The sequence below is a fragment of the Bacillus sp. MBGLi79 genome (assembly GCF_002953915.1).
Map to the genome: position 1 here is coordinate 810,714 of NZ_CP026521.1, position 42,631 is coordinate 853,344.

At 45.6% G+C, this 42,631-nt stretch carries 18 protein-coding genes and 1 pseudogene (1 of these 19 running past the window's edge); 12 read left to right on the top strand and 7 right to left on the bottom strand.

From position 1 onward, the window contains the following. The 6 genes in view from C1T29_RS04190 to C1T29_RS04215 are tightly spaced (at most 19 nt apart) and all read left to right on the top strand, a layout consistent with a single transcriptional unit that may run on beyond the window. Nucleotides 1-3,862: the 3' portion of a hybrid non-ribosomal peptide synthetase/type I polyketide synthase gene (locus C1T29_RS04190; RefSeq protein ID WP_103750055.1), read on the top strand. 5,237 nt of this gene lie to the left of the window's left edge; the window shows 3,862 of its 9,099 coding nt (coding positions 5,238-9,099); the start codon falls outside the window, past its left edge; it ends in the stop codon at nucleotides 3,860-3,862. 19 nt (nucleotides 3,863-3,881) lie between these two features. After that, nucleotides 3,882-6,551, top strand: coding sequence for a non-ribosomal peptide synthetase (locus C1T29_RS04195; RefSeq protein WP_103750054.1), 2,670 nt, complete (start codon nucleotides 3,882-3,884; stop codon nucleotides 6,549-6,551). Beyond that, nucleotides 6,544-11,067, top strand: a complete 4,524-nt coding sequence (locus C1T29_RS04200) for a type I polyketide synthase (RefSeq protein WP_103750053.1) — start codon at nucleotides 6,544-6,546, stop codon at nucleotides 11,065-11,067. Before C1T29_RS04195 ends, C1T29_RS04200 begins: the two co-directional genes overlap by 8 nt. 17 nt (nucleotides 11,068-11,084) lie before the next feature. Beyond that, a complete protein-coding gene (locus C1T29_RS04205; RefSeq protein ID WP_103750052.1) occupies nucleotides 11,085-18,638 on the top strand; it encodes a type I polyketide synthase in 7,554 nt (2,517 codons plus the stop codon). 1 nt (nucleotide 18,639) lies between these two features. Then, entirely contained in the window at nucleotides 18,640-25,068 is a 6,429-nt protein-coding gene (locus C1T29_RS04210) for a type I polyketide synthase (protein ID WP_103750051.1), read from the top strand. Continuing rightward, nucleotides 25,061-26,062, top strand: a complete 1,002-nt coding sequence (locus C1T29_RS04215) for a phosphotransferase enzyme family protein (protein ID WP_103750050.1) — start codon at nucleotides 25,061-25,063, stop codon at nucleotides 26,060-26,062. Before C1T29_RS04210 ends, C1T29_RS04215 begins: the two co-directional genes overlap by 8 nt. Nucleotides 26,063-26,132: 70 nt before the next feature. Here C1T29_RS04215 and C1T29_RS04220 read toward each other — a convergent pair whose 3' ends face one another. The 3 genes from C1T29_RS04220 to putP all read right to left on the bottom strand — a co-directional run bounded on the left by C1T29_RS04220 (nucleotide 26,133) and on the right by putP (nucleotide 29,904). Continuing rightward, nucleotides 26,133-27,509: an alkaline phosphatase gene (locus C1T29_RS04220; protein WP_103750049.1), complete on the bottom strand. Its 1,377-nt coding sequence runs from the start codon at nucleotides 27,507-27,509 to the stop codon at nucleotides 26,133-26,135. Between the two features lie 111 nt (nucleotides 27,510-27,620). Then, nucleotides 27,621-28,319 carry an MgtC/SapB family protein gene (locus C1T29_RS04225; protein WP_082033062.1) on the bottom strand — a complete coding sequence of 233 codons (699 nt, stop codon included), beginning with the start codon at nucleotides 28,317-28,319 and terminating at the stop codon, nucleotides 27,621-27,623. A gap of 106 nt (nucleotides 28,320-28,425) precedes the next feature. Further along, nucleotides 28,426-29,904: a sodium/proline symporter PutP gene (gene putP / locus C1T29_RS04230; protein WP_014663094.1), complete on the bottom strand. Its 1,479-nt coding sequence runs from the start codon at nucleotides 29,902-29,904 to the stop codon at nucleotides 28,426-28,428. 413 nt (nucleotides 29,905-30,317) lie between these two features. Here putP and gatC point away from each other — a divergent pair, with 413 nt between their 5' ends. The 3 genes from gatC to gatB are packed head-to-tail and all read left to right on the top strand — an operon-like array spanning nucleotide 30,318 to nucleotide 33,525. Next, complete coding sequence (gatC, locus tag C1T29_RS04235; protein ID WP_003219442.1) at nucleotides 30,318-30,608, top strand: Asp-tRNA(Asn)/Glu-tRNA(Gln) amidotransferase subunit GatC; 291 nt, start codon at nucleotides 30,318-30,320, stop codon at nucleotides 30,606-30,608. A gap of 15 nt (nucleotides 30,609-30,623) precedes the next feature. Next, nucleotides 30,624-32,081, top strand: coding sequence for an Asp-tRNA(Asn)/Glu-tRNA(Gln) amidotransferase subunit GatA (gene gatA, locus C1T29_RS04240; RefSeq protein WP_095432141.1), 1,458 nt, complete (start codon nucleotides 30,624-30,626; stop codon nucleotides 32,079-32,081). Nucleotides 32,082-32,094: 13 nt separating this feature from the next. Further along, on the top strand, nucleotides 32,095-33,525 hold the full coding sequence (gatB, locus tag C1T29_RS04245) for an Asp-tRNA(Asn)/Glu-tRNA(Gln) amidotransferase subunit GatB (RefSeq protein ID WP_003219444.1): 1,431 nt from the start codon (nucleotides 32,095-32,097) through the stop codon (nucleotides 33,523-33,525). A gap of 15 nt (nucleotides 33,526-33,540) precedes the next feature. On the opposite strand, the pseudogene C1T29_RS04250 reads toward gatB, so the two are convergent. After that, nucleotides 33,541-34,408, bottom strand: a pseudogene (locus C1T29_RS04250) (TetR/AcrR family transcriptional regulator); the annotation flags it as partial. Between the two features lie 131 nt (nucleotides 34,409-34,539). On the opposite strand from C1T29_RS04250, the gene srfP reads away from it, so the two are divergent. The 3 genes from srfP (at nucleotide 34,540) to rlmD (ending at nucleotide 40,407) form a co-directional block, all read left to right on the top strand. Beyond that, entirely contained in the window at nucleotides 34,540-37,698 is a 3,159-nt protein-coding gene (gene srfP / locus C1T29_RS04255) for a surfactin resistance protein SrfP (protein ID WP_142393717.1), read from the top strand. 151 nt (nucleotides 37,699-37,849) lie between these two features. Then, complete coding sequence (locus C1T29_RS04260) at nucleotides 37,850-38,761, top strand: diacylglycerol kinase (RefSeq protein WP_003233894.1); 912 nt, start codon at nucleotides 37,850-37,852, stop codon at nucleotides 38,759-38,761. Nucleotides 38,762-39,021: 260 nt separating this feature from the next. Beyond that, nucleotides 39,022-40,407, top strand: coding sequence for a 23S rRNA (uracil(1939)-C(5))-methyltransferase RlmD (gene rlmD, locus C1T29_RS04265; RefSeq protein WP_103750046.1), 1,386 nt, complete (start codon nucleotides 39,022-39,024; stop codon nucleotides 40,405-40,407). Nucleotides 40,408-40,862: 455 nt separating this feature from the next. Here rlmD and C1T29_RS04270 read toward each other — a convergent pair whose 3' ends face one another. From C1T29_RS04270 to C1T29_RS04280, 3 genes are all read right to left on the bottom strand, one after another. Beyond that, a complete protein-coding gene (locus tag C1T29_RS04270) occupies nucleotides 40,863-41,060 on the bottom strand; it encodes a hypothetical protein (RefSeq protein WP_071582158.1) in 198 nt (65 codons plus the stop codon). Further along, the gene (locus tag C1T29_RS04275; protein ID WP_103750045.1) at nucleotides 41,050-42,177 is read right to left on the bottom strand and encodes a Rap family tetratricopeptide repeat protein; all 1,128 of its coding nucleotides are present in this window, start codon (nucleotides 42,175-42,177) and stop codon (nucleotides 41,050-41,052) included. The genes C1T29_RS04270 and C1T29_RS04275 overlap by 11 nt, the downstream gene beginning before the upstream one ends. Nucleotides 42,178-42,365: 188 nt before the next feature. Continuing rightward, the coding region (locus C1T29_RS04280) for a hypothetical protein (protein ID WP_208945619.1) at nucleotides 42,366-42,631 on the bottom strand (266 nt) is incomplete at its 5' end.

Sequence of the window (42,631 nt, forward strand, 5' to 3'; positions counted from 1 at the left end):
ATTGGCTGTTGTGAATGACGCTTCTTGCATTGTGTCGGGGCTTGAGTCTGACATTTCAGCGTTTGAAGAACAGTTAAAAGCAAAAAAAGTGCTTTGCATGAGAGTAAAAGGCTCAATTGCTGCCCACTCGCACGTCATGGCTTCCGCCGCTGAACGATTTGGAAACACGGCTAAGCACATTTCTTATCAAAAACCGGGTGTTCCCTTCTTCTCGAATTTAACGGGAGACTGGATAGCGGATGAAGAAGCTGCGGACTATGACTATTGGAAGCGGCACATGACTGAGACTGTTCGTTTTGCTGAGGGGATTGGCGTGTTAACGAAGCAGGAGCATGCTATTTTTATCGAAATCGGCCCGGGACAAGATTTAAGTGTGCTGGTGAAGAGATCGATTAACGATGAGATGCGCCAGCATGTTTGCAATGTGCTGAAACACAGCAGGCAGAATATGTCGGATGTCCAATTTTTACTCAGCAGAATTGGCACGCTGTGGATGTATGGCGCAGTCATTGATTGGCGCGGGCTGCATGAGGGCAGAAATCCTGAAAAAATTACTATGCCGCAATATCCTTTTGAAAAGGAATCCTTCTGGCCCAAACGGAAGCATACTGCCAGCGGAAAAGGCAATAAACATTCCGGAGGAAAGCTCCCGCTTCAGGAGTGGTTTTATCTGCCGCAATGGGAAAAAGAAATCCTGCCAATTTCCCGAGAGATTGAAGCGGCGGAACAACGTTTGCTTGTCTTCATGGAGGATGGCGATTTTTCACATAAGCTTATTCAGGGGCTGCAATCTGCCTGTGCTTCTTGTGTCATCGTTAAAAAAGGGCATAACTTTCAGCAGGTTGAAAAAGGAGTGTACACACTTCGCCCAGACTCTGCGGAAGATTACTGCCGTCTCTTTGAAGTGTTGGAGAAGGAAAAGATTCAGTACAGCCGGATTTTGCACCTCTGGGGGCTGGCAGAGAAGAATGAAACCGCTGCTGCCGAGTGGATTGAGCAGATCCAAAACGAATCCTATTACTCGTTGCTTTACTTAGGGCAAGCATTGAAAAAGAAAGGAACAAACCAGGAAATTTCGATCTTTGTATTATCGTCCCTTACGTATCAGCTTGGCGGAGAAGAGACGCTATATCCAGAGAAAGCCGTACATCTGGGGCCGAGTATGGTCATATCTCAGGAAACACCGTTCCTTCGCTATCGAGTGATTGATATAGACAGGCAGAAAGAAGATTCCTGGAAAGAAGACAAGCTGCTGGGACTCATCAGATCTGAGCTGATGACCGAATCAGGCAATCTCCTAACGGTTTACAGAAATAATAAAAGGTACACCAGGAATTTTATTCACAAAGCAGTGCCTGCAGAATCATCGCAAGGGCACCTTCGTCCCGGAGGCGTATATATTCTGATTGGCGGGCTGGGCTTCATCGGTTTACATGCTGCCAAAACCATTGCTGAGAAAACAAAAGGAAAGCTTATTCTGACTAGCCGTTCCGGCCTTCCGCCGCGGAGTGAATGGGAGTCCTTAATCAGCACGCATGCTGAGGATGATCCAACTGTTAAAAAAATAAAATCAATATATGAGATAGAACAAACAGGCGCGGAAGTTATTGCTGTTGCTGCGGATGCAAGCTGTGAAGCGGATATGTCTGAACTGGTTCATGCGGCTGAACATAAGTACGGCTCCATACATGGCGTAATTTATGCAGCTGGAATTACAGGCGAACAATCATTTAGGATGATGGAGCAAACGGATAGAAGTTTTTCGAATGCTCACATTCAAGCAAAAATGACGGGCGTTGCGGTATTAGAAAAAGTGTTGGACGATCGGCCGCTTGATTTCTGCTTTTTGATTTCGTCCTTGTCTCCGATATTGGGAGGACTTGGATTTACCGCCTATACTGCAGTTAACCATTTTGTTGATGCCTTTGTATATCAACATAATGCGCAGCATCCTGTTCAGTGGACAGCCCTAAATTTAGACGGCTGGGAATTTGAAGACGGCAAAAAACCGGATATTCCAGTCGGAGGGGATTTAGAAAATACCCTGATTCGTGCGCATGAGGGCAGAGAGGTTTTCGAGAGAATTTTCACATTTGATCATATGGATCAGATTGTCGTGTCTGCCACGGATCTGCAGGAGAGGATACAAAAATATGTGAATCGTCTGCACCAGCCTAGCGATGAACAGCAAGAAGAGGACGTTTCGCTGTATGGGCGGCCAGAGCTTACCGCTGAATATGTTGAACCAGTAACTGAAATGGAGAAAGAACTCCTTGTTCATTGGCAGTCATTTTTCAAAATTGATCAAATCGGCATAGACGATGATTTCTTTGAGATGGGCGGTGATTCTTTAAAGGCGATTACTTTCATTTCCATTCTTCATCAAGCGTTCAATGTGGAAATTGCGCTGCCGGATTTCTTTAACATTCCGACGATCAGGCAGATGGCCGAATTTATCAGCCAAGCCGATAAGAAGATTTACAGAAAGATAGAAAAAGCTGAAAAACAGGATTATTATCCGCTGTCCTCAGCGCAAAAACGGCTTTATCTTGTTCAGCAGTTAGATCAAACAAGCACTGGCTACAATGAGTTCACTGCCGGCCGGATTGCAGGAAAGCTTGATATGCAAAGGCTGGAGAATGCGTTCCGGCAATTGATTCATCGTCATGAGAGTTTAAGAACATCCTTTAAAGCAATAGACGGTGTTCCTATGCAGTGCATAGCTGAGCATGCGGAATTTCATGCAGACTTTTTTGACCTATCCCATTTGGCAGGCCAGGAAGGGCAAAACGAAAAAGAACAAGAAGTCATCAGCAGCTTTTTAAAGCCGTTCCAGCTTGATCAGGCACCCTTGATGAGAGCTGGTGTGATGAAGAACTCTGAAAACGAGTATATTCTGATGCTCGATATGCACCATATTATTTCTGACGGTCTATCTCAGGATATCTTGGTCAGCGAGTTTATGGATCTATATGACGGCAAAGAGCTTGCACCGCTTGAACTGCAATATAAAGATTTCTCAGAATGGCAGAATCAGATGCTTCAGTCTGATGACCTGAATGAGGTGAAAACATATTGGCTGAAACGGCTTGACGGCTTCCGTGAGCTTCAGCTGCCGGCTGATTACCGGAGACCTGATGTCAAAAGCTTTGCCGGCGCCCATTATCGTTTTGATGTAAGCAAAAAAGAGCTTGAGGCGTTTAAAGCCATTATGGCCGATGAAGACGCCACGCTGTTTATGGGACTTTTATCAATCTATCAAGTCCTGTTGCATAAGCTCACTGGACAGTCCGACATTGTAGTCGGCGTTCCGGTTGCGGGGAGAAGGCAGGAGGAGCTGCAGAGGATCATCGGTATCTTCGTTAACATGCTTCCGCTTCGGTTTTATCCGAAAAAAGAGATGACGTTCACTCAATTCCTGCACCATGTCAAGCAGCTGGTGATTGATGACTTTGATCATCAAGATTATCAGTATGAACATATGGTTCAAGACTTGAAGTTAGATAGGACGTTAAATAGGAATCATATTTTTGATACCGTTTTTGCTCTGCAAAATCTAAGCCAGCCTTCTTTAGAGGTAGACGGGATCACACTAACCGACTATGAATATGAAACAGCGGTTTCCCGGTTTGATTTGCTTTGGATCGCTTCAGAAGACGAAAACGGTTTATCTTCTGTCATTGAATACAGCACTGAGCTGTTTACAAGAGAAACGATTGAAGGCATTGCGAAAGGGATTAAAAAGGTGCTGTCAGCCGTAATTGATTGTAAGCAAACTGCTCTCAAGGATATTGACCTGACTTCAGGCATCAATGATTTAGAAAAGGTATCGTTGCTGGAACTAGACGATCTGAAAATCTAGCAGAAATAGGTGAATAACAATGAACCAAACCGATGTCTTTCAATTGAAAACCGCAGCTCTTGAAAAAGTGAAGGAGCGGCAATATTGGACTTCTGTATTAACTCAAATCCCGTCGGACTGCCGTTTTCCTTATGATTCACAGCTTCTTGATCAAAACGATGAAGAAGCTTCAATACCTTTTTCATTCCCGGCTCAGCTGGAAAAGGCCATCTTAAAGGCATCCGGAGCTTCAGATTTGCGTATATTTATGATTTTGATGACTGCGGCAGTCACATTGCTGCACAGGTACGATGGAAGAACGGATATCATGGCGTCGGCCCCTGTGTTGAGACAGCGGGAAACACAGCCGGTGATCAATGATCTTCTTCCGCTGCTGGTGAAAATCAATCCTTCTATGAGTTTCAGAGACTGTCTAGAGCATGTGAAACAAGCTTTTCAAGAAGTGTATGCCCATCAAAATTTTCCTGTGAAAATCCTATTGGATGAGCTTCATCCTTTGCATAAAAAAGGGGAGCCCCGCTTCGGCATTTCCCTTGCTGTGAATGATCTTCAGCAGCCGGTGTCATTGAAAGCGCTGGACACGAATCTATTTTTCTCCATTCAGTGTGATGAAGGGAGATTGACTGGAAAGCTGAGCTGGAATTTGAAGCATTACACATTCGATACTGCTGAACGGATAGCCGGCCATTTTTGCATGCTGGCAGATCAGGCTTTGTCGGCGCCTGAGACTCTGGTCTCTGAGCTGCAGTTACTTTCTCATGAGGAGAGAGAGAGAGTCATCACGACATTTAATCACACAAATCAACCATACCCGAAGGAAAAATCGATTGTCGATCTCTTCAAAGAACAGGCAGCTCTCAAACTTGATCAGCCTGCAATCGTGTATGAAGATGTCAGCTTCACATACGGTGAGGCTGATGAATTGTCAGATCGGATTGCAGCTTTTTTGACAAAAGAAGGCGTTTGTCATGAGGAGCCTGTGGGGTTGATGGTTCATCGCTCGGCAGAAATGGTTATCGGCATATTAGGCATATTGAAAGCAGGTTGTCCTTATTTGCCGATAGATGTAAATATGCCATCCGAACGGATGGATTATATGCTGACAAACAGCGGGTCGCGGTTTGTGATCACGAACAAGGGTTATGGCACTTCTGCTGAGAATCAAAAAAGCTTATGTATAGAGGAAATGATGAAATTTGAAGGTACGGCGGGGCATGGGCGCCTGCCATCTCCTGAAAATCTCGCTTATGTGCTGTATACATCAGGGACAACAGGAAAACCGAAAGGCGTGATGGTGGAGCATCGTCAAGTCATCAATTTAGTATATGGCATAGACAGCCTTCATTTTCAGCCATTTTCACAAGAGCACCTCCGTATCGGCATGCTTGCTTCACATATTTTTGACGCATCCGTGCAAACGATATTTCCGGCAGTACTTCTTGGACACACCTTATATATTGCGCCAGATCATGCAAGGATGGATGGAAAGCAGCTGTGGTCTTTTTATGAGGAGAACCGCATTCATATTTCAGATGCGACACCCTCTCATTTGCGCCTCATGATCAAAGCCGCTGAGAAAGAGCCGCATCACGTTGACGAATTGAAGTTAATAATGGCTGGCGGCGAAATGCTGCCGCCCCAATTGGTTCAGCAATATTTACAAACGTTTCGTGCGGGTAAGCCGGTGATGACAAATAATTACGGTCCGACGGAATGCGCTGTGCAATCAGCGGCTTTTACCATACCTGAGTCTTGGAATGAACCCGTCGTACCGATCGGCAGGCCGATGCCGAATGAACAGATTTATATTTTGGATCATTGCGGACAGCCTGTGCCCATCGGCGTATACGGAGAACTGTACATTGCCGGAGACGGGGTGGCAAGAGGATATATCCGTCAGCCAGAGCTGACGGCAGAAAAATTTACAGAACCGCAGCATATTCCTGCCGGCAAGCTTTATCATACCGGCGACTTGGCGAGATGGCGTAGTGACGGCTTCATCGAATTTTTTGGCAGGTATGATGATCAAGTAAAAATAAGAGGATTCAGAATAGAGCTTGATGAGATTAGAAAAGCCTTGCTTGATTACCGGGAGCCGGGACAAATCGTTCATGATGCGGTGATTATTCCAGTTCAAAAAGAATCAGATGATCCATTTCTTGTGGCGTATCTCATTTCCGATCAAAAACTGAAAGCTCGAAAAATGAGAGGGTTTTTAGGAGAAAAGCTGCCGGGTTATATGATTCCGAGACGTTTCATCCGCGTGGACTCATTTCCAATGAACCTGTCAGGGAAGCTTGATCTCAAGGCACTCCCAGACCCCTTTGAAGAGCCTGAATCTGACGAGCAGGTCATAAAACCGCACAATGAAACCGAAAAAAAGCTGGTTTCCATTTTTGCTAGCATCTTGAATATACCTGAATCTGATATCAGCATGGAAGATAACTTCTTTGATATCGGCGGAAACTCATTTCATATCGTAGAACTATCGAACAAATTGAAAGAGCAGTTTGGACAAGAGCTGTCTGTTGTTCAGCTGTTTCAGTATACATCTGTATCGGCAATAGCTGCCCAGCTCAGCCGGCAAGCGGAGTCTGAGGGTTGTCAGGCAAATGCAGAAAGTGAGGAAGAGGCAGCGGAAGATTTAGAAAATGTCGCACAACTGTTAGGCGGGATTTCTGATGAGTAAAACAACAGGCTTAGAAATAGCGGTTATCGGAATGGCTTGCCGTTTCCCCGGTGCCAAAAATATTGAAGAGTTTTGGGAGAATATGAAAACGGGCACGGAATCCATCACATTTTTCTCAAAAGAAGAGCTTATGGAAGCCGGTGTGCCTAAAGAACAGCTCGATCATAAGAATTATGTCAGAGCCAAAGGAATAGTAGACCGGCATGACCACTTTGACGCGGCGTTTTTCGGCTACTCACAGCGAGAAGCTGAGGTAATGGACCCGCAAGTGCGCATGTTTCATGAAGTCGCGTGGGAATCTCTTGAAAACGCCGGCTACAATCCCGAAACCTATTCACAGCCTATCGGCTTATTCGGCGCTGCGTCTGCGAATTTGTACTGGCAGGCAAGTTCAATGCTGCTGAGAAATAGCAGTTCTTCTGAACAGTTTGCTGCTGTTCAGTTGACGGACAAGGATTTTATGAATACACAAGTTTCTTATAAATTAAATTTGAAAGGGCCGAGTATCGCGGTGGATACAGCCTGTTCATCTTCTCTGACGGCGGTGCATCTCGCGTCCAGAGCTTTGCTTACCGGCGACTGTAAAATGGCGCTGGCCGGAGGTGTAACGGTGACTTGCCCCCACAAAAAGGGCTATATGTATCAAGAAGGAATGATTATGTCGCCGGACGGCCGCTGCCGCGCATTTGACGCGGAAGCAAATGGGACAGTCGGGGGAGAGGGCTGCGGTGTTGTAGTGCTGAAAACCTTAAAGCAGGCGCTGAAGGATCAAGATCATATTTACGCTGTCATTAAAGGTTCCGCATATAACAATGACGGCAGCCGTAAAGTCGGTTACACCGCGCCAAGTATCGAAGGGCAGGCCGATGTCATTAGAAAAGCGCTGAACATCAGCCGTGTAGACCCCGAAAGTATTTCTTATGTCGAAGCGCACGGCACGGGCACCTCGTTAGGAGACCCGGTTGAAATAGAGGCGCTTACACAAGCGTTTCAAACTGAAAAGAAGCAATACTGCGCAATCGGCTCTGTTAAAACAAATATCGGTCATTTGGATTCCGCCGCGGGTATTGCGGGGTTTATTAAAACGGCGCTGAGTCTCAAAGCGAGAACTCTGCCGCCAAGCCTTCATTACAAAAAGCCTAATCCTAAAATTGATTTTGAAAACAGTCCTTTTTATGTCAACACATCAGCAAAGCAATGGACAGTAGCTGACCGGGTGTTTCGAGCGGGCGTCAGTTCCTTTGGGATCGGCGGCACGAATGTTCATGTTGTGATGGAAGAGCCGCCGATGAAGGAAAGACGTCATCAAGAGGATTATGAAGACTGCCTTATGCTTATTTCTGCCCGTTCTGAAAAAGCGGCAATGAAGGCCGCGGATCAGGTCAAGCGATTTATAAAAGAGAATGAAGAGGTGCCGCTTCAAGACGTTTCATACACACTGCAAGAGGGCCGCAGGCATTTTCAGTATCGTCAGGCGTTTACGGCTGGCCCTTTAGGGATAACAAGCGATATGGCAAGTACTTCAATAGCGCTGGAGAAGCCGGCCGTTGTCTTTATGTTTTCCGGCCAAGGCTCTCAATACGTCAATATGGGGAAACAATTGTATGAACAAGAACCCATATTCCAGGAGGAGCTGCGCCGCTGTTTTGACATTCTGCAAGCTGAGGAAGGACTCAATATTAGAAGCATTATGTTTCCGAATAATGAGGCAGAAAGCGAGGAAGCTGAACAGCTTATCCATGAAACCTCGTATACGCAGCCTATTTTATTTTCTTTTGAATATGCGCTGGCGTCCTTCTTAATCAAAAAGGGGTTAAAACCGCAATACATGATTGGCCACAGCATAGGGGAATTAACGGCAGCCTGTCTGTCAGGCATTTGTTCATTGGAAGACGCTCTTCATATGGTTGTGATGAGAGGCCGATTGATGCAGGAAATGCCGGAGGGAGAAATGTTGAGCGTCAGACTGCCCGGCGTAGAGACAGAAATGGAATTGACAGAAGGGGTTGAGCTATCGGCTTCAAACAGCTCTGATTTATCGGTTGTATCAGGCCTTATGGAGCCAATCAATGCTTTTGCCGCGCGCCTTCAGTCGAAAGGAGTGGCCATTCAGCACTTAAAAACGTCCCATGCGTTTCATTCAAGCATGATGAAGCCGGCAGCATCTCGTTTTGCTGATATTCTGCAAGAGATAGAATTCCAAGCACCAGACCTTCCGTTTATATCAAATGTGACAGGCGATTGGATACAAGCAGAGCAGGCCGCAGATCCGAAATACTGGGCTTCGCAAATCACGGAAAAGGTTGATTTTCATTCAGGGCTGAGCACGCTTTTACAAATGAGTAATGTTGTATTTGTTGAGATCGGGCCAGGGAACACGTTGACGCAGTTTGTGAGAAAACATGAGGGTTTTATGGCGGAGCAACATGCTGCGGTTAATATCATCAGGCATCCAAAGGAAGTATCGTCTGATCGTGTCTATCTGTTAAACCGCATCGGCAGGCTTTGGACGCATGGTGTAATCATGAACTGGGAGCACTTTCGCCAAGGGAGCTCATATGAAAGAGTCCCGCTTCCGACTTATCCTTTTGAGCATCAAGTATTTCCCGATCCGCAACCAGCCCAGGGCGGCATGGAAGAAAAGATCAAAAACGAATTGAAATTAAACATTGCCTCCAGTGAAGAACAGCTTCCTTTTGATAAGTGGTTTTCTGTCCCGCATTGGGAACGAATGGAACCAGCCAATGAGACATTCACTCATCAAGGAAAAAGGATACTTGTCTTTGAAGAAAATAATAATGTCAGCCAATATCTCCTAAAGCAGCAAGCGGAAGCCGTGTCTGTCCTGCCAGGTGATTGCTTTGCGAAAATGGACAAAAACACGTTTACGGTAAACCATCGGGATACGGCCCACTTTCGGAAGCTGCTGGATGAACTGAATGCAAGGGGGTTTATCCCTGATGAAATCATCTGGATGTGGCTGCAAGACTGTGATTGTCGTGATGGAGATCTTGCAGAGCGCACAATAGCCGGTTATCTTCCCCTCCTTGATCTTGTCCGTTTACTTGGAACAGAGAGCAACAAAAGATTCAGCATGACCGTAGTGACCAATCAAGCTCACGATGTGACGGGAATGGAGGAGCTTCAGCCTCATCAGGCTGCGCTGACCGGAGTCTGTTTAACCATTCCGCAAGAGTATCAGCAGATCAGCTGTAAAGCTGTTGATCTTTGTCCGGACCCGCGGCACGGTCAATCAAACTGGCCTGAAATGATTTCTTATGAACTTAAAAAAGAGGATGATCAGCCTATTGTGGCTTATCGCGGAAACAGCAGATGGATTCGGCAGGCGAAGCAGCCGGGCAAGCAAGATGAGATTGATATGGCCGGCAATCTCAGGCATAAAGGAGTTTATATCATTACAGGCGGCCTTGGCGGGATCGGATTATCTCTTGCATCTCATTTAGCTGAAACAGTTCAAGCAAAGCTTGTGCTGCTAAGCCGGACAGGACTGCCCGATAAACTAAGAGCAAATGACGATGCGATCAAAAAACTCAAAGCTGTTGAAGAGCTCGAGAAGGCTGGAGCCGAGGTGTTGGTATTACAGGCGGATATTTCAGATGAGGCAGAGCTTTTAAAAGCCTTGCAAACGGCAGAATCTCGTTTTGGACAAGCCATTCATGGCGTTATTCATGCAGCGGGCATTCCTGATGGCAAAGTGATTCACGCAAGGACACCAGACGATGAGAGGCAGATGGCAAAAGCCAAAATAACAGGAACCGCTCTGTTAAGAAAAGCGCTTAAAAACAAACAGCCGGACTTCTTCTTCATTTGTTCCTCTCTTGTTTCATTTTTAGGAGCGGGGGGCCAAGTCGGCTACGCTGCATCAAACGCATTCTTGGACAGCTATGCTCACGCATGCCGAAAAGAAGGCGAAAACATGGTGTCGGTTAACTGGGACCGTTGGGAACAAGTAGGGATGGCATATGAATCAGAAACGGCAGCCATTCTTTCGAAGATAGCGGACAAGGGAGAGCAACAAGGAATCCTGCCGGCTCAAGGTGCGAAAGCATTTATGAGAGCTTTGCAGCTGCGCTACCCGCAAGTCCTGATTTCGCTGCAGGACGTGAACAAACGAATAAAAGACAGCTATGTGAAAGAAGACAGACAAACCGCTGCGCATGTGCTGACAAAAGACCGCTTGGATACACTTGAAGAAAGGTTAATGAATATTTTTAAGGATTATTTTCATGCTGAGACAGATGTAAATATGAATTTCTTTGAATTAGGAGCCTCTTCACTTGATCTGCTTCAGGTGAGCGGGAGAATCAAAAACGAGCTCGGTGTGGATATCCCGGTTGTGATGATGTATGCCCACCCGACGGTTGCAGCATTAACCGAAGCCGTCAAAGCACAGCAAAGCGGTGATGACTTACACATAAAAGGAATAGAGCCAGATCGCCAAAAAGCCATAAATGAAGGGAAAAACCGGCGAAAACAGCGAATGAGACGAAAATAGATGGGAGGCTGATTTCCATGGCTGACGAGAAACAATGGACAGAAACAGGACTGGAAATAGCGGTCGTCGGTATGGCGGGCAAATTTCCAGGCGCGGCAAATATTGATGAGTATTGGAGCAACATTTCAAAAGGAATAGAATCGGTCACTCAATTTACCGATGAAGAATTAAAAGAAGCCGGAGTTGATGAGACGCTGCTTGGTCAAGAGGCATATGTAAAAGCAAAGCCGATCATTGATGACGTTTCTGACTTCGACGCGGCGTTTTTCGGCTATTCACCGAGAGAAGCTGCCTTGATGGATCCGCAAATCAGGCTTATGCATGAATGCGCTTGGGAAGCGCTGGAGCATGCGGGCTGTGACGCTGAACGGTTTAACGGGCTGATCGGGCTGTATGCTGGTGCTTCCAGCAATTTGTCTTGGATGGGCCGTCATATGTCTTCTCTTCATAAGAATGAAGACGCATTTCAAATCATGCATTTAAATGATTCGTCGTTTGCATCACGAATCGCTTATAAACTTAATTTGAAAGGGCCGAGTGTATCAGTTCAAACTGCTTGCTCGACTTCTCTTGTCGCGATACATATGGCGTGCCAGGGCTTAATTGGGGGAGAATGTGACCTTGCATTAGCCGGAGGTGTTACCCTGAGCCTGCCGCATATATCTGGGTACCTTTATCAGGAAGGAATGATCTATTCAGCAGATGGTCATTGCCGTCCGTTTGACGAAAAGGCGAACGGAACCATTTTTGGTGAAGGAGCCGGAGTGGTGGCGTTAAAGCGATTGAAAGACGCACAAGCTGACGGTGATGTGATTTATGCGGTCATCAAGGGCTCGGCAATAAATAATGATGGAAACAATAAGGCAGGGTATACGGCTCCCAGTGCTGAAGGCCAGGCGAATGTCATTGCCACAGCTATGGAGATGGCGGAAACGGAACCGGAAACCATTGGTTATGTTGAGGCTCACGGGACGGGAACGCCTGTTGGAGATCCGATTGAAATTGAGGCGCTGACCCGTGCTTTCAATACAGATAAAAAAGCATATTGCCGCATTGGTTCTGTCAAAGCGAATATCGGGCATTTGGACGCCGCTTCGGGGGTAGCGGGATTTATAAAAACCGTTATGATGCTCCATCATAAAATGCTGCCTCCCGCTTTTCACTATCAAAAATCGAATCCGCGCATCAAGTTTGAGAACACGCCGTTTTTTGTCAATACAGAGCTGGCTGAATGGGAATCTCAGCAAGGGCCGAGAAGAGCCGGCGTGAGCGCCTTTGGAATCGGCGGCGCGAATGCTCACGTTGTCCTTGAAGAGCCCCCATCTCATAATGATGAATTGCCAGCCGGCGGTCCTGAGCTTGTTGTTCTTTCTGCGAGAACAAGGCAGGAGCTTACCCGTTCAATGGATCAATTGGCTGATTTTCTTCGCCGGAACCCGGAAGCGCCGCTGCCAGCCATAGCCCGTACGCTACAGCTTGGCAGAAAGCAATTCCAGTACAGAATCTCCTTTGTAGCTTCACATCAAAAGGATCTGCTTGATCAGCTTTCTGATCATCGGAGTAAAAAACAAATCAGAGAATCGGCGGTTGTTCCAAGCAGCACCATGTTTGTATTTGCGGGAGACGTTCAAGAGGGCTTTGGCCGATATACGCAGCTGTACCGCACGGAAAGCCTGTTCAAAAAAGAAGTCGATGCTTGTCTTGAAAAGGTGCAAAATGCGTTTCAGCAGGATGTACTCAGCTTCTTTAAAGCATGTATTTCTGCTCCAGAAACGTACCAGGAAGAGGAAAACCTGGGATTGGTCCATTTGTTGTCGTTCATCATGGAATACGCCGCAGTCCGTTTCTTACAGCACACCGGCATAACACCAGACCGCTTTATCGGGCGGGGGTTCGGGGAGTTTACGGCGGCCTGTGCGGCAGGAATGTTTTCCTTTGAAGAAGGGGCCGCAGCCGCATATAAACGCGGAGAGTTAATCAGCATGTCGCCGGCAGGAAAAATGCTCGGTGTCAGCCTGTCAGAGCCGGATATCGTTCAACACTTAGAAAAATCATTATCCCTTGCGCTGATTGATGAGCGGTATTGTGCCGTCTCCGGTTTGCCAGAGGATGTCTATCAGCTGAAGGAGCGGCTTGAACAAGAAGGGATAGCTGCTGAGTTACTTGATGGGGATATTGCGTATCAATCGGATCTGCTGGCTGACGCAGCGCAAGAATTCATGCACTTCCTTGGCACGCTGGACATGAAGTCACCAGACATTCCAGTCGTTTCATCTGTCACTGGAAAAGTGATAACAGATGACGGAGCAGCGGATGCCAGTTATTGGGCCGGCCAAATCTGCAAGCCAATACGGTTTTTTGAACACATCTCGTCTTGTTTGCGGGAGGAACCTGCTATTTGCATAGACCTGCGTTTGAATCAGGGGGCATCAGTGTTTACAGAGCGCCAATCAATTGGCATGACAGGTGAACTCGGCACACAAGGACACACAGACGTTTTAAAGTTACATATATACGGAGCGTTGTGGAGTCTCGGGTCTGAGGTTGATTTCAGTATCCTGCATGAACCTCAGCTTAATAAAAGGTTAGCTCTGCCGACTTACCCTTTTACAAAGCAGCATTTCCCGTTGCCTGACGGCTTGGCACCGGCTGAACTTGAAGAAGATGAGCCTCACCAGCCGGCAGAACCGCTTCGTGCAATGCCGTTATCTGCTATTGAAAAGACAATCAGAGAAATTGTCATAAAGCATTTTGGATTCAATGAGCTTAACGATGATGCACCGTTTTTTGAGCTGGGGGCTACGTCGCTTGATATCTCTCAATTAGCGGCAAAAGTAACAGATCAATTGAATTGGAAGGTGGAACCAGTTCTACTTTATCAATTTGCCGCAGTTCGCAGCCTGGCGAAGCATCTTCATCAACAGGTTCAAACGAAGGCCGGGCAGCTGGAAATGACGCAGCATCAAAAGGTGTCGCAAAGCCGTCCGAACGGCCAGGGAACTGATATCGCGATTATCGGTATGGCAGGGCGTTTTCCTGGAGCCGGCAATTTGGATGAGTTTTGGAATAATCTCGTAAACGGCAAAGAATCTATCAGCTTCTTTACGGATGAAGAACTAAAAGCGTCAGGCATTGATGATCAGCTCTTGAAGCATCCTGATTATGTAAAAGCGAAGGGGATCATTAAGGACTCTGATATGTTTGATGCAGATTTTTTCCAATATTCCTCAAGAGAAGCGGAATTGATGGATCCGCAATTCAGGCTTTTACATGAATGTGCCTGGGAGGCCTTAGAAGATGCGGGCTGCGACCCGGAGCGGACAACAGGGAAAATCGGCGTCTACACTGGGACAAGTCCAAACCTCGAATGGATTACACGTTTCGCTGGGAAACTGGATGGGACTGAACAGTTTAGCTCCATGCTGTTAAATGACAGAGAATTTTTCAGTACCCAGCTTGCTTATAAATTAAACCTGCATGGGCCAAGCATCACAATGCAAACAGCCTGCTCCACTTCTTTAGTCAACATTGGAGCGGCATGTCAAGCGCTGCAAAACGGAGCATGTGACGCGGCGCTTGCTGGAGGCGTAACTGTCAGCACCCCTTTAAGGTCAGGCTATGTTTATCAGGATGGCATGATTCAATCACCTGATGGGCTTTGCCGTCCATTTGATGAGGACGCAGGCGGTACCGTTTTTGGCGATGGCGCGGGGATTGTCGTTTTAAAAAGATATGAGGACGCCGTTAAAGAAGGGCACTCCATTTATGCGGTCATAAAAGGGGTCGGAATGAATAATGACGGAAGCCGAAAAGTCGGTTTTACCGCTCCGAGTGTAGAAGGCCAGGCCGAAGTGTTAAAACATGCATACGAGAATGCAGGGATTGATCCGAACACCGTAGGGTATATCGAAGCTCACGGAACCGGTACAAAAATGGGCGATCCAATCGAAATGGAAGCGCTGAACCAGGTTTTTAAAAGTGACAGGCCAATGTCAATTCCAATTGGGTCAGTGAAAAGCAATGTCGGACATTTAAACAGCGCTGCCGGGATTGCCGGACTCATTAAGGCCGTTTTATCGCTAAAACATAAAACCATTTTGCCAAGCTTGAATTACACAACACCTAATCCGCATATTCATTTTGACCAGACGCCATTTTATGTCAATACCGAAGCGACATACTGGAAGGAATCCGCTGATCCAAGGCGGGCGGGTGTCAGCTCCTTCGGAATAGGCGGAACCAATGCGCACATTGTGCTGGAAGAAGAGCGGGAGTCAGGCAGAGAAGCTGACGAGAGCCAGCGGCATTTGCTAGTACTGTCAGCAAAAACAGACACAGCCTTAGAGCGGATGACAAATCGATTGAAAGAGTTTCTTCGAACGCATCCGAACGTTCCGTTAGAGGATGTGGCATACACCTTACAAGTCGGCAGAAAACAATTTTCATACCGAAAATCGGTCGTGCTGTCAAAATCAACGGAATGGGAAAGCGGTGCAGAGCTCACAGCCTATCAAAAACACAGCGGGCGCCCGACTGCTTTTATGTTCTCAGGGCAAGGCTCTCAGTATATCGATATGATGAAAGATTTATATGAAGCTGAACCGGTATTTCAGAGTGAAGCGGACCGCTGTTTTGCCTTCGTGCAGAGGTCACATCAAATTGATTTGAAGGCGATCGTCTTCCCCGAATCAAATGATGGGGCGAAGCTGACAGAGACCGCTGTTGTACAGCCGCTGCTGTTCATCTTTGAATACGCGCTCGCAAAGCTGCTGCAAAGTGCAGGCATCTCACCAGATTACATGATTGGGCACAGCATTGGTGAATACACTGCTGCATGCCTGTCAGGCGTGTTTTCATTAGAGGCGGCTTTAACGCTCGTAATGGAGCGGGGAAGGCTGATGCAGCAGCTGGAGTCTGGGGCAATGATCAGTGTTCAGCTATCAGAGAAAGAGCTGGAGCCGCTGCTTACGAACAGTTTGTCACTTGCGGCTGTTAATGCTCATGACTTATGCGTAGTATCCGGAAAAAGCGAAGACATTGAGACGTTTGCGGTTCTTCTTGAAGAAAAGGGCATTGCAGGCCGCCGGCTGCATACTTCTCACGCCTTTCATTCTTATATGATGGAGCCCATTCTTGAGGATTTTGCCGCGATTGTAAAGCAACAGGATATGAATACCCCTCGGATTCCATTTGTTTCGAATGTAACGGGAACATGGATAACACCGGAACAAGCAGCAGACCCGGCTTATTGGTCTCAGCACTTAAGAGGCACAGTCCGCTTCCATGAAGGATTGGAACAGATTTTGAGTGATGACAATGTTCTGTTAATAGAAGTCGGGCCGGGCAGCACATTAAGCACATTTGCCAGAAGGCACAAGAAGAGATCTAGCCAGCATGACATTGTCAACCTCGTCAGACATGTTCAGGAACCAGCGCATGATCATTCCTATTTCTTAAAGAAATTAGGCCAGCTTTGGGTCTGCGGATGTGAAATTGACTGGAGGCAGTATGGCGGTGGTAAGCCTAAGCGTCTGATATCGCTTCCGCCTTATCCTTTTGAGAAAAAACGCTATTGGATAGAAGCGGCTGACAATGCGGCTGCTTTCACCGCAGTTGATGCATGGAATAAAAAGAAACCGATGGATCAATGGTTCTATCTGCCGTCATGGGAAAGGAAAATCAAGTCCGCTGACAGCCGAAAGAAAGAGCAGCCAGCTGAAAGCGGAAAAACACTTGTTTTCCATGAAGGAACAGCCTTTGGAGATCGGCTTGTGCAAGCGATACGCCATCAAGGACATGAGACCGTAATTGTCACGAGAGACCGGCAATTCAAAAAAATAAACAGCGGATTGTATGTCATTAATCCATCTGATGGAACACATTATGAGCGTTTATTTTCTTCACTTGCTTCTGACGGGCTTCTTCCAAACTGTGTGATGCATCTATGGAGCGTTTCGGAGCAAGAGGAATCCTATAAAACGTTCAGCACGTACAGTGAAAACGGCTATTATAGTTTGATTTATACTGCACAGGCGGCATCTAATCAAAAACAAATGAACGAATGTAACATGTTTGTGCTGACAAGCGGGATTCATGAGGTGACTGGAGAAGAACAAATCAATCCTGAAAAATCGACCATTTTGGGGCCGTTGAAAGTCATCCCGCAGGAATATAACCATTTGAAATGCTGGAATATCGACATTCCTCCTTTACCGGATACATTGACATGGAAAGAAGAGGAGTTGATTGACCAAATTCTGACGGAAACTGATGCTGCGGGTGAGGATCAAATAATCGCATACCGAAACCGCCGCCGATGGGTGCAGATGTATCAGCCTGTTCAGTTAAATAAAGCGTCTGGCTTGCCGAATATGATCCGCCCGAAAGGGGTTTATCTTATTACGGGTGGGCTTGGCGGAATCGGATTTGTGTTATCAAAGCTGCTTGCACAAGAAGGAAACGTCCGTCTGATTCTGACAGGAAGAAGTGAACTTCCGCAGCGCAGCCAGTGGGAAAGCTGGTGCGAGAAGCATGAGGATGATGATCCAACTACGGTGAAGATTCTGAAAATAAAAGAATTGGAACGGTTAGGCGCAAAGGTGACAGCTCTTCAGGCAGATGCGGGAAGCCTGTCGGATATGCAGGCTGTTATGAGAAAAATTCATACTGAGTTTGGAGAGCTAAACGGTGTCTTTCACGCTGCCGGACTTCCGGGGAGCTCGTCTTTCAGGGCGATTACAGATATACCTGCAACGATTGAAGGCGGAGAAGACCAGTTCCAGTCTAAAGTCAGAGGATTGAAAGTGCTTGAATCTCTATTAGAAAACGAAAATATAGATTTTTGTTTCTTATTTTCATCGATTAGTGCTTTGCTCGGAGGTCTCGGTTTCTCAGCGTACTCCGCAGCGAATATTTATATGGATGCTTTTGCGGCGAGGGTGAATCAGCGCAGCAAAACGCCTTGGGTTTGCGTGAATTGGGATGCATGGAACTTCTGGGGCCAGCTTGAATCAACTATCGGAGAATCTATTGCTGAACTTGCCATTTTGCCTGAAGAAGGAGCAGCTCTATTTCAATATGTGCTGTCAGATATCAACAATCGCCATTTATTAGTTTCAACGGGTGATTTGGGACACAGAATGAAGCAATGGATATCCATGAATGCCGATAGCATAGCGAAAGAGGAGAAAAAGGCAGGCGCCTTACACACCAGGCCGGAATTGAATAATCCGTATGTCGCTCCCCGCAACAAAACAGAGCAGGTCATATGCGGCATTTGGCAAGATTTCATGGGCCTGGAGCAAGTCGGCATACATGATAACTTTTTTGATTTGGGAGCCAGCTCGTTAGATATTGTACAAGTGACAAATCGTTTAAATAAAGAATTGGGAACCAATGAGGCTGTGGTGACTTTATTCACATACCCATCTGTAGCTGCCCTAGCGCAATTTATCAGTCCAGATCAAGAGGAAAGTGAAGAGGAGAAGGAAGAAATGGCGGCTGTATCCAAGGGACGGAGAAAAACGCGGATACGTAATCAGCGAGATAAAAGATTGAGAGGCGGCGAATAGAATGAGTAATTCTCATTATGCGAATCATGGAGCTGAAATTGCGGTAATCGGCATGGCAGGCCGATTTCCGGGAGCAAAAAACGTGCAGGAGTTTTGGAGCAATTTAAAAAATGCGAAAGAAACGATTTCTTTTTTCACTGATGAGGAGCTGAGAGAAGAGGGCGTTAATGAAGAGCTGCTGAATGATCCGCGATTTGTCAAAGCAAAAGGAATTGTGGAGGATGTAGATCTGTTTGATGCCGGCTTCTTTGATTATACGCCGAAGGAAGCTGCCATGATGGATCCGCAGTTCCGTATCTTTCATGAATGCGTGTGGACTGCCTTGGAAGATGCCGGCTACGATCCTTTCACTTACAAAGGGCAGATCGGCCTTTATACCGGAGCGGGCCTCAATGCAGAATGGGTGCTGAGGGCTCTTCAGGGAGCAAAGACCGGAGAAGACTCAAAGACGCTGGAAACAGCGGTTTTGAATATGAGAGATTACATGGCAACACTTATTTCTTATAAGCTTAACCTGAAAGGGCCGAGCATGATGGTGCAGACCGCTTGCTCAACCTCGATGGTCTCTATTCACCTTGCTGCTCAGGCTTTGTTAAATGGGGACTGCCATATGGCGGTTGCAGGCGGAGTCTCTATCCGCCTCCCGCAGAAGTCCGGGTATCTCTACCAAGAAGGTATGATCCATTCTCCGGACGGACATTGCCGCGTCTTTGATGATGAGGCGGCAGGCACAGTATTTGGAGACGGAGCGGGAGCGGTCATTTTGAAAACGCTAGAAGATGCTGAAGCAGACGGAGACCATATTTATGCTGTCATTAAAGGTACTGCAATCAATAATGACGGCAGCAGAAAGGTTGGATATACAGCGCCGAGCACCAAAGGCCAGGTAACCGCGATCAAAACAGCCCTGCACATGGCCGAGGTGGAGCCTGAAACCATTACCTATGTCGAGGCTCACGGCACAGGGACGACACTCGGTGATCCGATAGAAATTGAAGCATTAAAACAAGCTTACCAAACAGACCGTCGCGGCTACTGCAGAATTGGTTCTGTCAAATCCAACATCGGTCATTTAAATGATGCGTCTGGTGTAGCTGGATTTATGAAAGCAGTTCTAAGCTTAAAGCATAAAGTGATTCCGCCGACTCTGAATTTCGAAAAGCCAAACGCCAAAATCGATTTTGAACAATCGCCATTTGTCGTCAATACGGAACTCACCCCTTGGGAAGAAAGTGAATGCCCGCGCAGAGCGGGCGTTAGCTCATTTGGCATTGGGGGAACAAATGCCCATGTCATATTAGAGGAAGCGCCGGCGCAGCACAAGGCAGCGGAAAGACATGACGCTGAACTCTTATTGCTGTCAGCCAAAACACCGGCCGCTTTAAACAGCATGACAGAACGGCTGTCAAACTATTTTGTGCAAAATCCGCAGACCGATTTTGCAGCCGCGGCATATACCCTCAAAGCAGGGCGCCATTCATTTCCATATAAAAAAGCGATTGTGGCAGCGGATGTGCCTGAGTTTCTTCAGGCTATTCATGAAAATGACTATGAATCTGTTAAAACCGGCAGTTCTCAATCTGCAAGCCGGCCCGTTGTCTTTCTTTTTCCGGGACAGGGGGCGCAGTATGTTGATATGGCAAAAGGGCTTTACGATACTGTACCGATTTTCAAGGAGGAGCTCGACGCCTGTTTTGACATATTAAAAAATCATATGGACATAGATCCGCGCACGGTGGTTTTCTCTGACAATCAAAAGCATGACGCGAATCTGATTAACCAAACTGAATATACACAGCCCCTTTTGTTCTGTATCGAATATGCACTTGCAAAAATGCTGATCCACTGGGGAATTAAGCCGAAAGCAATGGCGGGACACAGCATCGGTGAGTATACGGCTGCAGCCATTTCAGGTGTGCTCTCATTGGAAGATGCTCTTGACATCGTCAGCTATCGAGGGGCAGCTCTCCAAAATCTGCCGTCCGGTTCTATGCTTAGCGTTTCCTTAAGCGAAGCAGACATTAAACCGTATATAGACGGAACCATTTCAATCGCTGCAGTGAATGCATCGGATTCATGTGTTGTATCGGGAGAATCAAGTGCGATTGATGCATTGGAAAGGAAGCTGAACGCCGAAGGACACAGCTGCAGAAAGCTTCATACATCACATGCCTTCCATTCGTATATGATGGAACCGGTTTTAGAAAGCATGAAACATAAGCTCTCAGCCTATCAATTTAAAAAACAAAAGATCCCGTTTGTCTCAAATGTAACCGGAGACTGGATCACTGACGAGGAAGCTAAAGACCCGGCATATTGGACTGATCATTTGCGGGGAACCGTCAGATTTATGAACTGCGCAAAACGCTTAAAAGAAGAACTGGATCCAATTTTTATAGAGGTCGGCCCTGGAAATGCGCTGCGTTCGTTTGTCAGCAAATTGTATCAGGCAGAGGGCAAGCAGCATATTGCAATCCAGCTGATGAGGCATCCAAAGGAGACGGCTTCTGATTACCGTTATTTGCTGAGCAGGCTGGGTGATATGTGGCTCCACGGGGTGCCGGTCGATTGGACAGCCTTTTATGACCAGGACCAATGCCAGCTTATTCCGCTTCCAACATATCCTTTTGAAAGAGAAAGATACTGGATTGGCCGGACAAATGAACAGCAGGGAACACCGGCGGCAGAAGATTTTCAGCTTTTAGTGCCTGAGCAAGCAAATGACGGGCAGACAGCTGATGCAGAAGCAGATATTCAATTTAATGAGACAGAGACGGTCTTGGCTGCTATGTGGAAAGACATTCTCGGAGTCAAACATGTCACATTAGATACCCATTTCTTTGAAACAGGCGGGCATTCATTAAACGCCACTGGTCTGATTTCCCGCATTCATAAGGAATTTGGAGCGGAGCTGACGTTAAGCGACGTATTCCAGCACCCGACAATCCGTGCGCTTGCCGCGCTTATTGATCGCTCTGACCGACAACAATATACATCCATCCAGCCTTCAGAGAAAAAAGACGTATACAGGCTGTCAGCTGCACAGCGGAGAACGTATTTGATTCATCAAAGAATCGGGCAAGTCACCACATATAACATGCCGATGGCTCTTTTATGCTACGGGAAAATTGATGCCGTCCGCTTCGAGGATACATTCAAAAAGCTGATTGAAAGGCATGAAACACTGCGTACAACGTTTGAAATTAAGGATGGAGAACCTGTGCAGCGAATCCATCAAAACTTTGAATTTTCGATTGAACAAACCGAAGCGAAAATGGATGAGCTTGATGACGAAATCAGTTCATTTATACGGCCGTTTGATCTTAAGGTTTCTCCATTAATTCGGGTGAAATTCGTCAAAATCGAGGAAGAAAAACATGCGTTGCTTGTTGATATGCATAATATTGTGGCGGACGGCGCCTCAATGAATATTTTTATAAAAGAATTTACCCAATTATATAGAGGGGAACAGCTCCCAGAAAACATCATTCAGTATAAAGATTATGCGGAGTGGCAGCAGACATTTTTTAATAGTGATATGTTTAAACGCCAAAAAGAGTATTGGCTGAAGCAGCTTGAGGGTGAAGTGCCTGTGCTGAATATGCCTCTTGATTACGAACGAAAAGAACAAAGCTTTTTAGGCAGGGCGATCAAGTTTACAATCCCGCCGCGCGTTTTAGAAAAGCTTGAGAAAATCGGAGAGGCGCAGCAGCTGACAAACAATGTCATGCTGTTTCAGCTCTATGCCATGCTTTTGTCCAGTTATACAAAACAGCAGGAGCTGATGATTGGGTCATTGGTGGCAGGACGGCGTCATGCAGATATTGAGAATACGATTGGTATGTTTACAAACTTTTTGCCGATCAAAATTCATTTGAATCCTGAAGAGTCGTTTGTCGGCAACCTTCAGCACACAAAACAAACTCTGCTTGAAGCTTATGACCATCAGGATTATCCATACGATCAAATGGCAGAAGCGCTGCAGCCGGTGATCAAGCCGAACCGCAACCCTTTCTTTGATACCATGCTGATCTATCATAATGAGTATGACCCGAATATAAAAATAGAGGCTGGCGGATTAACATTTGAAACATACGAATTCGCAAAAGGCATTTCAAAGCTTGATATGAAAATGGACGTCGTGAAGGAAGTGACAGGAGAGCTTAAATGTGTGCTTCAATACAACCGGTCGCTTTTCACTCATGAATCCATGCAGGCATTTGTTTCTCATTTTATCTCTCTTGCTGAAAAAGCTGCAGAAGAGCCTGAAAAATGCATTAAGGACATTCCTGTGCTGAGCCAAAAAGAGCAGGAAGAGGCCGAGCGGAAAAGGGAGAGAGAGTCAAATCGAGTCATCTCGTGCCCATTAACCATTTGTTCCAATTTTACAGCTGATCCGATTGTGCCTTACCTAAAATGGTGGGGCGAACAGTTTGATATCAATTTAGATATAAAGCTGTCTCCTTACGGCCAGGTGTTTCAAGAATTGCTTAATGAAGAAAGCTTGCTGTCAAGGCAAAAAAACGGTGCCAACCTGCTGTTGATTCGCCTTGAGGATATGGCGGGGGATGCGGGTCTTTCTTTGGAAGAAAGAATAGCTCACGTTCAATATAATTCAGATGAACTGCTCGCCATCATGAAACAGAAGAAAAAGGAAGTGCCTTATTTCATTGGATTGCTGCCGCTGGAAAATGTGAAAGAGCAGGAGCTCCGGGACATTCTTGTGCAATGCCAGCAGAATTGGATCGCGCAGCTTGCTAAAGAAACGGATGTACATTTGATTGATCTTCGCCAGCTGCATCAAACATACCAGCTTGATGCCATATTTGACCCGCACAGTGAAAGAGCGGCAAGAATACCGTTTACTGAAGAATTTTACGCGGCGATGGGAACGCGGGTGGCGCGTGAGTTGACGGCATGGCTCAAACCGCCATTTAAAGCGGCCGCCATCGATTGTGACGGCACTTTGTGGAGCGGTACCGTGTCTGAAGCTGGGACGGAAGGAGTCATTATTACTCCTGCCCATCGAGCGCTGCAGCAATTTTTAAAGAAAAAACAAGAAGAGGGTCTGCTCCTTGTGCTTTCAAGCAGGAATAATGAAGAAGACGTCTGGAATGTGTTTGAACGTCATCCAGATATGATTTTAAAGAAAGAGGACTTTGTCCTGTCACGCATTAATTGGGATGAGAAAGCCAGAAATATGAAAGAAATGGCCGACGAGCTGAACATTTCAGTGGACCGGTTCATATTCTTAGATGATGATCCGGCTCAATGCCTTGAAATGAACGAACGCCTGCCAGAGGTTCTGACCTTGCTTCTGCCGTCTGATACAGATTCTATTCCAATGTTTTTAGAACATGTCTGGGCATTTGACAGGTTCAGGGTGACAGAAGCTGATCAAAAGCGCACGGAACGATACTTGGCAGCACAAGAAAGAAAAATAGATTTGAATACGTCCCGTTCTCTTGAAGAGTTTCTTTCCGGTTTACACCTGCGTATAGCCTTGACTGAGATGACAGAAGAGCATTTGCCGCGAGTTGCTCAAATGAGCGCGAGAATTAATCAGTTCAATATGAATCCGTCAGTCTATCGTGAGGAGCAGCTTGCCCAGCGGCTCAATACGGACGGCCATATCGGCTGGGTCGTTGAAGCGGCGGACAGATTCAGTGATGAAGGCATCGTCGGTGCAATCATGGGAATCCAAAAAGAAGATTCATTAAAGATAGATACTTTTCTGCTCAGCTGCCGCGCACTAGGCAAAGGAATTGAACATAAGGTGCTATCCGGCCTTGCTTCATATGCAAGGGATAAACAGCTTGCGACGTTGTCGTTGAAGTATAAAAAATCAGGGAAAAACCGGGCTTTTTCTGAGTTTTTGGCTGAGCATCGTTTTATGGAAGAGGCTGACCCGTTAAATACGGTTTATCACATATCCGTCAATGAGGTAGAGGATCAAAGCGGCCATATCGAATGGGTGTCCTCGTTAGAGCCAGCGCCTCGCAAAAAGGCGAAAGCGATTGCCGATGGCGTATTGCAATCCGCTTTAATGGAAAACACAAACGCTCATTGGGAAGTGCTGCATGCTGAGAAATCCTTGCATTCTCCATATTTAATGGCCTTAGATACCAATCAGCCGGAGCATTTGCGTGCTCTGTTAGTAAAGGAACATTTAGGAGCCGAAACAGAAGATAGCGGACCGGAGACAGAACAGCAAAAAATCCTCTCGGATATCTGGAAGCAAATTCTCCACTTGGATTTTGTAGGAATTGACAACGATTTCTTTGATTTGGGAGGAAATTCGCTGCTCGCTGTCAAAATGGAAGTAGAGATGGAAAAGAAAGGCTGGTATGTTGATGATTTGAATCTTGCGAAAAAACACACGATAAGGGAATTATCTAAATATATGAAGAGGGAGAATCAGCATGCATAAAGACATTAAAGCAATATTTGATGAAGAAAAGGTTTTGGCAGAAGCTGCCGTTATATATGGATTTAGTAGAGATCAAGTGCAGTTTTTAGCGGATGCGGAAAACTATGTGTATGAGTTTGCTAAAGACAATGAATCCTATATTTTAAAGATTACCCACACGATTCGCCGGTCGCCGGATTATATTATGGGAGAGATGGAATGGCTCCATCATCTTGCTGAAGGCGGTCTTTCAGTGGCCAAACCAATCCCGTCGTTAAATGGTAAGGATGTTGAGGAAGTGCCGGACGGAAAGGGCGGAGCATTTTTATTGAGAGTGTATGAAAAGGCGCCGGGCCATAAAGTAGACGAATCTGATTGGAACGAAACTCTATTTTTCGAGCTTGGCAGATACACAGGGAAGATGCACAGCCTGACAAAAAGCTATAAACTGAGCAATCCTACATTTAAGAGACAGGAGTGGGATGAAGAAGAGCAGTTGAAGCTCAGAAAATATGTTCCTGAAGATCAGACAAAGGTTTTTCAGCAGGCAGACGATTTAATGAATGAGTTGCGCCAGCTGCCAAAAAACCGTGACAGCTACGGCCTTGTTCACGCAGATCTTCATCATGGTAATTTTAACTGGGATCATGGGAAGATCACTACATTTGATTTTGATGATATCGGATACAACTGGTTTGTGAATGATATCAGCATTCTTCTCTACAATGTACTATGGTATCCGGTTGTTCCTTATGAAAATAAAGCAGCCTTTACAGAAGAATTCATGACGCATTTTATGAAAGGGTACAGGGAGGAAAATGAAATTGACGCCGAATGGCTCAAGAAAATTCCAGATTTCCTTCGCCTGCGCCATATGCTGATTTATGGATTGCTTCATCAAATGTTTGATCTGGATCAAATAGGAGAAGAAGAAAAAGAAATGCTGAAAGGATTCAGAAACGATATCGAAAATCAAACGCCGATAACCGACTTTGACTTTTCGAAGTTAGCTTAAGAAAATTGCGCCGGTCCCTTTTGGGGCGGCGCTCCTTAATCAAAAAACGCCGGCAGTGAGCCGGCGTTTTTTATTTTTGTTCAAAAATAGCAAAAATGTTTTTTGCCTGCTGCGTATTGTCGATAAGCCCCTTCCATTTTTCCTTTCCCGGACCGTAAGCATAAACCGGTACGTCTTCCCCGGTGTGGGCTAATGTCGTCCAGCCGGAAAAAGACCGTTTATCAAAAATCAATTGAATGCTTTTTTGGATCTCAGCTGTATTCGATTGTGAGGCTGCATTTTTAACCTGATTTATCTCGTTTTCCGTCAGCTTCATATCAACATAAGTGCTGAGCACCTTTTCGGCATCTTGGCCTTCAGCGATCTTTTCTGCCATATAGCCCGGCGTTTTTTTAGCGGCGATGATTGGGGAAGGGTCCCATTTATAGCCGGTCTCGCGCGTCATTCCCTCTGCGCCGTAAGAGAACCCGCCTGTAGAGTGATCAGCTGTAATAATAACCAGCGTTTCTTGATCTTTTTTCGCAAAATCCAGAGCAGCTTGAACGCCTTTCTCGAAATCTTCCATTTCGCTCAAAGCGCCCACCACGTCATTTTCATGGGCTGCATTGTCAATATTGCTTCCTTCCAGAAGCATAAAAAAACCGTTTTCGTTCTTCTGTAACTGGGTGAGTGCCGCTTCCGTCATGTCTTTTAGAGAGGGTGTGCTGTTCTCTCTGTCAATCGCTTTATCTAATTCAACTTCTCCAAACAGTCCGAGCAGTTTTTCGTGCTGATTTTTTTTTAGGTCTTGCTTCGTGGTCACATAATGATAGCCGTCTTTTCGGAACTCTTCAGCAAGATTTCGGTCATTGCGAATGAAATATTTCGCTCCGCCTCCAAGTAAAACATCAACCTTATGAGATCCATTAATACGTTCATCATAGTATTGGTCAGCAATTTCAGTGTAGTTTTTCCGTGAGACGTTATGTACGCCGAAAGCAGCGGGAGTGGCATCGGTTAAGTCCGAAGTCACGACGATGCCGACGGATTTCTTTTTCTCTTTTGCAGCTTCTGTTACGCTTTTGAGCCGCTGATGATTGTTGTCTACAGCAATGGCGTCATTATATGTTTTCGTTCCGGTTGCCATGGCAGTTGCAGCCGCCGAGGAATCAGTGATATTGTCTCTGGGATCGTTAGGTTGCGTCATCTGCATGCCTGTTAAATAAGAGTCCCATGCTGTTTGGACGGGAGTGTTCAGCTTTTCGCTTTTTAATGTCCTATAGCTGTTAATCATCGGCATACCCATTCCGTCTCCGATGATTAGGATAATATTTTTAGGACTCTTGCTGCTCTTGGATGATTGAGAATGGGGAGGGGATATGAATTCTGTTATGGCAAAAATACTTAAGAAAGCAGTCAAAATGAGGGTGACAGTTACTGTAAATCGTGATTTGGTAATGAGGAACATCTCCTTTTATTATATTTATTTACTAATATGTATTTTATTTGAAAATAATAGAGACTTCAATGTTTTTTTCGATGACAGCAAAAAGCCAATGGGATTCCGCCCCATTGGCTTTTATAATGTATCACACTTCACGCCGACTACGCCTTCAATGGCTTTAATGTCATAGTAGACATCGGTCGTGTATCTGTTTTTATGGACGCGGACCTTCACTTCCATAATTGGAAAATCCTTTTCGCCCAGGTCGTCGATCCGGACGGAGTGTGTTTTGATATCTTTTCTTTTCATTTCTTTTAAAATCTCTGTCATTTTGTCTTTATCAGAAAGTGACATTCTGATGCGGATGTCTTTTTCCTGCAGGCGGTCGGGACCAATTTTTCTGACCACCCATGGGAGAAATTCCACGCTAATCAGGATGAACAGAAGACTGGCAAACGCTTCTTTATAAAATCCGGCTCCCGTTGCCAGCCCGAGTCCCGCTGCACCCCAGATCATGGCCGATGTCGTCAGGCCGGAAATGACATCATTGCTTTTTCGCAGGATGACACCGGCTCCGATAAATCCGACGCCGGAGATGATTTGTGCCGGCAGGCGCAGTGGATCCATCATGATGCGGTAGTATTTAGGGAAATGATATGCCGCATTAATACTGACGATCGTCAGCATGCATGAGCTAACGGCGATGACGATACAGGTTTTTAATCCGAGCGGCTTATTTTTTAATTCGCGTTCAAGCCCGATGACCATGCCAATCAATGTGGCAATGCCCAATTTTAATAAAATATCAGGATCAATATACCAGCTCAACAGCAAACTTCCCCCTTTTCTAAGGTGTTTTTAAATAAATATGATTTTCTCACAGTATTTATAGCAAAACAAGAGCACAAAAGCCACCAAGCTGCGCTTGATGGCTTATTGTTTACTTTTTGCGTTTTAACAGCTTTTCCATGACACCGAATAATCGGTAAGAGGCTTTTGCAGGACGTTTTGTGATCAAGCTTCCAATAATACCTGCAATCATACTCAAGAAAAATCCTGGAATCATTTCATAGATGCCTGTAGAGTCAGCTAAACCAGTTGTAATCCAAATTAATACTGTTGCAGCCCCAACAACCATGGCTGAAAGGGCGCCCCATTCAGTCATCCGTTTCCAATACAGGCTCAGCAGAATGGCAGGCCCAAAAGCAGAACCGAATCCGGCCCATGCATAACCAACCAAATCAAGAATCGTGCTGCTCGGATTCAAGGACATCAGAATCGCAATGACTGCGATAATCAATACTGACAGCCGGCCGGCCAAGACCAATTCTTTATCTGATGCTTCACGTCTGAAAAATGTCCGGTATAAGTCTTCTGTCATTGCGCTCGCTGTTACCAAGAGCTGAGAAGAGATCGAACTCATAATGGCTGCTAAAATAGCAGACAGCAAAAATCCAGTAATCAATGGATGGAACAATATTTTAGAAAAAATAATGAAAATCGTTTCAGGATCACTTACAGCAACTCCGAATTTATGGGCGTAAGCCACACCGACTAAACCCGTTACGGTTGAACCAAGAATGGAGATAATCATCCAGCTCATACCGATTCTGCGCGCAGGTTTTAAATCCTTGATATGCTTAATCGCCATAAAACGGACGATGATATGAGGCTGACCATAGTAGCCTAAGCCCCAAGCCAAATAAGAAATAATGCTAATGACGCTCGCGCCTTTAAAAATATCCAATAGCTTTGGGTTTACAGCTGTAATCTCATGTAAAGCAGGAGAAACGCCGCCCAGCTGGGTAAAAGCAACGATCGGCACAAGCACTAGCGCTGCAAACATGATCGCCCCCTGTACAAAGTCAGTCAGACTGACAGCAAGGAAACCGCCAAACAGTGTATATAACACGACAACGCCTGCAGTCAGCAGGAGTCCAAGTGTATAATCGGCTCCAAAAGCAGATTCAAATAATCTTCCGCCTGATACCATACCTGAAGAAGTATACAGTGTGAAAAAGATCATAATGATTAAAGCTGATACAATTTTCAGCACTGACGAAGAATGCTGGAATCGTTTATCAAAGAAATCGGGAATCGTAATCGCGTCATCCGCCGCTTCCGTATACGCTCTAAGACGTGGAGCCAAAAGAAGATAGTTCGAATACGCGCCGATTGTCAAACCGAGTGCTAGCCATAGTGTCGACAAGCCTGTCGCAAACATTGCCCCTGGAATTCCCATCAGCATCCATCCACTCATATCCGCCGCGCCGGCAGACAAAGCTGTGACAAACGGTCCGAGGCCTCTTCCTCCAAGCATGTAATCGTTGATATCAGTTGTTTTCTTAAACGAGTACCAGCCGATTAACAGCATGGCAGTAAAGTAAATTCCTAAAGATATAATAATTTCAATACTCACGATTTACCCTCTCTTCATTTCTAATAATGTTGCATCACCTCTCAAATTGATGGTGCCAGTTAAGCAGCCTGGCGTAAGTGCGAAACAAAAGAAATTCTTTTGGGGGTGCACTTGGTAACTTAACCTAACAAAGTATTCCCGGCCATTCAAGCAATGAAACCTTGCTCATGAGCGGGAAATACCGCCGCAAACCTAGAAGGGAATAAAGAATAAAACGCTTTCAAAAAATAATAAAAGTAAAAATATTCAGAAAAATATTTCGTTTCTCCTTCGTCTCATTTTAGTATAAAATATATAGGGTATTGTTTCGAAAACACAGGCCTGTCTTAAGGCGTTTTGTTGCTTTAAAGGGCTTGTTTTTGATATGATCAGTATTATATGACTTAACGGAGAAATATGTGGAGGTGGATCATATGTCACGAATTTCAATAGAAGAAGTAAAGCACGTTGCGCACCTTGCACGACTTGCGATTACTGAAGAAGAAGCAAAGATGTTCACTGAACAGCTCGACAGCATCATTTCCTTTGCCGAGGAGCTGAATGAGGTCAACACAGACAATGTGGAGCCTACAACTCACGTGCTGAAAATGAAAAATGTCATGAGAGAAGATGAAGCGGGTAAAGGTCTTCCGGTTGAGGATGTCATGAAAAATGCGCCTGACCATAAAGACGGCTATATTCGTGTGCCATCAATTCTGGACTAAAGGAGGGACACAAGAATGTCATTATTTGATCATAAAATCACAGAATTAAAACAGCTCATACATAAAAAAGAGATTAAGATTTCTGATCTGGTTGACGAATCTTATAAACGCATCCAAGCGGTTGATGATAAGGTACAAGCCTTCTTGGCATTAGATGAAGAAAGAGCACGCGCATACGCGAAGGAGCTTGATGAGGCGGTTGACGGCCGTTCTGAGCATGGTCTTCTATTCGGTATGCCGATCGGCGTAAAAGATAATATCGTAACAAAAGGGCTGCGCACAACATGCTCCAGCAAAATTCTTGAAAACTTCGATCCGATCTACGACGCTACTGTCGTTCAGCGCCTTCAAGACGCTGAAGCAGTCACAATCGGCAAACTGAACATGGACGAATTCGCCATGGGATCATCTACCGAAAACTCAGCTTACAAGCTGACGAAAAACCCTTGGAACTTAGAAACAGTTCCCGGCGGTTCAAGCGGCGGTTCAGCGGCTGCGGTTGCTGCGGGAGAAGTTCCGTTTTCTCTTGGATCTGACACAGGCGGCTCCATCCGTCAGCCGGCATCTTTCTGCGGCGTTGTCGGATTAAAGCCTACATACGGACGTGTATCTCGTTACGGACTGGTCGCATTTGCGTCTTCATTAGACCAAATTGGTCCGATTACCCGTACGGTTGAGGATAACGCATTTTTACTTCAAGCGATTTCCGGTGTAGACAAAATGGACTCCACGAGTGCCAATGTGGACGTGCCTGATTTTCTTTCTTCATTAACTGGCGACATCAAAGGACTGAAAATCGCCGTTCCGAAAGAATACCTTGGTGATGGTGTTGGCAAAGAAGCGAGAGAATCTGTCCTGGCAGCGCTAAAAGTCCTTGAAGGCCTCGGCGCTACATGGGAAGAAGTGTCTCTTCCGCACAGTAAATACGCGCTTGCGACATATTACCTGCTGTCATCTTCTGAAGCATCAGCGAACCTTGCACGCTTTGACGGCATCCGCTACGGCTACCGCACAGACAATGCGGATAACCTGATCGACCTTTACAAGCAAACGCGCGCTGAAGGTTTCGGAAATGAAGTCAAACGCCGCATCATGCTTGGAACGTTTGCTTTAAGCTCAGGCTACTACGATGCGTACTACAAAAAAGCGCAAAAAGTGCGTACGTTGATTAAGAAAGATTTCGAAGACGTATTTGAGAAATATGATGTCATTGTCGGACCGACTACGCCGACACCTGCGTTTAAAATCGGTGAAAACACGAAAGATCCGCTCACAATGTACGCAAACGATATCTTAACGATTCCGGTCAACCTTGCCGGCGTACCGGGAATCAGTGTGCCATGCGGATTAGCAGACGGACTTCCGCTCGGCCTGCAAATCATCGGAAAACACTTTGATGAAAGCACTGTATACCGTGTTGCTCATGCATTTGAACAAGCGACAGACCATCATAAAGCAAAACCTGAATTGTAAGGGGTGAAAAGAATTGAACTTTGAAACGGTAATCGGACTTGAAGTCCACGTTGAGTTAAAAACAAAATCAAAAATTTTCTCAAGCTCTCCAACGCCATTCGGCGCGGAGGCGAATACGCAGACAAGCGTCATTGACCTCGGATACCCGGGTGTCCTGCCTGTCCTGAACAAAGAAGCCGTTGAATTCGCAATGAAAGCCGCTATGGCGCTCAACTGTGAGATCGCAACGGATACGAAGTTCGACCGCAAAAACTATTTCTATCCTGACAACCCGAAAGCGTATCAGATTTCTCAATTTGATAAGCCGATCGGCGAAAACGGCTGGATCGAAATTGAAGTCGGCGGAAAAACAAAACGCATCGGCATCACACGTCTTCACCTTGAAGAGGATGCCGGAAAACTGACGCATACAGGCGACGGCTATTCTCTTGTTGACTTTAACCGCCAGGGAACGCCGCTTGTTGAGATCGTATCTGAGCCGGATATCCGCACGCCGGAAGAAGCGTACGCGTATCTTGAAAAGCTGAAATCCATCATCCAATATACAGGCGTTTCCGACTGTAAAATGGAAGAAGGCTCACTTCGCTGTGATGCCAATATCTCTCTTCGTCCGATCGGCCAAGAGGAATTCGGCACAAAAACAGAATTGAAAAACTTGAACTCCTTTGCGTTTGTTCAAAAAGGCCTTGAGCATGAAGAAAAACGCCAAGAGCAGGTTCTTCTTTCCGGCGGCGTCATCCAGCAGGAAACGCGCCGTTATGATGAAGCAACGAAGAAAACCATTCTCATGCGTGTCAAAGAGGGATCTGACGACTATCGTTACTTCCCGGAGCCAGACCTTGTCGAGCTCTACATTGATGATGAATGGAAGGAGCGCGTAAAAGCAAGTATTCCTGAGCTTCCGGATGAGCGCCGCAAGCGTTATATCGAAGAGCTTGGCTTGCCTGCATATGACGCGATGGTTCTGACGCTGACAAAAGAAATGGCTGATTTCTTCGAAGAAACCGTTCAAAAAGGCGCTGAAGCCAAACAAGCGTCTAACTGGCTGATGGGTGAAGTGTCAGCTTACCTAAACGCTGAGCAAAAAGAGCTTGCCGACGTTGCCCTGACACCTGAAGGCCTTGCCGGCATGATCAAATTGATTGAAAAAGGCACCATTTCTTCTAAGATCGCGAAGAAAGTGTTTAAAGAATTGATTGAAAAAGGCGGCGACGCTGAGAAGATTGTGAAAGAGAAAGGCCTTGTTCAGATTTCTGACGAAGGCGTGCTTCTGAAGCTTGTAACAGAAGCGCTTGACAATAATCCTCAATCAATCGAAGACTTTAAAAACGGAAAAGACCGTGCGATCGGCTTCCTGGTCGGACAGATTATGAAAGCGTCCAAAGGACAAGCCAACCCGCCGATGGTCAACAAAATTCTGCTTGAAGAAATTAAAAAACGCTAATAAAAAAGCAGCCCTTAGAGGCTGCTTTTTATGGTTAAATGGAGATAAAGACAGAGATCAGAGCCCGAAGCTTTTCAACTTCTTTGTTATTGGTTCCGGTCAAATTGGACAGCATGCCTTTTATAATCGGCTTGCGCGGTTTATCCTGAGCCAGTTCTTCCTCGATCACATCGAGTGACACTGTGATATCCTCGGGCAGCGTGCTGTTTTCTTTCACTTTCTGAATGTCCTCAAGCAGCTGGTCCTTCCCCGCAGGCATCGGATTGAAAATTTCTTTTGGCACGATCGGATTGAGGTTTGAACGGCCCAGCCCCTGTACTAGATCATCCAGTCTCTCGATGATAAAGGCTGAGATTTCCTCTGCACCGATATTAAGCTCACTGTTAAATACCATCACATTCATATAGGAATGCACGATGCCTCTTGCCATGATAGACAGATCCGCGACGTACCGCTCGATTCCTTCGCCATAGGATACCAGCAAGGCGTTCCGGTACAGCTTATCCGTCTCCATGGTTACTTTGTAAAAGTATTGCTTGATTTCTTGATTTTCCGGAATGATATTTTCGGTAAGTAAAAGAACAATAAAATCTTTATGATCGCGAAAATCTTCAAATTGAGCGCCAATTTGCTTTTTTAACACTTCCTTAGGCGGCTTTCCGGCGAGATCCTCTTCTATATCTTTCATTTTGGTCATAGACATACCGATGTAATATTCACAGGCAGATAACAGCAGCGCTTCTTTCGATTTGAAGTGCAAATAAAAAGCGCCCTTTGAAATGCCGCATTCACTGGCGATTTCCTGGATCGTCGTAGCTGCGAATCCTTTTTTCGCAAATAAACGAATGCTGGTTTTTATGATTTTCTCTTTTTTTTCATTCATGACGTGCTTCCCCTTAATCCTTGAAAAATTTAGTAAAATTTTCTGGTATATGAGTTGACGTTGTTGCGTTATAACGTTTAGTATTATATAGAATGACCAGTCAGTCAATAAAAAATGTAATGGAGGATATGATGAATCACGTTATTAATTTCGTTCTGAAAAACAAATTCGCCGTATGGCTGATGACGATTATTGTAACGGCAGCCGGCTTGTATGCGGGTATGAATATGAAGCAAGAGTCTATTCCTGACGTGAACATGCCTTACTTGACGATCAGCACGACATATCCGGGTGCGACACCAAGCCAAGTGGCTGATGAAGTGACCAAACCGGTTGAACAAGCCGTTCAGAACTTGGACGGTGTCAGCGTTGTGACGTCGACGTCCTATGAAAACGCATCGTCGGTCATGATTGAATATGATTATGAGAAAGACATGGACAAAGCAAAAACAGAAGCGGCTGAAGCGTTAGAAAACGTCAGTCTGCCTGATGACGCGAAGGATCCGGAGATTTCACGCTACAGCTTGAACTCATTCCCGATTCTGACGCTGAGCGTGTCCAGTGATAAAGATAACCTGCAAGAGCTGACGAAAAAAGTGGAGGACAGCCTCGTTTCTAAGCTTGAAGGCATAGAAGGCGTTGCGTCCGTCCAAGTATCAGGCCAGCAGGTGGAAGAGGTTGAATTCTCTTTCAAAGAAGACAAACTGAAAGAATACGGCCTTGATGAAGATACTGTGAAGAAAGTGATTCAAGGTTCAGATGTGACAACTCCGCTTGGCTTGTACACATTCGGAAATGAAGAAAAATCTGTCGTCGTCAGCGGCGATATTGAAACAATTAAAGATTTGAAGAATATGAGAATTCCTACGGCATCTGCTTCAAGTGCAGGCAGCAGCGCAGCATCTCAAGCGGCGGCGCAAAGTGCACAAGCAGCTCAGAGCGCGCAAGCTGCAGCACAGGCACAGCGAAGCGCAAGCACAGCAGTGCCGACGGTCAAGCTTTCTGACATTGCTACAATTAAAGATGTGAAAAAAGCTGAATCCGTTTCACGCACAAATGGCAAAGACAGCATCGGCATCAACATCGTTAAAGCAAACGATGCGAATACGGTAGAGGTTGCCGACAATGTCAAAGCTGAGCTGAAGAAGTTCAAAGAAGACCATAAAGGCTTCAACTACAGCGCAACTCTCGACATGGCGGAGCCGATCACACAGTCAGTTGACACGATGTTAAGCAAAGCCATCTTCGGTGCTATTTTTGCGATTGTGATTATTCTCTTATTCTTAAGAGATATCAAATCTACATTAATTTCGGTAGTTTCAATTCCATTATCATTGCTGATCGCACTCCTTGTGCTGCAGCAGCTTGATATCACACTGAATATTATGACGCTCGGCGCAATGACCGTCGCCATCGGACGTGTCGTCGATGACTCCATCGTTGTGATCGAGAACATTTACCGCCGCATGAGACTCAAAGATGAGCCGCTCCGCGGAAAAGCCTTGGTTCGTGAAGCGACGAAGGAAATGTTTAAGCCGATCATGTCATCAACGATTGTGACAATCGCGGTATTCCTGCCGCTCGCACTTGTAGGCGGACAAATCGGTGAATTGTTTATTCCATTTGCCCTAACAATTGTTTTTGCGCTTGCCGCATCCCTGGTGATTTCGATCACGCTTGTGCCGATGCTCGCACACAGCCTGTTCAAAAAATCATTAACCGGTGCGCCGATGAAAGCGAAAGAACACAAACCAGGCAGACTTGCAAATATCTATAAAAAAGTATTGAACTGGGCGCTGAGCCATAAATGGATCACGTCTATCATCGCTGTTCTAATGCTCCTTGGAAGCTTGTTCCTCGTACCGTTAATCGGTGCCAGCTACCTGCCGTCCGAGGAAGAAAAAACGATGCAGCTCACATACAGCCCAGAACCGGGTGAAACGAAAAAAGAAGCCGAAAAAGAAGCTGAAAAAGCGGAAAAAATCCTGCTTGAGCGCAAGCATGTCGATACGGTTCAGTATTCATTAGGCTCTGGCAGCCCGCTTGCCGGTGGAGATTCTAACGGTGCGTTATTCTATATCAAATATGAAAGCGACACGCCTGACTTTGATAAAGAAAAAGACAACGTGCTGAAGGCCATCCAAAAGCAATCTGACCGCGGAGAATGGAAGTCACAGGACTTCAGCTCTTCAGGCAATAACAATGAATTAACATACTATGTGTATGGCGATTCTGAAAACGACATTAAAGACACAGTCAAAGACATTGAAAAAATCATGAAAGATGAAAAGGATCTGAAAAACGTAAATTCAGGCCTTTCCAGCACATATGATGAGTACACATTTGTCGCTGACCAAGAAAAATTAAGCAAGCTCGGGTTAACCGCGTCTCAAATTTCTCAAGCCTTAATGTCACAAACATCACAAGAACCGCTCACAACTGTGAAAAAAGACGGCAAAGAGCTTGATGTGAACATTAAGACAGAAAAAGACGAGTATAAGAGTGTGAAAGATTTAGAGAATAAAAAGATCACTTCCGCGACTGGCCAGGAAGTCAAAATCGGCGATGTGGCAAAAGTGAAAGAAGGATCAACATCAGATACCGTGTCAAAACGTGACGGAAAAGTCTATGCGGATGTCACAGGTGAGGTTACATCTGACAACGTCACAGCCGTATCAGCTGCTGTACAGAAGAAAATCGATAAGCTAGACCATCCTGATAACGTATCGATTGACACAGGCGGTGTATCAGCGGATATCGCTGATTCCTTCACGAAGCTCGGTTTAGCGATGCTGGCAGCAATAGCGATCGTTTACCTTGTGCTCGTGATTACCTTCGGCGGAGCATTAGCGCCATTTGCGATCCTGTTCTCATTGCCGTTCACAATCATCGGTGCCCTGGTCGGACTTTACGTATCAGGTGAAACGATCAGCCTGAACGCAATGATCGGTATGCTCATGCTGATCGGTATCGTTGTCACGAATGCGATTGTCTTAATTGACCGCGTGATTCATAAGGAAGCGGAAGGCTTGTCTACGAGAGAAGCGCTCCTGGAAGCCGGCTCTACACGACTCCGTCCGATCCTGATGACAGCCATTGCGACAATCGGCGCCTTGATTCCATTAGCACTCGGCTTCGAAGGCGGAAGCCAAGTCATTTCAAAAGGACTCGGCGTCACGGTTATCGGCGGTTTAATCAGTTCAACGCTTCTGACGCTCTTGATTGTGCCAATCGTATATGAAGTATTGGCGAAGTTCCGCAAGAAAAAACCGGGAACGGAAGAAGAGTAAAAAAACACAAAGCCCCAGCTCTGCTGGGGCTTTTGTGCGTTTTCACCTGTAAGATTATGTACATTTTGTTGCGATTTTTTTAACTCATAGTATAATTAAAGGTTGTTAGTGTAAAAATGGATCGGATACTCTTAAGTAGGATGATGAGATAATGAAACGTGCACGCATAATATACAATCCGACTTCAGGACGGGAGATCTTTAAAAAGCATCTTGCCCAGGTCCTGCAAAAATTTGAACAAGCCGGCTATGAAACCTCCACCCATGCCACGACATGCGCAGGAGACGCTACACACGCTGCCAAGGAAGCGGCATTGCGTGAGTTTGACCTGATCATTGCGGCAGGCGGAGACGGAACGATCAACGAGGTCGTCAACGGGCTTGCGCCTTTAGACAACCGTCCGACACTCGGTGTGATTCCAGTCGGCACAACAAACGACTTCGCCAGAGCGCTCGGGATTCCGCGCGAGGATATTTTAAAAGCGGCAGATACGGTCATTAACGGCGTCGCCCGCCCGATTGATATCGGACAGGTCAACGGCCAGTATTTTATCAATATCGCCGGAGGAGGCCGTCTGACGGAGCTGACGTACGACGTGCCAAGCAAACTGAAAACGATGCTCGGCCAGCTTGCTTATTATTTAAAGGGAATGGAAATGCTGCCTTCACTTCGTCCGACAGAAGTCGAGATTGAATATGACGGCAAGCTGTTTCAAGGTGAAATCATGCTGTTTTTGGTCACGCTGACAAACTCCGTCGGCGGGTTCGAAAAGCTCGCGCCGGATTCCAGCCTGAATGACGGCATGTTTGATTTGATGATACTAAAGAAAGCAAACCTTGCTGAATTTATCAGGGTCGCCACGATGGCGCTTCGCGGCGAACACATCAACGACCAGCACATTATTTATACAAAAGCGAACCGCGTGAAAGTCAATGTATCAGAAAAGATGCAGCTGAACCTGGACGGCGAGTACGGCGGCATGCTGCCGGGTGAATTCGTGAATCTGTACCGACACATTCACGTCGTCATGCCGAAGGAGAAAGCGGAACAGCTGGATGACTAAAACTTGGCTTTGTAAGCCAAGCTCAGAATGTTGACAAAATCCTAAAACAGTTTTCGTTTTAGGATTTTGTCATCTTTTCAGCTCAGCGTGATTGAAAACCTTTGAAGTCTAGGAAGGACGAGCATTGGAGCGGAGCGAATGTTGAATTCGTGAGCACCGAAGCACAGGACTGACAACGAATGCGAAGGTTTGCCTACACGCTGAAACTTGGCTTGAAAAGGCCAAGTTTTTCTTTCGCTTAAAACAAGAGGTGAACATACATGAAAATGAAACCCCCAGTAGAAAAAAACGAATACTACGACGTGACATTTGAGGATTTGACCCACGAAGGAGCGGGCGTCGCAAAGGTTCAAGGATTCCCGATCTTTGTGCCGAATGCCCTGCCCGAGGAAAAAGCGCAAATCAAAGTGACACGTGTCAAAAAAGGTTTTGCTTTCGGACGCTTGATTGAGCTGAAGGAAGAAAGCCCGCACAGAACGGACGCTCCATGCCCGATCTACAAGCAATGCGGCGGCTGCCAGCTTCAGCACATGACCTACGAAGGCCAGCTCTTGTTTAAACAGAAACAAGTCAAAGACGTCTTAGAACGCATCGGCAAGCTGGACCTTTCCAACGTGACCGTGCACCCGACACTCGGCATGGAAGACCCGTGGAACTACAGAAACAAAGCGCAGGTGCCGGTAGGAGAACGGGAAGGCGGACTCGTCGCCGGATTCTATCAACAAAGAAGCCATGACATCATCGACATGAGCGCCTGCCTGATCCAGCAATCCAAAAACGACGAAGCCGTCCAAGCCGTCAAAGACATTTGCGCAAACTACGGTGTCAAAGCCTACAACGAAGAACGCCACAAAGGCTGGCTCCGCCATATCATGGTCAGATACGGCGTGGTTACCGGCGAAATGATGATCGTCTTCATCACAAGAACAAACGATTTCCCGCACAAAGCGAAGATCATCGAAGACATTACAGCGCAATTCCCGCACGTCAAATCCATCGTGCAAAACATCAACCCGAACAAAACAAACGTCATTTTTGGGAACGAAACAAACGTTATCTGGGGCGAAGAATACATCTACGACCTCATCGGAGACGTCAAATTCGCCATCTCCGCCAGATCGTTCTACCAGGTCAACCCGGAGCAAACCAAAGTGCTCTACGACAAAGCGCTGGAGTACGCAGAGCTTCAAGGGGAAGAAACCGTCATTGACGCTTACTGCGGCATCGGAACGATTTCTCTCTTCCTGGCAAAGCAAGCGAAAAAAGTGTACGGCGTTGAAATTGTGCCGGAAGCAATTGAGGATGCGAAACGAAACGCTGAATTAAACGGCATCACAAACGCAGAGTTCGCGGTCGGAGAAGCGGAAACCGTGATTCCAAAGTGGTATGAAGAAGGCATCACGGCCGATACACTAGTCGTCGACCCGCCAAGAAAAGGCTGCGACGAAGCCCTCCTGCGGACGATTATAGAGATGAAGCCGAAGCGGGTGGTGTATGTGTCCTGTAATCCTGGCACGCTTGCGAGGGATTTGCGGGTGCTTGAGGATGGCGGGTATGCGACGCGCGAAGTGCAGCCTGTGGATATGTTTCCGCATACGAACCATGTGGAGTGTGTGGCTGTGCTTGAACTTAGAGAAGGCAACTAACCCTTGGGGGTTGTTGCCTTTTTTGATTGTTCTAAATGGAAAGGCTAAACTTCATGTTTTTTCTTGAATGATTTTATAGTTAGATCACTAATTTCAGCTATGTGCTGCTCAAGTGAGGTCATCGTTTTGTGGATTTCAAGCAGAAGTTGATCAGCATCTTGAACATCGTTAAGATCGATGCGTTTACTCTTAGTTTATCCATATCGTTGACAAGTCATTTAGATTGTCTTGTTGTTCTTCGAATTCTTCAACAGAAAGTATATTTGTTTGACCGTTGTATTTATTTTTCCTAAGAGGTTTACAATCTCTCTTAATTGGTTAAACCTTATTTCCGCCTATCTTGTTTTTTAAGGCTTTTGTTTGGTCTGCATATGAGTGTTTTAAAATCAATATTCTATCACCTTGTCACCTATTTCCTCAGAAAAACAGACGCAGCCAAAAGCTGCGTCTTGTCCTTAACCAAGCGTTCCGTTTTCTGCAATCGTCATTTCCTTGTCAAAGATGGCTTTGTCTGCTAGGGAGTTCGTTGAATCGTTTGCAGCTTTGCTTGTCATGTTTCTGGATGCCACATTTACTTCATTTCCTAAGGAAGAACTGATAAAGCTTACACCGATCAAAGCAACTACAGCGCACAACGTCAGTTTAAATTTCATACAAACAATCCCCTCTCTGAATTTGTTTGCGGGCATGAACCATCTTTTTGAAACAGATAACAGAATCATCCATCTGCCCAATTTCAGTATAAAACTTTGCGGCTAATAATGCCAACTCTTCCATATAAGGATATCCTTGGGATGTCTCTAATTTGTTGAAAACATTTAATAAAATGGATGCTTCTCCTTTTTGGATAAACAGCGCCTGTAATCCTTCAAACATAATTTTAAATAGCCCATCGTCGAATTTACATGCGAAGCGTACGCCTTTTCTGAAACAATCCATTGCCTGTTCTTGTTTATGTTGAAGAAAATAAATTAAGGCTAAATCGTGGTAAGCTTGTGTCACGTTGTTGAAATTTGATTTTTTGAATTGGAGTATCGATTGCTCCATGTATTTTGCTGCTTTCGTCAATTCGCCCATTTTAAGATAACAATTTCCGATATTGAATAAAGCTTGGCCGTAAATCCGCTTGTTTTTGCTTTCAAGCAGCCGTGCGCCTTTTAGCGCCTGTTCGAGGTGAGGGAGCGCCTTTTCATGACTTTCTAGGTCATCGTAGTTTCCTGCGATCACAAAATGGCATTGTATGCGGCGGACTGAGTAAAGGTCGTGTGTTTTATAGATGTTATACGCCTGAGAAGAATAGTGCATTGAGACATGGGTTTGTTTCATATGGTAAAACACTTCTGCCATTTTAAAATAAAATTCCGCTCGCTCAATTTCATCTGAAATATAGGGAATTGTGTTTTCCGCTTTTTGATAGAATGTAATGGCACTTAAGAAATTGCCCTCTTTGAATTCATACATCCCTTGAAAAAAGTAATAGTAGTATTCAACGAGTTTCTCCATCTTCCTGTTGCTGCCTTCAATTCTCTTTAAATATTCTGATAACTCCATTTGGTTTCCTTCAAATGGAATCACATAGTCAATCATAAGCTGATGGCGAAATGCAATGAGCTGATAGTAAATCAAGAGGTCTTGGTCTTCTTCCATGACGTCAATGTCCCGCTCGATCTCAGCTTTAAGCATTTCAGCGTCAGTCACATTAAACTTTTGAATATGCCGGTTCCACTCATTAATTTTCATCCCAACGTGCGGAGACGAAATCGTGCCCAAACTTCTCACCCTTCCTCTTCTCACTAATTATGTAAATTTTATCAATATTGAAATTTAATAGAAAGGGGTTGAGAGACCGCAAAAAAAATTTTCGGTGCAGTCCGCAAAAGGGAGTTTGGGTGTTTTGCGTTACATTTGGTTTTGTGGAGGTTAGCCAATCTCAATTTTTGAATTTTGGATTGCGTTTATTACGACTGAGCAGTTTCGTCATACTCTTTTAGCAGTTTTTCTGTCTTATGCATTTCTTTGAGCATAGGATTCATGTAGTCGTTAGCTGATTCAAGATATGCTCTTGTCAAAGTATCTAGTTTATTTTTAACTTTAGAGAGGTCTTCTTCGAATTGTTCCTTTGTTGAATGTTGGATAAATTCTTTTGCCTCTTCATATCTTTTTAATATATTTTTCACCATTGGAGTTGTTCTTGATTTTTCTGAGTATTTTGTTTTATTGGTGT

Coding starts and splice junctions, on each gene's coding strand:
- C1T29_RS04195 (WP_103750054.1), top strand. CDS start 3,882: ATGAACCAAACCGATGTCTTTCAATTGAAAACCGCAGCTCTTGAAAAA.
- C1T29_RS04200 (WP_103750053.1), top strand. CDS start 6,544: ATGAGTAAAACAACAGGCTTAGAAATAGCGGTTATCGGAATGGCTTGC.
- C1T29_RS04205 (WP_103750052.1), top strand. CDS start 11,085: ATGGCTGACGAGAAACAATGGACAGAAACAGGACTGGAAATAGCGGTC.
- C1T29_RS04210 (WP_103750051.1), top strand. CDS start 18,640: ATGAGTAATTCTCATTATGCGAATCATGGAGCTGAAATTGCGGTAATC.
- C1T29_RS04215 (WP_103750050.1), top strand. CDS start 25,061: ATGCATAAAGACATTAAAGCAATATTTGATGAAGAAAAGGTTTTGGCA.
- C1T29_RS04220 (WP_103750049.1), bottom strand. CDS start 27,509: ATGTTCCTCATTACCAAATCACGATTTACAGTAACTGTCACCCTCATT.
- gatC (WP_003219442.1), top strand. CDS start 30,318: ATGTCACGAATTTCAATAGAAGAAGTAAAGCACGTTGCGCACCTTGCA.
- gatA (WP_095432141.1), top strand. CDS start 30,624: ATGTCATTATTTGATCATAAAATCACAGAATTAAAACAGCTCATACAT.
- srfP (WP_142393717.1), top strand. CDS start 34,540: ATGAATCACGTTATTAATTTCGTTCTGAAAAACAAATTCGCCGTATGG.
- C1T29_RS04260 (WP_003233894.1), top strand. CDS start 37,850: ATGAAACGTGCACGCATAATATACAATCCGACTTCAGGACGGGAGATC.
- rlmD (WP_103750046.1), top strand. CDS start 39,022: ATGAAAATGAAACCCCCAGTAGAAAAAAACGAATACTACGACGTGACA.
- C1T29_RS04270 (WP_071582158.1), bottom strand. CDS start 41,060: ATGAAATTTAAACTGACGTTGTGCGCTGTAGTTGCTTTGATCGGTGTA.